The sequence below is a fragment of the Acidovorax sp. GW458-11-26-14-TSB4 genome, assembly GCF_059423865.1.
Genome location: NZ_JBWKYR010000005.1, coordinates 167,176 through 222,617, shown reverse-complemented (window position 1 = coordinate 222,617; position 55,442 = coordinate 167,176). Strand labels below are relative to the sequence as shown.

General features: G+C 66.1%; 52 protein-coding genes and 1 pseudogene (1 of these 53 running past the window's edge). 23 read left to right on the top strand and 30 right to left on the bottom strand.

Annotated elements, in window-relative coordinates; all coding sequences use genetic code 11:
• The 4 genes from AC07X5_RS13605 to AC07X5_RS13590 form a co-directional block, all read left to right on the top strand.
• A protein-coding gene (locus AC07X5_RS13605) for an L-talarate/galactarate dehydratase (protein WP_494770600.1) crosses the window boundary here: on the top strand, positions 1-1,122 show its 3' portion. 30 nt of this gene lie to the left of the window's left edge; 1,122 of the gene's 1,152 nt are visible here — the last part of the coding sequence; its start codon lies beyond the left edge, outside the window; it ends in the stop codon at positions 1,120-1,122.
• Between the two features lie 43 nt (positions 1,123-1,165).
• Positions 1,166-2,773 (top strand): galactarate dehydratase, encoded by a 1,608-nt coding sequence (gene garD / locus AC07X5_RS13600; protein WP_494770599.1) that lies wholly within the window; start codon positions 1,166-1,168, stop codon positions 2,771-2,773.
• A gap of 62 nt (positions 2,774-2,835) precedes the next feature.
• The gene (locus AC07X5_RS13595) at positions 2,836-3,942 is read left to right on the top strand and encodes an SMP-30/gluconolactonase/LRE family protein (protein WP_409963151.1); all 1,107 of its coding nucleotides are present in this window, start codon (positions 2,836-2,838) and stop codon (positions 3,940-3,942) included.
• 45 nt (positions 3,943-3,987) lie between these two features.
• Entirely contained in the window at positions 3,988-4,758 is a 771-nt protein-coding gene (locus tag AC07X5_RS13590) for an SDR family oxidoreductase (RefSeq protein ID WP_494770598.1), read from the top strand.
• A 6-nt stretch (positions 4,759-4,764) separates the two neighbouring features.
• Here the strand turns inward: AC07X5_RS13590 and AC07X5_RS13585 are convergent, their stop codons facing one another.
• From AC07X5_RS13585 to AC07X5_RS13545, 9 genes are all read right to left on the bottom strand, one after another.
• Positions 4,765-5,094: a metalloregulator ArsR/SmtB family transcription factor gene (locus tag AC07X5_RS13585; RefSeq protein WP_494770597.1), complete on the bottom strand. Its 330-nt coding sequence runs from the start codon at positions 5,092-5,094 to the stop codon at positions 4,765-4,767.
• An 83-nt stretch (positions 5,095-5,177) separates the two neighbouring features.
• Positions 5,178-5,501 carry a thioredoxin family protein gene (locus AC07X5_RS13580; RefSeq protein WP_494770596.1) on the bottom strand — a complete coding sequence of 108 codons (324 nt, stop codon included), beginning with the start codon at positions 5,499-5,501 and terminating at the stop codon, positions 5,178-5,180.
• A 310-nt stretch (positions 5,502-5,811) separates the two neighbouring features.
• Positions 5,812-7,110, bottom strand: coding sequence for a molybdopterin molybdotransferase MoeA (moeA, locus tag AC07X5_RS13575; protein WP_494770595.1), 1,299 nt, complete (start codon positions 7,108-7,110; stop codon positions 5,812-5,814).
• Between the two features lie 34 nt (positions 7,111-7,144).
• Positions 7,145-7,774, bottom strand: a complete 630-nt coding sequence (gene mobA / locus AC07X5_RS13570) for a molybdenum cofactor guanylyltransferase MobA (protein WP_494770688.1) — start codon at positions 7,772-7,774, stop codon at positions 7,145-7,147.
• A 59-nt stretch (positions 7,775-7,833) separates the two neighbouring features.
• Complete coding sequence (gene moaA / locus AC07X5_RS13565) at positions 7,834-8,976, bottom strand: GTP 3',8-cyclase MoaA (RefSeq protein ID WP_494770594.1); 1,143 nt, start codon at positions 8,974-8,976, stop codon at positions 7,834-7,836.
• 68 nt (positions 8,977-9,044) lie between these two features.
• Positions 9,045-9,806: an SDR family oxidoreductase gene (locus tag AC07X5_RS13560; RefSeq protein WP_494770593.1), complete on the bottom strand. Its 762-nt coding sequence runs from the start codon at positions 9,804-9,806 to the stop codon at positions 9,045-9,047.
• Positions 9,807-9,867: 61 nt separating this feature from the next.
• On the bottom strand, positions 9,868-10,455 hold the full coding sequence (locus AC07X5_RS13555) for a DUF2889 domain-containing protein (RefSeq protein ID WP_494770592.1): 588 nt from the start codon (positions 10,453-10,455) through the stop codon (positions 9,868-9,870).
• Between the two features lie 53 nt (positions 10,456-10,508).
• The gene (locus AC07X5_RS13550; RefSeq protein ID WP_494770591.1) at positions 10,509-11,942 is read right to left on the bottom strand and encodes an aldehyde dehydrogenase family protein; all 1,434 of its coding nucleotides are present in this window, start codon (positions 11,940-11,942) and stop codon (positions 10,509-10,511) included.
• A 92-nt stretch (positions 11,943-12,034) separates the two neighbouring features.
• Complete coding sequence (locus AC07X5_RS13545; RefSeq protein ID WP_494770590.1) at positions 12,035-12,739, bottom strand: Crp/Fnr family transcriptional regulator; 705 nt, start codon at positions 12,737-12,739, stop codon at positions 12,035-12,037.
• 104 nt (positions 12,740-12,843) lie between these two features.
• Between AC07X5_RS13545 and AC07X5_RS13540 the strand changes: the two genes are divergently transcribed.
• Together AC07X5_RS13540 and AC07X5_RS13535 are read left to right on the top strand one after the other, a co-directional pair.
• Complete coding sequence (locus tag AC07X5_RS13540; RefSeq protein WP_409963129.1) at positions 12,844-13,371, top strand: Mpo1 family 2-hydroxy fatty acid dioxygenase; 528 nt, start codon at positions 12,844-12,846, stop codon at positions 13,369-13,371.
• A gap of 98 nt (positions 13,372-13,469) precedes the next feature.
• Entirely contained in the window at positions 13,470-14,360 is an 891-nt protein-coding gene (locus AC07X5_RS13535; protein ID WP_494770589.1) for a bile acid:sodium symporter family protein, read from the top strand.
• Here the strand turns inward: AC07X5_RS13535 and AC07X5_RS13530 are convergent.
• From AC07X5_RS13530 to AC07X5_RS13505, 6 genes are all read right to left on the bottom strand, one after another.
• Positions 14,355-16,691: a DUF1631 family protein gene (locus AC07X5_RS13530; RefSeq protein ID WP_494770588.1), complete on the bottom strand. Its 2,337-nt coding sequence runs from the start codon at positions 16,689-16,691 to the stop codon at positions 14,355-14,357. The genes AC07X5_RS13535 and AC07X5_RS13530 overlap by 6 nt on opposite strands.
• Positions 16,692-16,754: 63 nt before the next feature.
• On the bottom strand, positions 16,755-17,915 hold the full coding sequence (locus AC07X5_RS13525; protein ID WP_494770587.1) for an ABC transporter permease: 1,161 nt from the start codon (positions 17,913-17,915) through the stop codon (positions 16,755-16,757).
• Complete coding sequence (locus AC07X5_RS13520; RefSeq protein ID WP_494770586.1) at positions 17,915-19,090, bottom strand: ABC transporter permease; 1,176 nt, start codon at positions 19,088-19,090, stop codon at positions 17,915-17,917. The genes AC07X5_RS13525 and AC07X5_RS13520 overlap by 1 nt, the downstream gene beginning before the upstream one ends.
• A gap of 34 nt (positions 19,091-19,124) precedes the next feature.
• Positions 19,125-20,141 (bottom strand): HlyD family secretion protein, encoded by a 1,017-nt coding sequence (locus tag AC07X5_RS13515; RefSeq protein WP_494770585.1) that lies wholly within the window; start codon positions 20,139-20,141, stop codon positions 19,125-19,127.
• Between the two features lie 2 nt (positions 20,142-20,143).
• Positions 20,144-21,580 carry a TolC family protein gene (locus tag AC07X5_RS13510; RefSeq protein ID WP_494770584.1) on the bottom strand — a complete coding sequence of 479 codons (1,437 nt, stop codon included), beginning with the start codon at positions 21,578-21,580 and terminating at the stop codon, positions 20,144-20,146.
• Positions 21,581-21,595: 15 nt separating this feature from the next.
• Entirely contained in the window at positions 21,596-22,417 is an 822-nt protein-coding gene (locus AC07X5_RS13505; RefSeq protein ID WP_409963115.1) for a metal-dependent hydrolase, read from the bottom strand.
• Positions 22,418-22,536: 119 nt separating this feature from the next.
• Here AC07X5_RS13505 and AC07X5_RS13500 point away from each other — a divergent pair, with 119 nt between their 5' ends.
• A complete protein-coding gene (locus tag AC07X5_RS13500) occupies positions 22,537-23,142 on the top strand; it encodes a TetR/AcrR family transcriptional regulator (RefSeq protein WP_409963113.1) in 606 nt (201 codons plus the stop codon).
• Position 23,143: 1 nt separating this feature from the next.
• Here AC07X5_RS13500 and AC07X5_RS13495 read toward each other — a convergent pair whose 3' ends face one another.
• Both AC07X5_RS13495 and AC07X5_RS13490 read right to left on the bottom strand, forming a co-directional pair.
• Positions 23,144-23,530 carry a VOC family protein gene (locus AC07X5_RS13495; RefSeq protein ID WP_494770583.1) on the bottom strand — a complete coding sequence of 129 codons (387 nt, stop codon included), beginning with the start codon at positions 23,528-23,530 and terminating at the stop codon, positions 23,144-23,146.
• Positions 23,531-23,610: 80 nt separating this feature from the next.
• Positions 23,611-25,686, bottom strand: coding sequence for a sodium-translocating pyrophosphatase (locus tag AC07X5_RS13490; protein ID WP_494770582.1), 2,076 nt, complete (start codon positions 25,684-25,686; stop codon positions 23,611-23,613).
• A 243-nt stretch (positions 25,687-25,929) separates the two neighbouring features.
• On the opposite strand from AC07X5_RS13490, the gene ppa reads away from it, so the two are divergent.
• The 3 genes from ppa to AC07X5_RS13475 all read left to right on the top strand — a co-directional run bounded on the left by ppa (position 25,930) and on the right by AC07X5_RS13475 (position 29,018).
• Entirely contained in the window at positions 25,930-26,472 is a 543-nt protein-coding gene (gene ppa, locus AC07X5_RS13485; protein ID WP_409963107.1) for an inorganic diphosphatase, read from the top strand.
• A 199-nt stretch (positions 26,473-26,671) separates the two neighbouring features.
• Entirely contained in the window at positions 26,672-28,474 is a 1,803-nt protein-coding gene (locus AC07X5_RS13480; protein ID WP_494770581.1) for a methyl-accepting chemotaxis protein, read from the top strand.
• Between the two features lie 154 nt (positions 28,475-28,628).
• Positions 28,629-29,018 (top strand): bacteriocin, encoded by a 390-nt coding sequence (locus tag AC07X5_RS13475; RefSeq protein WP_409958081.1) that lies wholly within the window; start codon positions 28,629-28,631, stop codon positions 29,016-29,018.
• A 15-nt stretch (positions 29,019-29,033) separates the two neighbouring features.
• Here the strand turns inward: AC07X5_RS13475 and AC07X5_RS13470 are convergent, their stop codons facing one another.
• Positions 29,034-29,852, bottom strand: coding sequence for an alpha/beta fold hydrolase (locus AC07X5_RS13470; RefSeq protein ID WP_494770580.1), 819 nt, complete (start codon positions 29,850-29,852; stop codon positions 29,034-29,036).
• 101 nt (positions 29,853-29,953) lie between these two features.
• Between AC07X5_RS13470 and AC07X5_RS13465 the strand changes: the two genes are divergently transcribed.
• Together AC07X5_RS13465 and AC07X5_RS13460 are read left to right on the top strand one after the other, a co-directional pair.
• Positions 29,954-31,450 (top strand): methyl-accepting chemotaxis protein, encoded by a 1,497-nt coding sequence (locus AC07X5_RS13465; protein WP_494770579.1) that lies wholly within the window; start codon positions 29,954-29,956, stop codon positions 31,448-31,450.
• A 154-nt stretch (positions 31,451-31,604) separates the two neighbouring features.
• Complete coding sequence (locus AC07X5_RS13460; protein WP_494770578.1) at positions 31,605-33,344, top strand: methyl-accepting chemotaxis protein; 1,740 nt, start codon at positions 31,605-31,607, stop codon at positions 33,342-33,344.
• 143 nt (positions 33,345-33,487) lie between these two features.
• Here AC07X5_RS13460 and AC07X5_RS13455 read toward each other — a convergent pair whose 3' ends face one another.
• The gene (locus tag AC07X5_RS13455) at positions 33,488-34,375 is read right to left on the bottom strand and encodes an aldo/keto reductase family oxidoreductase (protein WP_494770577.1); all 888 of its coding nucleotides are present in this window, start codon (positions 34,373-34,375) and stop codon (positions 33,488-33,490) included.
• Between the two features lie 123 nt (positions 34,376-34,498).
• Here AC07X5_RS13455 and AC07X5_RS13450 point away from each other — a divergent pair, with 123 nt between their 5' ends.
• The gene (locus tag AC07X5_RS13450; protein ID WP_494770576.1) at positions 34,499-35,410 is read left to right on the top strand and encodes a LysR family transcriptional regulator; all 912 of its coding nucleotides are present in this window, start codon (positions 34,499-34,501) and stop codon (positions 35,408-35,410) included.
• Positions 35,411-35,520: 110 nt separating this feature from the next.
• Here AC07X5_RS13450 and AC07X5_RS13445 read toward each other — a convergent pair whose 3' ends face one another.
• Together AC07X5_RS13445 and AC07X5_RS13440 are read right to left on the bottom strand one after the other, a co-directional pair.
• Positions 35,521-36,822: a cyclic di-GMP phosphodiesterase gene (locus AC07X5_RS13445; RefSeq protein WP_494770575.1), complete on the bottom strand. Its 1,302-nt coding sequence runs from the start codon at positions 36,820-36,822 to the stop codon at positions 35,521-35,523.
• Positions 36,823-37,091: 269 nt separating this feature from the next.
• Entirely contained in the window at positions 37,092-38,813 is a 1,722-nt protein-coding gene (locus tag AC07X5_RS13440) for a methyl-accepting chemotaxis protein (RefSeq protein WP_494770574.1), read from the bottom strand.
• 493 nt (positions 38,814-39,306) lie between these two features.
• On the opposite strand from AC07X5_RS13440, the gene AC07X5_RS13435 reads away from it, so the two are divergent.
• Entirely contained in the window at positions 39,307-40,932 is a 1,626-nt protein-coding gene (locus AC07X5_RS13435) for a methyl-accepting chemotaxis protein (RefSeq protein WP_494770573.1), read from the top strand.
• Here AC07X5_RS13435 and AC07X5_RS13430 read toward each other — a convergent pair.
• A complete protein-coding gene (locus AC07X5_RS13430) occupies positions 40,929-41,570 on the bottom strand; it encodes a helix-turn-helix domain-containing protein (protein WP_494770572.1) in 642 nt (213 codons plus the stop codon). The genes AC07X5_RS13435 and AC07X5_RS13430 overlap by 4 nt on opposite strands.
• Before the next feature lie 87 nt (positions 41,571-41,657).
• Between AC07X5_RS13430 and AC07X5_RS13425 the strand changes: the two genes are divergently transcribed.
• From AC07X5_RS13425 to AC07X5_RS13395, 7 genes are read left to right on the top strand one after another with little or no spacing between them, the layout of a single operon-like run.
• A complete protein-coding gene (locus tag AC07X5_RS13425; protein ID WP_494770571.1) occupies positions 41,658-42,029 on the top strand; it encodes a response regulator transcription factor in 372 nt (123 codons plus the stop codon).
• Positions 42,026-42,811, top strand: a complete 786-nt coding sequence (locus tag AC07X5_RS13420; RefSeq protein WP_494770570.1) for an HD-GYP domain-containing protein — start codon at positions 42,026-42,028, stop codon at positions 42,809-42,811. The genes AC07X5_RS13425 and AC07X5_RS13420 overlap by 4 nt, the downstream gene beginning before the upstream one ends.
• Before the next feature lie 24 nt (positions 42,812-42,835).
• Positions 42,836-43,630 (top strand): ABC transporter substrate-binding protein, encoded by a 795-nt coding sequence (locus AC07X5_RS13415; protein ID WP_494770569.1) that lies wholly within the window; start codon positions 42,836-42,838, stop codon positions 43,628-43,630.
• Positions 43,627-44,640: a hypothetical protein gene (locus AC07X5_RS13410; RefSeq protein ID WP_494770568.1), complete on the top strand. Its 1,014-nt coding sequence runs from the start codon at positions 43,627-43,629 to the stop codon at positions 44,638-44,640. The genes AC07X5_RS13415 and AC07X5_RS13410 overlap by 4 nt, the downstream gene beginning before the upstream one ends.
• Positions 44,641-44,642: 2 nt before the next feature.
• Positions 44,643-47,171, top strand: coding sequence for a sensor histidine kinase (locus AC07X5_RS13405; RefSeq protein WP_494770567.1), 2,529 nt, complete (start codon positions 44,643-44,645; stop codon positions 47,169-47,171).
• Positions 47,172-47,199: 28 nt separating this feature from the next.
• Positions 47,200-47,484, top strand: coding sequence for a chemotaxis protein CheW (locus tag AC07X5_RS13400; protein WP_494770566.1), 285 nt, complete (start codon positions 47,200-47,202; stop codon positions 47,482-47,484).
• Between the two features lie 45 nt (positions 47,485-47,529).
• Positions 47,530-47,712 (top strand): hypothetical protein, encoded by a 183-nt coding sequence (locus tag AC07X5_RS13395; protein ID WP_494770693.1) that lies wholly within the window; start codon positions 47,530-47,532, stop codon positions 47,710-47,712.
• Between the two features lie 107 nt (positions 47,713-47,819).
• Here AC07X5_RS13395 and AC07X5_RS13390 read toward each other — a convergent pair.
• Positions 47,820-48,010 (bottom strand): annotated as a pseudogene (locus tag AC07X5_RS13390) (IS5/IS1182 family transposase); the annotation flags it as partial.
• A gap of 78 nt (positions 48,011-48,088) precedes the next feature.
• A complete protein-coding gene (locus AC07X5_RS13385; RefSeq protein ID WP_494770565.1) occupies positions 48,089-49,366 on the bottom strand; it encodes a GNAT family N-acetyltransferase in 1,278 nt (425 codons plus the stop codon).
• A 65-nt stretch (positions 49,367-49,431) separates the two neighbouring features.
• On the opposite strand from AC07X5_RS13385, the gene AC07X5_RS13380 reads away from it, so the two are divergent.
• Positions 49,432-51,096 (top strand): NAD+ synthase, encoded by a 1,665-nt coding sequence (locus AC07X5_RS13380; RefSeq protein ID WP_494770564.1) that lies wholly within the window; start codon positions 49,432-49,434, stop codon positions 51,094-51,096.
• 70 nt (positions 51,097-51,166) lie between these two features.
• Positions 51,167-51,505, top strand: a complete 339-nt coding sequence (locus AC07X5_RS13375) for a P-II family nitrogen regulator (RefSeq protein ID WP_124514797.1) — start codon at positions 51,167-51,169, stop codon at positions 51,503-51,505.
• A gap of 144 nt (positions 51,506-51,649) precedes the next feature.
• Here AC07X5_RS13375 and AC07X5_RS13370 read toward each other — a convergent pair whose 3' ends face one another.
• From AC07X5_RS13370 to AC07X5_RS13345, 6 genes are all read right to left on the bottom strand, one after another.
• On the bottom strand, positions 51,650-52,243 hold the full coding sequence (locus tag AC07X5_RS13370; RefSeq protein ID WP_409959827.1) for an LOG family protein: 594 nt from the start codon (positions 52,241-52,243) through the stop codon (positions 51,650-51,652).
• On the bottom strand, positions 52,236-52,640 hold the full coding sequence (locus AC07X5_RS13365) for a diacylglycerol kinase (RefSeq protein WP_494770563.1): 405 nt from the start codon (positions 52,638-52,640) through the stop codon (positions 52,236-52,238). Before AC07X5_RS13365 ends, AC07X5_RS13370 begins: the two co-directional genes overlap by 8 nt.
• A 74-nt stretch (positions 52,641-52,714) precedes the next feature.
• Positions 52,715-53,260 (bottom strand): RDD family protein, encoded by a 546-nt coding sequence (locus tag AC07X5_RS13360; protein ID WP_494770562.1) that lies wholly within the window; start codon positions 53,258-53,260, stop codon positions 52,715-52,717.
• Between the two features lie 36 nt (positions 53,261-53,296).
• Positions 53,297-54,199, bottom strand: a complete 903-nt coding sequence (locus AC07X5_RS13355) for a DUF3106 domain-containing protein (protein ID WP_494770561.1) — start codon at positions 54,197-54,199, stop codon at positions 53,297-53,299.
• Between the two features lie 20 nt (positions 54,200-54,219).
• Positions 54,220-54,675: a DUF3619 family protein gene (locus AC07X5_RS13350; protein ID WP_409959820.1), complete on the bottom strand. Its 456-nt coding sequence runs from the start codon at positions 54,673-54,675 to the stop codon at positions 54,220-54,222.
• Positions 54,672-55,241 (bottom strand): RNA polymerase sigma factor, encoded by a 570-nt coding sequence (locus AC07X5_RS13345; RefSeq protein WP_409959818.1) that lies wholly within the window; start codon positions 55,239-55,241, stop codon positions 54,672-54,674. Before AC07X5_RS13345 ends, AC07X5_RS13350 begins: the two co-directional genes overlap by 4 nt.
• Positions 55,242-55,442: the final 201 nt, after the last annotated feature.

The window sequence follows — 55,442 nt, the reverse complement described above, 5'->3', positions numbered from 1 at the left end:
GATTCCATCGCCTGGGTCCGCATCTCCTCGTGCTACCTGCCGCTGGCCAACCCGATCAGCGATGCCAAGGTGCTCACCGGCCGCCAGAAGCCGATGACCGAGATCGCGATGCTGTTCGCCGAGATCGAGACCAAGGACGGCCACAAGGGCCTAGGGCTGAGCTATTCCAAGCGCGCGGGCGGACCCGGGCAGTTCGCCCACGCCAAGGAGATCGCACCCGCACTGATCGGCGAAGACCCGAGCGACATCTCGCGCCTGTGGACCAAGCTGTGCTGGGCCGGCGCCTCGGTGGGGCGCAGCGGCATGTCCACCCAGGCCATTGGGGCTTTCGACGTGGCGCTGTACGACCTGAAGGCGCGCCGCGCGGGGCTGTCGCTCTCCAAGCTGCTGGGCTCGCAGCGCGACTCGGTGCAGTGCTACAACACCTCGGGCGGCTTCTTGCACACGCCCATCGAGCAACTGGTGGTGAACGCCGGCGCCTCTATCGAGCGCGGCATCGGCGGCATCAAGCTCAAGGTGGGCCAGCCCGACCGGGCGCTGGACATCCAGCGCGTGGAGACCCTGCGCAAGCACCTGGGCGAGCAGGTGCCGCTGATGGTGGACGCCAACCAGCAGTGGGACCGCCCCACGGCCCAGCGCATGTGCCGCATCTTTGAAGAATTCAACCTGGCGTGGATCGAGGAGCCGCTCGACGCCTACGACTTCGAGGGCCACGCCGCACTGGCTGCGACCTTTGACACGCCCATCGCCACCGGCGAGATGCTGACCAGCGCCGCCGAGCACGGCGAGCTGATCCGCCACCGCGCGGCCGACTACCTGATGCCCGACGCGCCGCGCGTGGGCGGCATCACGCCCTTCCTCAAGATCGCCGGGCAGGCCGAGCATGCCGGCCTGAGCCTGGGCCCCCACTTCGCGATGGAACTGCACGTGCACCTGGCCGCGGTGTATGCCACCGAGCCCTGGGTGGAGCATTTCGACTGGCTGGAGCCGCTGTTCAACGAGCGGCTGGAGATCCAGAACGGCCGCATGCTCGTTCCCACGCGCCCCGGCCTGGGCCTGAGCCTGAGCGAGCAGGCGCGCGCCTGGACGCGCGAGGTGGCCGAGGTCGGACAGCGCCCCTGAGGCGCCTGAGGTAGATTGAGAAAAACAGCACAAAGAACTCCCCATGACCGATAGCACCGCATCCACCGCGACCCCAGCGCGGCCGCCCCTGCACATCAAGATGGACGAGCGCGACAACGTCGCCATCGTCGCCAACGACGGGGGCCTGCCCGCTGGCACGGTGTTCCCCTCGGGCCTGACCCTGGTGGACAAGGTGCCGCAGGCGCACAAGGTGGCGCTTGTGGACATTCCCGAAGGCGGCGAGGTGCGCCGCTACAACGTGCCCATTGGCTATGCACTCAAAGCCATCCCCGCGGGCAGCTGGGTGCACGAGCGCCTGCTGCGCATGCCCGAGGCGCGCGAACTCGAAGGCCTGCCCATCGCCACCGTCAAGCCCGAGCCGCAGCCGCCTCTGGAGGGCTACACCTTCGAGGGCTACCGCAACCCCGATGGCTCGGTGGGCACGCGCAACATCCTGGCCATCACGCAGACCGTGCAGTGTGTGGCGGGTGTGACCGATTTCGCCGTGCAGCGCATCAAGGCCGAGCTGCTGCCGCGCTTTCCCCACGTGGACGACGTGGTGGCGCTGGAGCACACCTACGGCTGCGGCGTGGCCATCGACGCGCCCGATGCGGTGATCCCCATCCGCACCTTGCGCAACATCTCGCTCAACCCCAACTTCGGCGGCGAGGTGATGGTGGTCAGCCTGGGCTGCGAGAAGCTGCAGCCCGAGCGCCTTCTGCCGCCCGGCAGCATTCCGCTGGTGGACGAGCGCAACGTGGCCGATGCGGGCACGAGCGCCGAGACGCCGCTCGACGTGGTGTGCCTGCAGGACGATGCGCATGTGGGCTTCATGTCCATGGTCGACTCCATCCTGCGCCAGGCCGAGCTGCACCTGGAGCGCTTGAACGCGCGCCGGCGCGAAACCGTGCCCGCCAGCGAACTCGTGGTGGGCGTGCAGTGCGGCGGCAGCGACGCCTTCTCGGGCGTCACCGCCAACCCGGCCGTGGGCTACTGCACCGACCTGCTGGTGCGCGCCGGCGCCACCGTGATGTTCTCGGAAGTGACCGAGGTGCGCGACGGCATCGACCAGCTCACCTCGCGCGCCTCCACCCCCGAGGTGGCCGAGGCCATGATCCGAGAGATGGCCTGGTACGACGCCTACCTGCAGCGCGGCCGGGTGGACCGCAGCGCCAACACCACGCCCGGCAACAAGAAGGGTGGCCTGTCCAACATTGTGGAAAAGGCCATGGGCTCCATCGTCAAGTCGGGCAGCTCGCCGATTTCAGGCGTCATCGCGCCGGGTGAAAAGCTCAAGCAAAAGGGCCTGATCTACGCCGCCACGCCCGCCAGCGACTTCATCTGCGGCACGCTGCAGCTGGCCGCGGGCATGAACCTGCACGTCTTCACCACCGGCCGCGGCACGCCCTACGGCCTGGCCGAGGTACCCGTCATCAAGGTGGCCACGCGCGACGACCTGGCACGCCGCTGGCACGACCTGATGGACATCAATGCCGGAACCATCGCCACCGGCGAGAAGACGATTGCCGATGTGGGCTGGGAGATGTTCCAGCTGATGCTCGACGTGGCCAGCGGCCGCAAGAAGACCTGGGCCGAGCAGTGGAAGCTGCACAACGCGCTGGTCCTCTTCAATCCAGCACCCGTCACCTGACGCTGCGGCCGAAGCCGCATTCCAATTCCCTTCATTCAAAACCACAACAGGAGACAAGAGAGATGACGACAACCCAGAACCAGGCCCGCCGCCAGTTCCTGAAGACGGCGGCCGGCACCGGCGTGGCGGCGCTCAGCGGCCTGGCAGGCGCGCAGGCCTTCGACTTCAAGCCCAACCAGCGCTACCCCGACCCGTCGGTGTTCATCCTGGACCCGAGCTTCACCAAGTACCGCATCTACAGCAGCACGGTGGAACAGCTGGGCACGGGCATGCGCTGGGCCGAGGGGCCGGCCTACTTCCCAGAGGGCGGCTACCTGCTGCTCAGCGACATCCCGAACAACCGGTTGATGAAGTACGACGAGAAGACCGGTCAGTTCTCGGTGCACAAGACCAATGTCAACTACGCCAACGGCAATGTCTGCGACCGCCAGGGCCGGCTCATCACCTGCGAGCATTCGGTCACGCGCCGCGTCACCCGCACCGAAAAGGACGGGCGCATCACCGTGCTGGCCGACCGCTTCGAGGGCAAGCGCCTGAACGCGCCCAACGACATCGTCGTCAAGTCGGACGACAGCGTCTGGTTCACCGACCCCACCTTCGGCATCAACGGCGAATGGGAGGGCTCGCGCGCCATGCCCGAGCAGGCCACGACCAACGTCTACCGCATCGCGCCCGACGGCAAGCTCAGCGCCGTGATCACCGACCTGGTCAACCCCAACGGCATCGCCTTCTCGCCCGACGAGAAGAAGCTCTACGTGGTGGAGTGGAAGGGCACGCCCAACCGCAGCATCTGGGCCTACGATGTGTCGGCCGACGGTGCCACGGTGTCCAACAAGACCAAGCTCATCGACGCCGCCGGCCCCGGTGCGTTCGACGGCTTCAAGGTGGACCGCGACGGCAACCTGTGGTGCGGCTGGGGCTACACGGGCGCCGTGGCGGCCGAGCCCACCGACATCGGCGGCGGCATGAAAGCGCACCTGCCCACGGGCAAGTCCGAGGAGATGGACGGCGTGAAGGTCTTCAACCGGGAGGGCAAGCCCATCGGCTTCATCCGCCTGCCCGAGCGCTGCGCCAACCTTGCCTTCGGCGGGCCCAAGCGCAACCGGCTGTACATGACCAGCAGCCACTCGCTGTATGCGCTGTACGTGGAGTCGCACGGAGCAGTGTAATGTTCCGCGTTCGCCAGCTTTTACCTATCCAACAGGAGTCATTGCGTGTCCTCTCTTCCCCCACAGAAAGTCGCTCTCGTCACCGGTGCCGGCAGCGGCATCGGCCGTGCCGTAGCCCTGCAGCTCGCCAAGGACGGTTTCCACGTCGTGGCCACCGGCCGCCGCACCGAACTGCTCGACGCCCTGGTGGCCGAGACCCAGGCGGCGGGCGGCAAGGCCCTGGCCGTGGTGTCCGACGTGCGCGACCCGGCCAGCGTCGATGCGCTGTTCCAGACCGTCGAGAAGGAATGCGGCCGCCTGGACGTGCTGTTCAACAACGCCGGCATCGGCGCCCCTGCGGTGCCCATGGACGAACTGCCCGTGGAGAAGTGGCTGGACGTGGTGAACACCAACATCACCGGCGTGTTCCTGTGCGCGCGTGCGGCCTTCGGCCTCATGCGCCGCCAATCGCCGCAGGGCGGGCGCATCATCAACAACGGCTCCATTTCCGCACACACGCCGCGGCCCTTCAGCAGCCCCTACACGGCCAGCAAGCATGCCGTGCTGGGCCTGACCAAGTGCCTGGCGCTGGACGGCCGCGCCTACAACATCGTCGGCTGCCAGATCGACATCGGCAATGCACTGACCGACCTGGCGGCCCGCATGGGCAAGGGCGAGGGCGTGCGCCAGGCCAACGGCACCATGTCCACCGAGCCGCTGATGGACGTGAAGCATGTGGCGGAGGCGGTGAGCTACATGGCCGGCCTGCCATTGAGTGCGAATGTGCTCAACATGACCGTGATGGCATCCAACATGCCCTTCGCCGGACGCGGATAAAAAGCGCTATTCAGTAGCCGGTTTGGCCTTGGCCTTGCTCTGGGCCAGAGCGCGGCTTTCCTTCTTGAGCCCTGTGGACACGGGGCACACGCTCTGCATGAAGCCGGTAAGGGTGTGCGCCAGGTTGTCGCGCTGCAGGCTGTAGTAGACGAACTGGCCGCGCTTTTCCGAAGTGACGAGGCCTGCGTTCTCCAGCACCTTGAGGTGCTGCGAGAGCGAGGGCTTGCTCATCTCGAAGCGCGCGGCGATCTCGCCCGCCGACAGCTCGGTCTCGGACAGGTAGGCCAGGATCTTGCGCCGGGGGGTGGACGCAAGCGCTTCGAAGATTTTTTCCATTCGGCCATTCTAGCGGTTGGCCAGAAAATTTACTTAATTGCGTATTTAAGTACAACACTAATTAATAATGCGCCGTCCGGCAGTCATGCGACCGCCTGCAGTGCCTGCTGCACATCGGCCGCCAGCTGGGGCCGCACCAGGCGGTCCACTTCCTTGCCATCCTTGAGGAAGACCAGGGTGGGCCAGAGCTTCACGCCGAATGTACGCCCCAGGCGCTGGCCCGGCCCATCCTCGACCTTGACGTGGGCCACATCGGCGCGGTCTTTCAAGGCCCCCTCGATCAGCGGCTGGGCGCGCTGGCAGTGGCCGCACCAGGGCGTGCCGAACTCGACCACGGTGGCCCCGGCCAATTGGTTCACTTCATCGCGCGACGGGGGTTGTACAAGGTGTTTGGCAGCGTAGGGCATGGCGTGTTCTCTTCCTGTCTTTTCCAGATGGGGATGGATTCAGCGTAGGCAATGGCCCAAGGGTAGGGCAGAGGTGATCACCGCATGGGCGTGTCAGCTATTGATGACACCGCGACTTTCCCCGATGTCTGCATTACGGGCACGCGGCAAGCCAGCGCCACCGTGGAACTGGCTTCGCCAGGCCACGGGTGGCGTCTCCCCCTCAGGGCCTGAGTGCCGCGGCTCCAAGCCTGCCTGCGCAGGCTTGGATGGCTACGAAGAGCAGCCGCCTCCGGCGGCAGCGCGGAGGCTCAAGGCGACTCAGGGGGAGTCACATGCTTCCTTCGAACACCATGACATCGACCACTTCGCCCGCGGCCACGGGGCCGCGATCACGTTCCAGCACGATGAGCCCATTGGCCCGCACCATGGAACTGAGCACGCCCGAGCCCTGGTTGCCGGTGCTGCTGACCTGCAGGCTGCCGTCGGGCGCGGTGGCGACGATGCCGCGCTGGTACTCGGTCCGGCCAGGCCGCTTGCGCAGCGCTTCGGTGGTGGTGGCGCGCAGCAGCGGGGGCTGGGCGCGGGTGTGGCCCATCATGCGCAGCAGGGCCGGGCGCACGAAGGCCAGGAAGGCCACCATCACCGCCACCGGATTGCCGGGCAGGCCGAACAGCAGGGCACCCGGGCCTGCATCGATTCCCGGCGGCCGGATGCGGCCTACTGCCAGCGGCCGCCCGGGCTGGACGGCCACGCGCCAGAAGGCCACGTCGCCCAGCTTGTGCAGCATGCTGCGCGTGTGGTCGGCATCGCCCGCGCTCACACCACCGCTGGTGATGATGGCATCGGCCTGCTGCGCCGCGCTGCGCAGCGTGGCGGCAATGCGGGCCGGGTCGTCCGGTACGGCGCCCAGGTCGATCACCTGCACGCCCAGGCGCGTGAGCAGGCCGAAGAGGGTGTAGCGGTTGCTGTCGTACACCGCGCCGGGGCGCGGTGCTTCGCCCAGGCTCATGATCTCGTCGCCGGTGGAAAACACCGCCACGCGCAGGCGCCGGTATACGGTGGCGCGTGCCAGTCCCAGGCTGGCCAGCAAGCCCAAGGCCGCGGGGGTGAGGGGCTCGCCCCGTGCCAGCGCCGTGCCGCCCAAGGGCAGGTCCTCGCCCGCGCGGCGGCGGTTGCTGCCCGGGCGCACGGCATCGGCGGCCACCGTGATGTGGCCTGGTTCGGCGGCAGGTGTGGTGAGCTCGTGCGGTACCACCGTGTCCAGCCCCGGCGGCATGGGGGCGCCGGTCATGATGCGCACGCACTCGTCTGCCGCCACCGTGCCTGCAAAGGTGTGGCCGGCCATCACCGTGCCTGCCACGCGCAGGGTCAGTGGTTGGCCGGGCGCCAGTTGCGCGCCCGCGAAGGCATAGCCGTCCATGGCCGAGTTGTCGTGCGCGGGCACGTCGATGGGCGAGACCACGTCCTCGGCCAGCACGCGGCCCAGTGCGTCGAAGATGCCGACCTCTTCCGTCTCCGCCACCGGATGCTCCACCAGTTGCGCCAGCACGGCGGCCACCTGCTCCACGCCCATGGCGTCGGGGTCGTAGCCGGGCAGTTCGGCAGCAATCTGGGCAATGGGTTTCATGGGCAGGCGGGGCGCAACGTGAGGGGGCGCAATGTCAGTCGGTGGGCGACTGCAGGGCCTGCAGCTCGGCCAGGGTATTGGCGTTGGCAAAGGCATCGGGCGCATCGCCAAGCCGGTCGAACGGTACCACGCTGCAGCGCTGCTGCTGGGCCCAGGCGCGCACCTTGCTGCCGCCGGCTGCCACATGCTCTGCCAGGCCCTGGCGCAGCGTGGCGCGCAGCAGGCAGAACACGGGCTGGGAGCGCAGCACGGGCTGGCCCTGGGCATCGGGCTCCGGCCCGGCCGCCATGGCGATGTCGCTGCCCTCGCGCTCTGCCACCTCGGCCAGGCGCGCCGCCAGGTCGCTCGGGAAGAGGGGGGTGTCACACGGCGCCGTGAGCAGCCACGGCGTGGTGCAGTGCGTAAGCCCCGCCAAAAACCCCGCCAGCGGCCCGGGGTAGTCCGCTTGGGCATCGGGCCACACCGGCACTCCGAAGGCCGCATAGGCCGTGAGGTTGCGGTTGGCATTGAGCAGCAGGTTGCCCACCTGCGGTTGCAGGCGCCGCAGCGCATGCTGGGCCAGTGGCAGGCCGCGAAACAGCTGCAGGCCCTTGTCCAGCCCGCCCATGCGGGCGCCGCGCCCCCCCGCGAGGACCAGGCCGGTGATGTGCTGGGTGTCGATCATCATCATGCGCGTGCGCTGCGTGGCGTGCTGCACCGGCCCGCGGCTTGCGCCGCGCGGGCTCAGCCGCCGATGTAGCTCATCTCCACCCGGCGCGCGGCGCTTGGCATGGCGGTGTCGGCGGGCAGGCTGCCGCGCAGTTCCGAATACCGGTCGCTGCGTCCTTGCCAGATGCCACCGATGGCTGCCGCAAGGGCTTCGTCGTCCGCTCCGCCGCGCAGCAGGCTGCGCAGGTCATGTCCCTGACTGGCGAACAGGCACAGGTAGAGCCGGCCTTCGGTGGACAGGCGGGCGCGGTTGCAGTCGTGGCAGAAGGCCTGGGTCACGCTGCTGATCACGCCCACCTCACCCAGCGCCGGGTCGTGCCGGCCGCTGGCATCGGCGTAGCCCCAACGCTCGGCCGTCTCGCCCGGGCTGGTGGGGGACAGCGGCACCAGCGGCAGGTGGGCGCGCAGGCGTTCGATCAGCTCGGCCGAGGGCAGCACCTCGTCCATGCGCCAGCCGTTGGTGGCGCCCACGTCCATGTACTCGATGAAGCGCAGCGTGGTGTCCGTGCCGCGGAAGTGCCGCGCCATGGGCAGGATCTCGTGGTCGTTGGTGCCGCGCTTGACCACCATGTTGACCTTGATCTGCGACAGGCCCGCCGCATGCGCGGCCTCGATGCCCGCGAGCACATCGGCCACGGGGAAGTCCACGTCGTTCATGCGCCGGAACACCGCGTCGTCCAGGCCATCGAGGCTCACCGTCACGCGGTTCAGGCCGGCATCCTTGAGCGCGCGGGCCTTGCGCACCAGCAGCGAGCCATTGGTGGTGAGCGTGAGATCGGGCGGCAGGCCGTCCACGGTGCGCAACTGCGCCAGTTGCGCGATCAGCACTTCGAGGTTCTTGCGCAGCAGCGGCTCGCCGCCCGTGAGGCGGATCTTGCGCACGCCATGCGCCAGGAACAGCCGCGCCAGGCGCGTGATCTCCTCGAAGCTGAGCAGCGCGCTATGGGGCAGGTAGGGGTAGTCCTTGTCGAAGACTTCCTTGGGCATGCAGTAGCTGCAGCGGAAGTTGCAGCGGTCCGTCACGCTGATGCGCAGGTCACGCAAGGCCCGCCCGCGCGTGTCCACCAGGTGGCCCGTGGGCGCCTGGCCATGCAGCGGCACCACCGCCTTCAGGGCGGCGATGCGCTGGTCCACCAGGGGGATCACTCGTTCGGCCATGGGGCCGATTTTGCCGCAGTTGCCGTTTTTGGCATGCTGCACTGCAGCTTGCCCTTAAGACCTACAGGTTAGACACAACGGCCGCCATCGACCTCGATGCACACACCGTTGATGAACGAGGCCTCGTCGCTGGCCAGGTAGAGCGCGGCGTTGGCCACGTCCAGCGCGGTGGAGAAGCGCCCCAGCGGAATCGTGGCCAGGAACTTGGCGCGGCGCGCTTCGTCCACCGGGCCGCCTGCGAACTCGGCGGCCAGGCCGGTGTCGGGGTTGAACACCGGGTTGATGCAGTTCACGCGGATGTTGTCCGGGCCCAGCTCGGCCGCCATGGACTTGCTGGTGATGATGACGGCGCCCTTGGAGCCGTTGTACCAGGTCAGTCCCGGGCGCGGGCGCAGGCCGGCGGTGGAGGCGATGTTGATGATGCTGCCGCCGCCCACCTTGCGCAGCGCCGGCACGGCGTGGATGGCCGACAGGTAGATGCTCTTCATGTTGATGGCATAGACCTTGTCGAACTCTTCCTCGCTCACTTCGAGCATGGGGCGGTTGCGGTGCGTCCAGCCGGCGTTGTTGACCATCACGTCGAGCTGGCCGTACAGGCGCACGGCTTCATCGACCAAGGCCTTGACCTGTGCGGAGTTGGTCACGTCGGCCTTGAAGAAGGCGGCCGTGCCGCCGGCTGCGGTGATCTCGGCCACCACGCGCTGGCCACCGGCTTCATTGATGTCGTTGACGATGACCTTGGCGCCCTCGGCCGCCAGGCGCTTGGCGATGCCCTCGCCAATGCCGTTGCCGGCGCCGGTGACGATGACGGACTTGTTCTGTGCACGCATGGAGTGTCTCCCTGTCTTTGGAAAATGGGGGCGGTAAAAAGTAAGGGTGGGGCTGCCGTGGTCAGCGCTCGGCGGGCGGTGCCGCCGTCTCGGGCTTGCCGAGCGCGATGGGCACGCGGCCGTAGAACTGCGGGAAGTGCTCCTTCACGCCGTTGCCGTCGAAGGCCCAGCCCGTGCACTGGCCCAGGTGGCGTGGCGGATCGCCGTTGGCCGGCGGCGCGAACACGGCGGTGACGGACTGGAAGGCGGCCGTGGCCAGGTTGAACAGCAGCTCGCGCAGATGCGTGCAGCTGGCCACGCCACCCAGGTGCTTCTGGATGGCCTGGCGCCAGCCGCGCGTCATGCTGCAGCCCACCATCTGCTGCAGCGCGGCCTGGGCCAGCGGGCAGTCCTTGAGCGGGTGGGCATCCATGGCGACGTCGATGGCCTGTACCACGAGCTGGCGGTCCACCGTCACGCGCAGCAGCATGTGGTGGATGGGCTCGCCTGCGCGGCGCATGCCCTCGCCGCGGTGCACGGGGGCATCGTAGGCCTTGCTGTCGTGCAGCTCGCCCTCGATGTCCCACAGGCCGTCGTCGCGCTCGAAGCCCTGGTAGGTCACGCGCCGGACATGCCGGGCGGTGCGGGGGGCGGGGGGGCTCAGGGGCATGGAGAGAATCTTCGCAAATCGCTGCGTCCCGCCACAGGGGCGGGACACCGGGCTCAGCCGTGCTTGATGGCCACCGTTTTGAGCGTGGTGAAGCCGTACAGCGCCTCGAAGCCCTTCTCGCGTCCGTAGCCGCTGGACTTCACGCCGCCGAAGGGCAGCTCCACGCCGCCGCCGGCACCGTAGTTGTTGATGAACACCTGGCCGCTGTGCACGCGCTTGGCCATGCGGAACTGGCGCGCCCCATCGCGCGTCCAGATGCCGGCCACCAGGCCGAACTGGGTGGCATTGGCCAGCTCCACCGCATGGTCCTCGTCCTGGAAGGCCATGGCCGAGAGCACGGGGCCGAAGACTTCTTCCTGCGCCAGGCGGTGCTGCACAGGCACGTCGCGCAGCAGCGTGGGGGCCTGGTAGAAGCCGCCTTCGGGGGATTCGTCCACCACCGTGCCCTGGGCCACCATGGGGATGCCGGCCACCTGCGCGTCGGACAGGAAGTCCCACACGCGCTGCTGCTGGGTCTGGCGGATCAGCGGGCCCACGTCCAGGTCCATGGCCGCGGGGCCCACGCGAAGGGCCTCGAAGGCCTTGCCCAGGCGTGCGAGCAGGGATTCGTAGATGAGCGAGTCGATCAGCACGCGCGAGCCGGCGCTGCAGGTCTGGCCCGCGTTCTGCACGATGGCGTTGATGACCACGGGCACGGCAGCATCCAGGTCGGCATCGGCAAAGATGATCTGCGGGCTCTTGCCACCGAGCTCCAGCGTCACGGGGCAGTGGCGCTCGGCGGCCACCTGTTGGATCAGCGTGCCGATCTTGGGGCTGCCGGTGAAGCTGATGTGGTCGATGCGCGGGTGGCGCGCGAGCGCGTCGCCGACCTCGTGGCCGTAACCGGTGACGATGTTGATCGCGCCCGAAGGGAAGCCCACTTCGGCCGCGAGTTGTGCCACGCGGATCAGCGACAGGCAGGCGTCCTCGGCCGGCTTGACCACGCAGACGTTGCCGGCGGCCAGGGCGCCGCCAACGCTGCGGCCGAAGATCTGCATCGGGTAGTTCCAGGGGATCACATGGCCCGTCACGCCATGCGGCTCGCGCCAGGTGAGCACGCTGTAGCCGTCCAGGTAGGGCAGGGTCTCGCCGTGCAGCTTGTCGCAGGCACCGGCATAGAACTCGAAATAGCGCGCCAGCGCCAGCGTGTCGGCCCGCGCCTGCTTGGTGGGCTTGCCGCAGTCGCGCTGCTCCAGCGCGGTCAACTCGTCGGCATGCTCGAGCACCTTGGCCGACAGGCGCTGCAGCAGGCGGCCGCGGTCGGCGGGCGCCAGGCGCTGCCACACGGCGTTGTAGCACTGGCGCGCCGCATGCACCGCCGCGTCGATGTCGTCCGCGTTGCTGCGCTGGATCTCGTCGAAGGGTTGGCCGTCGGACGGGTCGATCACGGGCAGCGTACGGCCCGAGGAGGACGGTACGGAGGCGTTGGCGATGTAGTTCAGTTGCATGGTGCCATTTTGCCCGGAAATAGAACGTGTTCTTAGTATTTGTGGCTCAATTGCCGCTGGGTGATAACCCGCATGCGTCGATAGCTATCGTTTCAATAGCAAGTCGCGCGCAAGGCCGCCAGGTCCAGGATCTCCACCTCGCCGCGGTGCACGCGCACCAGGGCGCGGGCTTCCAGGTCCTTGAGGATCTGGTTGGTGGTCTGGCGCGAAATCGCCAGCATCAGCGACAGCTGCTCCTGCGAGATGCCGATCACCCGGCGCGACTGGCCCTCGGCCGTCCACTGGCCGTAGCCCTCGGCCATCATCACCAGGCGGCGCGCCAGGCGCTGGCCGGCGGGCAGCAGGGCCAACTCCTCGATGGCCACGAAGGCGGTGCGCAGCTTGTCGGTGAGCAGCAGGGCCAGCGCATGCCAGTGCTGCGGATGGGCCGTGAGCCAGGCCTGCAGCGGATCGTGCAGTATCTGCAGCAGGGTGCTGGCCTCGGCCGCATGCGCATCGTGGGTGCGGGCCGAGTTGTCGAAGACCGAGATCTCGCCGAACCAGTGCGGTGGCTCCAGCCGCGTGAGCATGGCGGCGCGCGCCTCGTCCGCCCGCCCGCCCGTGCCCGAGATGTTGATCGCGCCGCGCACCACGGCATACAGGCCGCAGGGCGCATCGCCGCGCAGGAACAGCACCTCGCCGGGCGCCAATTGGCGCAGGTGGGCCATGGCGAGCAGCGGCTGGGCGAAATCGGGGGGCAGGTGGGCGAACCAGCGGCCGGTCTGGAGCACGGGAAGGTAGGCGGCAGGGTCGGTCATGCAAGGGATCGGGTCGGGCGGGGCGTTGTGTCGGCTTTCCGACAGACGTTGGCCGGGGGGAGCGCGACTATGGATGCTGCTCAAAACAATACCAGGAGACACCCATGAAAACCCTGATCGACCACCTGTCCCAGTACGCCGAGTACCACCGCGACCCGCGCAACATCCATACGCACTTCGTGGGTGTGCCCATGATCATGTTCGCCGTGGTGATCCTGCTCTCGCGCCCGGTCTGGCTGCTGGGTGGCGTGCCCGTGGGGCCGGCCCTGGTGGCGGCCATCGCGGCCAGCGTCTTCTACTTCCGGCTCGATACCCGCTATGGTCTGGTGATGGCCACGCTGCTGGCGGCCATGCTGGCCGGCGGCCAGTGGCTGGCGGTGCAGGGCACCACGCTCTGGCTGGCCGCGGGCGTGGGCCTGTTCGCCGTGGGCTGGGTGATCCAGTTCGTGGGCCACTACTACGAGGGGCGCAAGCCGGCCTTCGTGGACGATCTGGTGGGCCTGATCGTTGGCCCGCTGTTCGTGGTGGCCGAATTGGGCTTTCTGATGGGCCTGCGCAAGGATGTACAGCACGCCATCGAGCAGCGCAGCGGCCCGGTTCGCTTGCGCACCGGTCCCGCCGCGACGGCCTGAGCCTCCCCCCTTCATCGAACGTTTGCCCACGGCACCGGTAACGGTGCCGTGGGTTTTGTCACAGGAGCGCGGCCAGCCCCTGGCCGCGATTGCGCCCCATGAGCTTTGTTTCCATCCTGCCCACGCTGCTGTTCATTGCGCTGGGCCTCGTCATGTTCGGCCTGGGCCTGTCGCTCACCGTGGCCGACTTCCGGCGCCTGCTGCAGTACCCGCGTGCCGTGGTGCTGGCCCTGGTGCTGCAGGTGCTGGTGCTGCCTGCGGCTTGCTACGGCCTCATCGTGGCCCTGGGCGTGCCGCCGCTCTACGCCGTGGGGCTGATGCTGCTGGCGGCCTCGCCGGGCGGCGTGTCGGCCAACCTCTTCAGCCACCTGTTCGGCGGCAACGTGGCGATGAACATCTCGCTCACGGCCATCAACACGCTGCTGTCCATCGTCAGCCTGCCGCTCATCACCAACTGGGCCATCGCCACCTTCGCCAAGACGGGGCAGGTGGTGCCGCTGCAGTTCGGCAAGGTGCTGGAGGTGATCGTGATCGTGCTCATCCCCGTGGTCGTGGGCATGGCGGTGCACCGGCGCGCCCCGGCCTTCAGCGCGCGCATGGAAAAGCCCATGAAGCTCTTCAGCGCCCTGGTGCTGGCCGCCTTCGCGCTGATCGCCATCGTGAAGGAGTGGGCGGCGCTGTCGGCTTCGTTCGCCGACATCGGGCCGGCCGTGCTGTTGTTCAATGCGCTGAGCCTGGGCGCGGGCTATTTCCTGCCGCGCGCGGTGGGCATGGACAAGTCCCTGTCCACGGCCATCGGCTTCGAGATCGGCATCCACAACTCCACGCTGGCGATCTTCATTGCGCTGTCGGTGCTGAACAACTTCCAGCTCGCGCTGCCGGCCGCCATCTACTCGGTCAGCATGTACATCATGGCGCCGCTGTTCGGCATGCTGGTGCTGCGGCGGTCAGGCGGGCACCCCGCGCCAGCGCCTGCTTCCCGTTCATGATTTGCTTTCCAGGCTGTTGCGCATGGCCGTCTGCGCAACGGCGTCCAGGGCCACATCCACCACGGGCTGCTGGCTGAGCACCTGCAGGCTGCCCTGCTGGATGCACCGGTCGAGCAGCCGCAGGGTCATCGACTGGGTGCGACCGGATGCGTTGGTGAAGAGGAAGAAGGTGCCGTGCGAGCCGACCCAGGACAGCTGGGTGCGCTCCCACTGGCCCGCCACCAGCAGGTTCACCCAACTGCCGACGGCCAGCGCGGGCCGGACGGGTGCATCCACCGGGGTGGGCTCCGGCAGGGGCGTGAGCTCCCCTGGCACCGAGGGCTGCAGGTCGTCCATGAAGCCGGAATCCTGGGCTTCCGACGGTGCGACCCAGGGCTCGTCATCCAGCAGCAGGTCCGGTGCTTCCACCGCCTGCGCATCGGCCGGCAAGGCGGGGGCTTGGGGTGGTGCCACGGGCTTGGGCGCGCCCTGGAAGGCCTGCTGGTGCAACTGCATCAACTGCCCGAAGACCGCTTCGGTCCGGTCCGCGGGGTAGTCGATCAGCGCCAGGCCATTGCGCAGCCGGGTCAGCAGTTGGGGAATCAGGCGCGCGAGTTCGCCGGTGTGCATTCGGGTCAGCTCGGGCTGTGCGCTCCAGACCAGAATGCCCACCAGTTCCTGATAGCTGCCCGGGTCGGCGCTGCCGCTTGGGTCGGCCAGGCGCGCCTGGGCCATGACCTGGGCCCAGGGGCCGAGCAGGAAATGGGCAATCTCGCCGGGAATGTGGTCGATCTGCGGCAGCAGCCGGATCTCTGCGGATATCTGGGCCGCCAGCAGATGGCGCTGCTCCGCGTGCTGCAGCGCCTCGATGGCGCGCTGGCGCTCGTGTTCGCGCGCCTGCTCGCTGTCGGCCCATTGTGCGTGCAGCTGCTGGCGGACCTGCTCGAAGTCGTCCGCCCCTTCGATGGTGGCGGTGGCCAGCGGCCCGGCAATGTCCATGAGGGAGCGCATGAAGCGCTTGAAGCCCGGCGCCTCGGGTCCGTTGAAGGCCATGCTGCGGTCCGCAATGTCCTGCAGCAGACGGCGCGCGGGGTGCTCCTTGTTGCTGAAGAAACGGGGGTCGCCCAGCGCCAGCTGTATCAGGGCGGGCTCCAGGGCGCGCACGAACTGCTGCACGGGCCAGGGCAGCCGGTTGTCGTGCGCGATGTTGTCCACCATGAGCGCGACGACTTCCATGCCGAGGGCATCCCCCAGCCCTGAGGCGCGCCGCTGTTCTACGGGCCCATTGCCCGGCTGGGTGCGCTGGCTGCTGCCCAGGCGCTCCATCATCTTGCCGACCTGGTTCATCTCCTGCAGTGCCTCGAAGGCCGCGGGCACGGTCACGGCGAAATCCGTGGCGGGCGGATCGATCTGGGGAAGGCCGCCAGGGCTTTCGAACTCGCGTGCAAAACGTTCGGCAAAGGGCTCATCGTTCGGCGCACCTGCCGGGGCGGGCGCGGGCTTCCCGCTGAACTCGCCGAGCAGCAGGCGGCGCAGCCGGTCGAGTGTCAGCAGCGGGTCGGCCGCGCCGGCCGGTGCGGGCAGCCCCAAGTCCATGCCCATGCCCGTTTCAGCCCCGAAGCCCGGAGAGGCGCCGTCGCTGGCCGGCGCGACATACACCACCTGGCCGTCGGCCTGGCGCATGGCATAGCCTGCGGGCTGCACGCCGCCTTGCTTGAGCAGGTCGATCTGCGCCAGGTAAAGCCGGCGCAGCTCCGTGCCCAGTGCCTTCGCCATGTGCGCCATCCAGTCGTTGCGCATCTGTGCGCTGACCTGCATCTGCGACACCACGGCCTGCAGCGCCTGCAGGAAGACTTCGGGGCGCAGGGGGTTGTGCTCGGGCTGAACCCTTTGCAGCCCCCGGGCTGCACACACCAGGGCGTCAAGGTCGGCCAGCGGCCCCTCCACCGCCGATGCCAGGACCTGGGTGGCACGGGCGCGCTCCACGCTTTCGGTGATCTGCGACTCGTCCATCAGTTCGAGCTGGTCGAAATGGATGGTGAACAGGGAGCGCGAGGGCTTTTCCTCCCCCGGCGCTGCGGTCTGCTGTTCCAGGGCCTTGCGCAGCGCGCCGGGGTAGCGCTCGCCCATCACGGAGGTGAGCCGCATGAGCTGCTGCTGCGCTTCGTGCATGGCCTGGTGCTCGCCGGAGGTGCGGGCCTCCTCCTGGCGCAGTTGCAGGGACATGCGCGCCGCCTCGGCGACCCGCTCCATCAGCTGCCTGGAATCGGCCAGCACGCTTTGGACGATGCGCTGGTACTGCGGGGCGTCGCCGTCGCGCGGGGCAGTCGGTGCGGAGTGTGTCAAGGGCATCTTCTCTGGGAATACCGGAATGCCCGAGATGTTACGCGGGCTTGCTGACCAGGTTCCAGGTTCTCAAGCAGATCGGCCGAAACCCGGTCTTGTCCAGGCCAGCAGCGCCACCGTGCACGCGGTGCCCAGCGCCACCAGGGCGCACAGCTGCGGCAAGGCGGCGTCCAGCGGCGCACCCAGCTGGTTCAGGCGCAGCGAGGCCTGCACGCCCGAGGTGCTGGGCAGCAGCCAGCGCGCCCATTGCAGCGGCTCGGGCAGCGCCTCCACGGGCCAGGAGAAGCCGGCCACGAAGGCGATCGGCAGCGTGGTGAACAGCAGCACCTGCAGTGCACGCTCGCGGTTGCCCACCCACAGGCCGACCAATGCGCCCAGGGCTGCGATGGCCGGCACGTAGCAGGCCAGCAGCGCCAGCGCGCCCAGCGGGTTGCGGCCGCGCGGATAGTCGTGCAGCAAAAAAATCCAGCCGAAGTAGAACAGGCCGCTGGCCCAGCCCAGCGTGCACAGCGCCAGCAGCCGGCCCAGCCAGGTGCGGGCCCGCGCCCGGTGCCGGCCGGCCTCCACCCAGGTGCCGGCGAGCATGGCCGCACCCATGAGCAGGGTCTGCTGCAGGATCAGCAGCGCCACGGCGGGCACGACGAAGCTGCCATAGCCCTCGGTCGGGTTGAACAGCGCCACCATCTGCAGCTGCACCGGGTTGCGGCTGGCCGCCGCCTGCTGCGCGCTTTGGCCCGCGGCCTGCAGCTTGCGCATCTCGACGCCCGCGGATACCGTGCCCACGGCCTCGGCAAAGCCGTACTGCACGGCCTTGTTGAGCAGGGCATAGGCGCCATTGCCCTCCACGCGGACCAGGGCTTCCTCGCCGCGAACCACGCTGCGCTTGAGGTTGGCGGGGATCAGCGCATAGCCCTCCACCTCGCCGCGCCACAGCGCCTCCTGTGCCTCGCGCTCGCTGGCGGTCACCAGGCGCACCTCGATGCGCGGATCGGCCTCGGCAAAGCGCGTGATCTGGCGCGACAGGCTGCTGCCGTCCATGTCCACCACGGCCACGGGTACGCGCGTGAGCACCTCGTCGGCATAGAACCAGGGGTAGAAGAAGCCGTAGAGCACGGGCGCGGCCACGAGCAGCAGCAGCACGCCCTTGTCGCGGGCAATGGTGGCCAGCGCCTGCAGCCAGGCGCTCCACAGGCTTGCCGGCTCTGCGGGTTGATCGTGTCGTGCGTCCATCACCGTCCTCCCCAGCTCTCGGGCCGGCTGCGTGCCAGGTGCAGGGCCAGCGTGCAGATCGCAAGCAGCACGGCCGTGGCCAGCACCAGCGCCACCACGGTGGAGACACTGGTGCGCAGCGGTGCGCCCATCTGCAACTGCTCGATCTGCAGGCGGATGTAGTGCGTATAGGGCATGGCCTCGGCCCAGGCACGTGCACTGGCCGGCATGCCCGCCAGCGGAAAGCCCACGCCGCTGAACGCAAACGCCGGTGCTGCGAAGAAGCCTGCGCCCGACAGCGCGGTGCGCAGCGAGCGTGTGAGGCCCGCCAGCGCCGCGCCGGCGGCCACCGACACGGCCATCAGCAGCGCCAGGCCCGCCGCCACCCAGGCCAGGTTGCCCGGCGGGTGCCAGCCTCGGCCCCAGGTGATGCCTGCCAGCGCGAGCAGCGCCACCAGCGTGAGCGAGGCCCAGGGCAGGGCCAGCTTGCCCAGCAGGGCGGCGCCTGTGCGCAATACGCCACCATCGGTACCCAACCATTCGCCCAGCGTGCGGTCGCGCAGCTCGCGTCCCACGGTCCAGGCGCCGGCCGTCATGGCCAGGATGTGCAGCAGCGCGGGGATCAGCGCCGCGCCCAGGAATTGCTCGTAGTTGGTGGACACGTTGAACAGCGCCAGCAGTTGCGTGTGGATGGGCTCCATGCTCACGCGCACGGCCTGGGCCGGCTCGCCGCGCTTGTTGCGCGCCGCCATCTCGATGCCGGCCGACAGCGTGCCCACCACGGCGCGCACGTCGCGCTGCAGCACGCCCGAATGCGTGCCCAGCTGCGCGTTGTGCAGCAGCGTGACCTGGGCCGTGCGGCCCTGCTTCACGGTGCGCGAAAAGTCGCGCGGAATGGTGACCATGGCGTAGACCTCCACGCTGCGCAGCGCGCGCTCGGCCTCGGCCGTGTTGGCGTGGTGCTGCACCACCTGCAGGCCGGGCGTGGCGTCGAGCATGCGCACCAGCTGCCGCGACAGGGCCGAGTGGTCGTCGTCCAGCACGCCCACGGGCAGGTGGCGCGGCAGGCCGGCCGAGAAGATCCAGCCCATGAGCAGCACCGCCAGCAGCGGCACCCAGGAGACCATGGCCAGGTCCCAGGGGCTGGCGAGCAGGCGCCGCGCTTCACGGCGAAAGCTGGTGGCCAGGGCGCTCATGGCGTGATCGGGCAGGAGGGCGTTGCGTGCGGCGTCATTGCACCAGCACCGTCATGCCGGGGCGGGCACCTTCGATGGGAGAGTCCGGGCGGGCGCGCACTTCGAAGGTGCGCACGTCGAAGCCCTGGCCGGCACGCGTGGCGCGCCAGGTGGCGAAGTCGGGCAGCGCGGCCGTGTGGTAGACCTTGAAGCGCACGGGCTTGCCAGCCGTACCCAGGGCCGGCAGCGTGGCCTCGAACTCGCTGCCGATGGCAAAGCGCTGCAGGCGGTCCTCGCGCACGTTCAGCACTACCCACTGGTCCGCCAGGTCGACCACCGTGACCACGGCCACGCCCTGGGGCGAGAGCTCGCCACTGCGTGCCAGCACCTTGGCCACCTCGCCGGCCACGGGGCTCTTGAGCTCCGTCTCGGCCTGTGCCGCCTGCACCTCGGCCACCACGCCCGCCACCTGGCGCGCCTGGGCGCTGGCGGCGCTGCGGTCTTCGGGCCGGGCACCGGCGCGGGCCAGCTCGTACTGGGCCTTGGCGGCCAGGGCTTGGTCGCGCGCGGCCTTGTGGTTGGCCTCGGCCTCGTCGCGCTTTTGCGCGGCCACCAGGCCTTCGCGGGCCAGGCCGTCCACGCGGCGGTAAGACGTTTCGGCCAGGTCGGCCGCGGTCACGGCGCGCTGCCAGGCCAGGCGCGCCATCTCCACCTCCTGCGGGCGGGCGCCATGCTGGGCCTTGTCGGCCACGGCCTGGGCAGCCTCCTGCGCAGCGGTGGCCTGTGCCAGCTTGGCCTGCACCTCGGGGCTGTCCATGCGGATCAGCGGGGCGCCCACGGCGATCTGGTCGCCTTCCTTCACCAGAATCTGGGCGATGCGCGCCGTGACCTTGGGCGCGATGTCCGCCTCGCGCGCCTCCATCTGGCCCTGGAAGACCTCGGGCGCTGGCTGGGAGGCCTTCCACAGCCCGAAGCCGACGAAGCCGCCCACGGCCACCAGGGCCACGGCACCCAGCAGCGCAGCTTTCTTGCTGCCCTTGCCGTTGTTGTTCTTGTTGCTGGTATCGCTCATGTTCATTCCACCTTCACATCGGCACGTGCCATGTATTTGCCAAATTCATCGGACAGGCCGCAGCTTTCGAGCAGCTCGGCCAGGGCCTTCACGTAGTCGTGGGCGGCCTGGGCGCGCTCGGTCTGCGCCTTGGCCTGGTTGACCTGGGCGTCGATCAGGTCCAGCGTGGTGCTGGTGCCGGCGCGCAGGCCCGAGCTGCGCAGGCGCAGCACCTCATCGGCCACCTCCAGCCCGGGCTGCAGCGCGAAGTAGGCGCGCCGCGCCTGCTCCAGCGCCTGCCAGCGCTTTTCCACCAGCAAGGCGATGTCGTTCTGCGCCTGGGCGTCGGTGCGCTCGGCTTGCTCGATCTGGCGCGAGGACGATGCGGCCAGCGCATCGCGGTCGATGGAGTCCCACAGCGTGAAGCGCACGCCGATGCCGGCCACCCAGTCGGCATCCCTGCCGGTCTTGAGCTGGCGCTGGCCGAAGGCGAAGACCTGGGGCTTGCGCAGGGCTTCCTGTGCGGCGTGCAACTGCTCGGCCTGGCCCTTCTTGGCGGCCACCTTGGCCAGGCCCGGGTGGCGCTGCAGGGCGGCGTCGACGAAGTGGGGCAGGGGCTCCACTGGCTGGCCCAGCACGAACAGCGGGCTGGTGGGCGTCACGCGTTCGGCGGCCTTCACCGTGCGGGTGAGGGCGGTGGCGGCCAGGTCGGCGTCGTCGCGGGCCTTGCGTGCGTTGCGGCGCGCTTCCTCCAGTGCGGCGCGTGCCTGCAGGCGCTCCACGCGGGCGATCACGCCGGCATCCAGCATCTTCTGCGCGGCCGCGTCGTGCTGCTCGATGGTGGCCAGGGCCGATTCGCGCAGCCGGGCCGCCTGCTCGGCCAGCTGGGCGCCGAAGTAGCGCTGCACCAGCAGCGTGGTGACCTCGTGGCCGGTCTTGTCGGCATCGGCCTGCACCTCGGCGGCCTGCGCCTGCACCAGGCCGCGCGCGGCATCGCCGGCGCCGCCCATGTAGATCGGCCAGATGCCCGAGACCGAGGTGCTGGTGTCGGTCTTGTGGCGGTTCAGGGTGTAGCTGGCCGGCAGGTGCGGCAACTGGGCCAGCGAGCCGGCCAACTGGGGCGGCAGCTGCTGCAGCACGCCGGGCAGGGCCTGGTTCACGGGGTTCAGGTCGAGGTCCAGGTTGGCGTTGTAGGCGTACGCGGCACCGCTGAGCGAGACCACAGGGCCGCCCAGGCGCTCCAGGGCCTGGCGGCGCAACTGGGCGCTTTCCAGTGCGCTGCGCGATGCGGCGAGCTGGTCGGAGCGGGCCGTGAGCTGCTCCAGCGCCGTATGGAAAGCCATGGGCTCGGCATGGGCGGGTACCTGCAGGGCAAGCGCGGCCAGCAGCGCGGAAATGCGCAGGCAAAAGCGGGGCTGGCCGGCCGCTGCGTGCGGTCGGTTCGGGGTGCTGGGAATCATGGTGTCGTCGGGGTTTCAGCGTGCGCCCACGGGCGTGTAGGCGTCACGGTGGTCGGCCAGCCAGCGTTCGGAGCGGTCGCTGCCCTGCTGGCTGGGATGGAAGTCGCGCCGCAGGTACGCGCGCCAGGGGCGCCAGCTCTCGCGCACCAGCCCGCCGCGGCCGAACAGGGTGCGTGCCGCGCTGGCCCAGGTGCGCCAGCGCCACAGCGTGCCGTCGCGGCGCAGGTTGCCCACGGTCTGGCGCAGCACATCGCCCAGGAACACCAGCGTGATGCGGCGGAACCAGGTGATGCGCCAGGCATGGTCGCCGCCCAGGGCCTGGTAGATGTCGAAGGCGGTGCTCTTGTGCTCGGCCTCTTCGGCGCAGTGCCATTGCCACATCGTGGCCAGGCGGGGCTCGGCACCTTCCAGCACCTGTGGGTGGGCCAGCAGCCACTCGGCCAGCAGGGCCGTGAAATGCTCGTTGGCGGCGGTCACCGCCAGCGGGTGGCGCACGTCGGCGCCGTCGAAGAGCTTCATGCGCTCGGCCGCGCGCGGCCCCCAGGTGTTGACCAGTCCCTGCGTGTCCAGGTGGCCGTTGAACAGCGCATGGATGCGCCGGTGCGTGGCCTCCTGCCCGACGAAGCCGCGCACCTCCTCGGCGTACTGCGCCTGCTTCTCGGCGGGCAGGGCCTTGTGGCCATTGCGCACCGCGTCGATGAAGAACTGCTCGCCCACGGGAAAGCTCATCGACAGCGCATTGAAGAGCGCCGTGCGAAAGGCGTCGCCACCGCACCAGTGGCGCTCGAAGGGCGCCGTGAGGTCGATGAGCAGGCGGCGGACGACGAGTTCGGTCATGGCGGGCTCCCAGGAAGAAAAAGGCTTTGGTACTGTATGGTACCAGTTGCATATGATGCGCCTGGAGTGTGGTACTGTCAAGTACCTCCTAGGATATTCCTGGAATCCATCCCGCCGCCATGACCGACGCCCCGACCGCTGCCAGCCCGTCCACCGTGCACCGCTCCCGCCTGCTGGAGGGCATGGCGCGCGCCGTGGCCGCGCGCGGCTATGCCGACACCACCATTGCCGACATCGTGCGCGAGGCCAGCGTCTCGCGCCGCACCTTCTACGAGAACTTCGGCGACAAGGCCGAGTGCCTGATCGCGCTGTACGAGGTTGCCAGCGGTAATGCCATCACCGTGCTGCGCAATGCCATCGACCCGGCGAGCGACTGGCAGCTGCAGGTCGAGCAGGCGCTCAAGGCCTATTTCGGCGTGCTCGAGCGCAACCCGGTGCTGCTGCGCACCCTGTTCGTGGAGATGCTGGGCCTGGGCGCGCCCGGCCTGGCCGCGCGCCGCCGTGCCAACCAGCAGCTGGCCGACCTGATGCTCGACGTGGTGAACAACCGCCCGGGCGAACGCCTGCGCAAGGCCCCGCTGCAGCCCATGATGGCCATGGCGGTGGTGGGCGGCATCAACGAGATGGTGCTGCAGTCCATCGAGCAGGGGAGCGCCAGCGACCTGCAGGAGCTGGTGGAGCCGGCCGCGATGCTGCTGCGTGCAGCGATCTCGGCGGAGTTCTGACTCAGACCTCGTTCGCTACTTCGATCAGGTTCTCATCGGGGTCGTAAATGTAGACCGAGCGCAGGCGGTGCTGCGCCCCCGTGGCACCCACCGGCCCCTGCACCACGGCCACGCCTTCGGCGGCCAGGTGCAGCAGCACCTCGTCGAGCGGTGTGCGCGTGAGAAAGCACAGGTCGCCCGAGCCCGCAGTGGCGTGGCGCACGTTCGGGTCCACCACCGTGCCGACCTCGTGCAGGTTGATCTTCTGCGTGCCGAAATGCAGGGCGTAGCGCCCGGGCTTGAACTCCCGCGCCTGCATGCCCAGCACGCGCTCGTAGAAGGCAATGGTGGCCGGGATGCTGGCGACGGTGAGGACCACATGGTCCAGCGATTGCACGGTGATGGGCATGGCAGTGCGTTGCAGTGGTGTGGAAAATGAAAAAGGCCCGCCGAAGCGGGCCGTGGCTGCATGGCGGTTGCCGCAGCGTATCAGCCCGAGTGGAACTTCACCACCAGCGGCACGATCAGCAGCGCCACGATGTTGATGATCTTGATCAGCGGGTTGATGGCCGGGCCGGCGGTGTCCTTGTAGGGATCGCCCACGGTGTCACCGGTCACGGCGGCTTTGTGCGCCTCGCTGCCCTTGCCGCCGTGGTGGCCGTCCTCGATGTACTTCTTGGCATTGTCCCACGCGCCGCCGCCTGTGCACATGGAGATGGCGACGAAGAGGCCGGTGACGATGGTGCCCATGAGCAGGCCGCCCAGCGCCTTGGGCCCGAGGGCCAGGCCGACCACGATGGGCACGACCACGGGCAGCAGGCTGGGGATCACCATCTCCTTGATGGCGGCGGTGGTCAGCATGTCCACGGCCTTGCCGTACTCGGGCTTGCCGGTTCCGTCCATGATGCCCTTGATGGTGCTGAACTGGCGGCGCACTTCCACCACCACCGCGCCGGCCGCGCGGCCCACGGCTTCCATGGCCATGGCGCCGAACAGGTAGGGAATCAGCCCGCCGATGAACAGGCCCACGATGACCAGCGGGTCCGACAGATCGAACGAGATGGCCTTGCCATAGGTCTCCAGCTTGTGCGTGTAGTCGGCAAACAGCACCAGCGCCGCCAGGCCCGCCGAGCCGATGGCGTAGCCCTTGGTCACTGCCTTGGTGGTGTTGCCCACGGCGTCCAGCGGGTCGGTGATGTCGCGCACGCTGCTGGGCAGCTCGGCCATCTCGGCAATGCCGCCGGCGTTGTCGGTGATGGGGCCGTAGGCGTCCAGCGCCACCACGATGCCCGCCATGCTCAGCATGGACGTGGCCGCTACCGCGATGCCGTACAGGCCCGCGAGCTGGTAGGACGCGAGGATGGCCAGGCAGACGAAGACCACCGGCCAGGCCGTGGACCGCATGGACACACCCAGCCCGGCGATGATGTTGGTGCCGTGGCCGGTGGTGGACGCCTGTGCGATGTGCTGCACGGGCGAGTACTGCGTGCCGGTGTAGAACTCGGTGATCCAGACCAGCGCGGCCGTGAGCACCAGCCCCGTGGCGCAGGCGCCGAACAGGCGCATCTGGCTGCCGCTGGCGGCGATGGCGTTGTCCGGCATGATCCATACCGTGACGAAGTAGAACGCGATCAGCGACAGCACGCCCGCGATCGCCAGGCCCTTGTAGAGCGCCGGCATCACGTTCTTCATGCCAGGCGAGGCCTTCACGAAGAAGCAGCCGATGATGGACGCCACGATGGACACGGCGCCCAGCGCCAGCGGGTACACCACGGCATTGACCGGCGCGGCCACCACCATCAGCGCGCCCAGCACCATGGTGGCGATCAGCGTCACCGCATAGGTCTCGAACAGGTCGGCGGCCATGCCGGCGCAGTCGCCCACGTTGTCGCCCACGTTGTCGGCGATCACGGCCGGGTTGCGCGGGTCGTCTTCAGGAATGCCGGCCTCCACCTTGCCCACCAGGTCGGCGCCCACGTCGGCACCCTTGGTGAAGATGCCGCCGCCCAGGCGCGCGAAGATCGAGATCAGCGAGGAGCCGAAGGCAAAACCGATCAGCGGGTTGAGCGCCTCGGCCAGCGCAGGCCCTGCGGTGATGCCGCGCGACAGCACCCAGTAAAAGCCCGTGACGCCCAGCAGGCCCAGGCCCACCACCAGCATGCCGGTGATGGCGCCGCCACGGAAGGCGACGTCGAGCGCGGGGCCGATGCCCTGCGTGGCGGCCTGCGCGGTGCGCACATTGGCGCGCACCGAGACATTCATGCCGATGAAGCCGCAGGCGCCCGAGAGAAAGGCGCCCAGCACGAAGCCGAACGCGGAGGTCAGGTCCAGAAAGACACCGATGAGAATGGCCAGTACCACGCCCACGAGGGCAATGGTCTTGTACTGGCGGGCCAGGTAGGCCGCTGCACCGGCCTGGATGGCGCCGGCAATCTCCTGCATGCGCGCGTTGCCCGCATCCTTGGCAAGAATCCACCCACGGGCCCAGATGCCGTAGGCCACCGCAATCAATCCGCAAACCACTGCCAGTATCAGAGGGGACGTCAGCGCTGAGTTGTCAGCCATTCATTTCTCCTTGGTTGTATCAGTTGCACGGAAGGAAACACAACGCAGGTCGGTGGTGCTTCCGCTGCGTTGCTTCCTCGTGCTCCAGCCAGGGAGCCGATTGGCCAACGGACCCAATTTACAGGCAAACGGGGATTTGCAAGCGGGCAGAAAGGGGCATGCGCCTAAAATCAGGGTTAATCCCGACGCTCTGGGCCTTGGACCGGGCTCGCGGGTTATCGTTACAAACCACTCTCCAAAGACATGTCCCTGAACCACGTACCCCCAGGCAAGAACGCCCCCGACGCCTTCAACGTCGTCATCGAGATCCCGATGAACGCCGACCCGATCAAGTACGAAGTGGACAAGGAATCGGGCGCGATCTTCGTGGACCGCTTCATGACCACCGCCATGCACTACCCCACCAACTACGGCTATGTACCGCAGACCCTGTCGGGCGACGGCGACCCGGTGGACGTGCTGGTCATCACCCCCTACCCGCTGTTCCCCGGCGTGGTCGTGCCCTGCCGCCCCATCGGCATCCTGATGATGGAAGACGAAGCCGGCGTGGACGGCAAGGTGCTGGCCGTGCCCACCGACAAGGTGCTGCCCATCTACACCCACTGGCAGAAGGTGGAAGACGTGAACCCGATGCGCCTGAAGGCCATCAGCCACTTCTTCGAGCACTACAAGGACCTGGAACCAGGCAAGTGGGTCAAGGTGCTGGGCTGGGAAGGCCTGGACGCCGCCAAGAAGGAAATCATGGACGGCATCGCCAACTTCAAGGCCGCGAAGAGCCAGGCCTGACTGAGCGCCGTACCCTGAGCGCCGCCTTGCGGCGCCGGCCCTCCCGAAAAGCATGCACGCCCCGGTGGCGTGCATGCTTTTTTTCATGGAAACCCCGCACTGCGCAGTGCCCCCACGGTTGCTAGACTGCGCACAGCCCAGGTGTCGGTGCGGAGTCCTGCGCCCGCCCCGGCAGGTATGGCCATGGCCAAGGGATGATATGAAGATTTCCGACGTGCGTATCGGGCTCAAGCTGGGGATCGGCTTCCTCGCTCTCGTACTGCTCACAGCCCTCTTGGGAGCGGTCTCGCTGATCCAGCTGTCCCGCATCCACCACAACGCGCAGGAGATCGCCAACAACCTGCTGCCCAGCGTGGGCTACACGGGTGAATTGCGCGTGCTCATGAACCGCATGCGGCGCTCCGAGGCCGGCATGATCACCGCGCGCAGCACGGCCGAAGTCCAGGCCTTCGCCGAGCAGATGGGTGCGCGCGCCAAGGACCTGGAGCGTGTGGAGAGCCAGTACGAACCGCTGGTCAGTGCCGGCGAGGAGCGCGAGGCCTTCCAGGCCTTCCGCACGCGCAAGGCCGCGTACTACAAGCTCCAGGCCAACCTGGTGGAAGTCGCCAAGGCGGTGGACTTCAGCACCAACGACACCCTGGCGCTGAGTGCCGACGCCTTGTCCGCCCTGTTCGCGGGCGACTCGGAAACCGCCTTCGTGGCCGCGGCCGAAACCCTGGGCCAGTTGCAGAAGATCAACTCCGCCATGGCTGACAAAGAGCAGGAAGAGGTGAAGTCGGTCTTCCAGGCGGCCCGCTTCTGGGTGCTGGGCACGCTGGCCGCCTGCGTGGGGCTGGCGGTGGTGCTGGGCGTGTCGATCACACGCTCGGTCACGCGCCCGGCGGGCCAGGCCGTGGCCGCTGCGCGCGCCATTGCCGAAGGCGACCTCACGGCCGCCATGCCGGCCCACGGCAGGGATGAAATGGGCCAGTTGCTCTCGGCACTGGAGGACATGCGTTCCAACCTGGCCCGCGTGGTCACCGGCGTGCGCGGCAACGCCGAAAGCGTGGCCTCGGCCAGCGCGCAGATCGCCTCGGGCAACAACGACCTGTCGGCGCGCACCGAGCAGCAGGCCTCGGCACTGGAAGAGACCGCCGCCTCCATGGAAGAACTGGGCTCCACCGTGCGCCAGAACGCCGACAACGCACGCCAGGCCAACCAACTGGCCCTGAACGCCTCCACCGTGGCCGTGCAGGGCGGCGACGTGGTGGCCGAAGTGGTCGAGACCATGAAAGGCATCAACGCCAGCAGCAGCAAGATCGCCGACATCATCTCGGTCATCGACGGCATCGCCTTCCAGACCAACATCCTGGCCTTGAACGCAGCGGTGGAAGCCGCCCGAGCCGGAGAGCAAGGCCGCGGCTTTGCCGTGGTGGCAGGAGAAGTGCGCAGCCTGGCCGGGCGCAGCGCCGAAGCGGCCAAGGAAATCAAGGGCCTGATCACCGCCAGCGTGGAGCGCGTGGAGCAAGGCACGCAACTGGTGGACAAGGCAGGTGCCACCATGACCGAAGTGGTGGCGGCCATCCGGCGGGTGACCGACATCATGGGCGAGATCAGCGCGGCCAGCAGCGAGCAAAGCGCAGGCGTGGGCCAGGTGGGAGAAGCGGTCACGCAGATGGACCAGGCCACGCAGCAGAACGCGGCGCTGGTGGAAGAGATGGCGGCGGCGGCCAGCAGCCTGAACAGCCAGGCGGGCGAGCTGGTCAACGCGGTGGCGGTGTTCCGGCTGGCGCAGGATGGGGCAGGCACCAGCCACCGGGCCAGCGCGGCCCCCACTCCCGCGCCGGCGCCTGTAGTGCGCAAGCCGGTGGCCATGCCGGCGCGGGCGGCTGTGAAGGCAGCGGCCACCAAGGCACCCGTGGCCGCCAGCCGGCTGGCAGCGCCCAAGGCGCCGGCGCCAGGCCCTGCGCCAGCGGCCCAGAAGGCGGCAGGGGGTGGGGACGACGAGTGGGAGAGCTTCTGAGGGGTTCTTGATGGGGGGTCAAGCGCCTTGTCTGACAGCGCCGCGGCCTGACAGACGGCGCCATTCGCAAGGCACGGGGCTTACAACAAAAGGACGGCGGGCATCACCCCTAGCGGTGTCGCCTGGCCATCCCTTCACTTCCCAGGAGAAGCCCATGACCAACCCCTCCACCATCGAAGCCGCCGCCCGGGACCAGGACCTCGCCCAGCAGGCGCGTCCCGGCCATGGCATTCCCTCGCAAGATCCTGATCCGGCAGCGCAGTTGCCGTTGTCGCAAGAGGAAAAAGAGCGTGAGTCCCAGTCGACCCTCGTGGGCGGCGGCGTAGTGGCTGGCGCAGCCACCGGCGCCGCCGTGGGGGCTGCTGTTGGCGGCCCGGTCGGCGTGGTCGTCGGGGGCACATTGGGCGTGGTGGCGGGCGCTCTGGGCGGTGCTGCCGCCGGCTCCCTTGCCCGACCGAAGGACCCCAGCGGCACCATCCCCGGGCCGGCGGAGCACGAAGTCACCCGCACCGGCGAACCGCTGCAGGAAGACCTGAACCGTTGAACCTGAACCGTTGATTTAACCCGGCCGATGCGGGTTGGGGAACACCAGTTGCAGCCCCGGCAGCGTCGGGCGCTTGAAGGCCTGCCATTCGGCTCCCGGCCCGATGGGCTGGGCCAGGCGGTCGGCCACCACCCACCAGGCGCTCGGGTTCAGGCCGATGCCGAAATGGCTGGCCAGCACTTCGACGTTCTCGGTGTGTGGGTTGTGTGCGGCGGGGGCCTGTAGGCTGCCACGCCAGGCCACAACGCCATCGCTGCGCGAGTAGATGCTGGTGGTGGGCACGGGCGGGGCTTCGGGCAGGTTGTAGCTGGCCACCTCGCGCTCGATGCTGCGGCCGCTGGCGAACTGGTAGATGCGCCAGGCATTGGTGGAGGTGTGCGGGCCGGCAAAGGGCGTGCCCAGCGTCACCACGCAGCGCACCAGCTCGGGCAGTTCCTTGGCCAGTTCGCGGGCGTAGACGCCGCCCAGGCTCCAGCCCACCAGGCTCACCTTGCCGCCGCTGCGCTGTGCAGCCTGCTGCAATTGCCGCTTGGCGTTGTCCAGCACGCCCTCGCGCGGGCCCAGGTTCAGGCCCTGGCCCCAGCCTTGGGTCTCGTAGCTGCGCGATTCCAGGTAGCGGCGCAGCGGCGCCGTCGTGGCATCTCCGGCCGTGAGCCCGGGAAAGACGATGACCGTATGCCCGTCGCCCTGCGGGGCGCGCTGGAGCACAGGCCAGGCGGGCAGCACGGCACCGAACTCCCAGGGGGCGCGCAGTTCCAACGCCAGCAGGGGCAGGCCCGGCGGCGGCATGTGCAGGGAATCGGTGGTCTTTTCTTTCTTGGTGAACAGCGGCATCAGGTCAATCCATGGGGCGCCAGGCAAGGGCCCAGTGCTGCAGGGTGACAGTAGCATTTTTTTGCACGGAAACCCTGCCCGGAAGTGGAGGCTTCTCTCCAATGAAGCAGGCGCCTGTGTTCTTCCTGTGCAGATTTTTCAGCAGCGACACGGAACGCAAGCTGTACGAAACCTACACATCTGCCCGCACGCGCTACGGCGAAGCGGCCGTCAAGCTGCTGGACCTGTCACGAAAGAACGAGACCGAGCAGGCCTACGCATTCCTGCAGGGTGAATCCGCCAAGTGGTTCTTCGAATCGTCCGGCACCCTCAAGAAGCTGGCAGCGCTGAACAGCACCGGTGCCAAGGCGGCCGGTGCAAGCGCCGCCTCGGTGTACCTGAACGCGCGGTTCGTGATGGGGGTTGCGGCGGTTCTGGCCATTGCCATGGCGATCATTGCAGCAGTATGGCTCATCCGCTCCATCACGCGCCCGCTGTCGCAAGCCGTTGCAGCAGCGGATCGGGTGGCGGCGGGCGATCTGAGCGGCCATATCGTGGTCCACTCCCAGGACGAGACCGGCCACCTGCTCAGCGCCCTGCAGCGCATGCAGCAAAGCCTGGTGACCACCGTGAGCACCGTGCGCGGCAACGCCGAGAGCGTGGCCTCGGCCAGCGCGCAGATCGCCTCGGGCAACAACGACCTGAGTGCCCGCACAGAGCAACAGGCCTCGGCACTGGAAGAGACCGCCGCCTCCATGGAAGAACTGGGCTCCACCGTGCGCCAGAACGCCGACAACGCACGCCAGGCCAACCAGCTGGCCCTGAACGCCTCCACCGTGGCCGTGCAGGGCGGCGACGTGGTGGCCGAAGTGGTCGAAACCATGAAAGGCATCAACGCCAGCAGCAGCAAGATCGCCGACATCATCAGCGTCATCGACGGCATCGCCTTCCAGACCAACATCCTGGCCCTGAACGCGGCGGTGGAAGCCGCCCGAGCCGGAGAGCAAGGCCGCGGCTTTGCCGTGGTGGCAGGAGAAGTGCGCAGCCTGGCCGGGCGCAGCGCCGAAGCGGCCAAGGAAATCAAGGGCCTGATCACCGCCAGCGTGGAGCGCGTGGAGCAAGGCACGCAACTGGTGGACAAGGCAGGTGCCACCATGACCGAAGTGGTGGCGGCCATCCGGCGGGTGACCGACATCATGGGCGAGATCAGCGCGGCCAGCAGCGAGCAAAGCGCAGGCGTGGGCCAGGTGGGAGAAGCGGTCACGCAGATGGACCAGGCCACGCAGCAGAACGCGGCGCTGGTGGAAGAGATGGCGGCGGCGGCCAGCAGCCTGAACAGCCAGGCGGGCGAGCTGGTCAACGCGGTGGCGGTGTTCCGGCTGGCGCAGGATGGGGCTGGTGCCCCGCACCGCGCCAGCGTGACCCCCATCGCCGCACCTGCGCCACGCCCTGCCGTGAAGGCGCCGGTGAGCAAGGCCCCGGCGATCAGCCGCCTGGCGGCGCCCAAGGCCGCAAGGGCGCCAGCCGCGCCGGCCGCGCCAGCCGCGTCGGCCAAGGCGGCTCAGTCACCCGCACCCAAGGCAGCTGGTGGGGGTGAGGATGAATGGGAGAGCTTCTGATAGGCATTCGCAAGCGCTGGCGGGGTGCATGAGCCCTCGCTGACAGCCGGGTGAATGTTGCATGTAACACCTGTTTATCGGGCGCATTTTTGCGGGCGGTTGGCCTGGAATTTGCGGTGTCTCGTTTACAGATCGTTACTCGCAGGAGGCTCGCATGAACCGGTTCAAGATATCCACCCGCCTGGCCGGGTTGCTCATGGTGCTGTGCTGTCTGGTGGTTCTGGTGGGCGCTGCCGGCCTGCTGGGCATGGGGCAGTCCAACGCCGGGCTCAAATCGGTCTACGACGACCGGGTGGTACCGCTCAAGCAGATCAAGGTCGTGGCCGACATGTATGCGGTCAATGTGGTCGATGCAGCCCACAAGGTGCGCGATGGCGGCATGACGGCCGCCCAGGGCCTGCAGTCCGTGGCCGACGCGCGCAAGGCCATCGATTCCAACTGGAGCGCCTACCTTGCCACGAAGCTGGCCCCCCAGGAGAAGACCCTGGTGGACCGCTTCAAACCCTTGCAGGCCAAGGCCGATGCCGCGACCGAAACGCTGGTGGGCCTGTTCAAGGCGGGTGACGTACCGGCCATCACCGCCTTTGCCGCCAAGGAGCTGTACCCGGCCATGGATCCGCTGCAGGAGGTGCTGGGCCAGCTTATGCAGGTGCAGCTCGACGAGGCCAAGGCTGAATACGACCGTGCGGCCGAAAGCTACGGCACCATCCGGGCGCTGACGGTCGGCGCCGTTGTGCTGGGCGTGCTGCTGGCCGTGCTGGTGGGCGGCACCATGATCCGCCAGATCTCGCGCTCCCTGGGCAATGCGGTGGACATCACCGATGCCGTGGCGCGGGGCGACCTGACTGTGGCCATCCACACCAGCGGGCGCGACGAGATCGCGCACCTGCTCGGCGGGTTGATGGCCATGCGCGACAACCTGGCGCAGGTGGTCTCGGGCGTGCGCGGCAATGCCCAGGGCGTGGCCTCGGCCAGCGCCGAGATCGCCTCGGGCAACCACGACCTGTCCATCCGCACCGAAGAGCAGGCCAGCGCCCTGCAGCAGACAGCCGCCTCCATGGAGGAACTGAGTTCCACCGTGCGCCAGAACGCCGACAACGCGCGCCAGGCCAACCAGCTGGCGATGAGCGCCTCCACCGTGGCGGTGCAGGGCGGCGATGTGGTGTCCGAAGTGGTCGAGACCATGAAGGGCATCAACGACAGCAGCAAGAAGATCTCCGACATCATCGGCGTCATCGACGGCATTGCCTTCCAGACCAACATCCTGGCGCTCAATGCCGCCGTGGAAGCGGCGCGTGCCGGCGAACAGGGTCGGGGCTTTGCCGTGGTGGCCAGCGAGGTGCGCAGCCTGGCCGGGCGCAGCGCCGAGGCCGCCAAGGAGATCAAGAGCCTGATCCACGCCAGCGTGGAACGCGTGGAGCAGGGCACGACCCTGGTCGACAAGGCAGGAGCCACCATGACCGAGGTGGTGGCCTCGATCCGGCGCGTGACCGACATCATGGGCGAGATCAGCGCCGCCAGCACCGAGCAGAGCCAGGGCGTCTCCCAGGTCGGCGATGCGGTCACGCAGATGGACCAGGTCACGCAGCAGAATGCCGCCCTGGTCGAAGAGATGGCCGCCGCTGCCGGCAGCCTGAGCCACCAGGCCCAGGCGCTGGTGGGCGCCGTGGAGGTGTTCAAGCTGTCAGCCGACGCGCCGACCGTCCAGGCCGCCGCCGCTCCTCGCCCGCGCCCTTCGACTCCGATGCCGCCGCCGCTTGCACGCAAGCCGGTCGCCAGTGCTGCCCCCAAGCTGGCGGCACCTGCCCCCGCGAAGACTGCCGTCAAACCGCCTGCTGCCGCAGCGCGGGCCGCCACCACAGCCGCTTCAGACGACGAGTGGGAGAGCTTTTGAGTCGGAGCGGTGGTTGCACCAAAATGGACCACCTTGCGAGCGGGCCGCCGCAGATGGCACCGTATTGGTGCATTTAATGCCGGATAGGATCTTTTTGGTGCATTGGAGCGTTTCGGCTTGGCACCATGGCGACCCTTCGCCGTTCAATGGGCAGTGGCTGCCGGCGTCCCGTGCAGGGTATCCAGCCGCTCCACGGCACTGGGAGGCAACTGCAGCTGTGCGGCCGCGAGGTTCTGCTGCAGGTGGGCCACCGACGAGGTGCCCGGAATCAGCAGGATATTGGGTGCGCGCTGCAGCAGCCAGGCCAGCGCCACCTGCATGGGCGTGGCACCCAGCTCGCTGGCCACCTCCGACAGCACGCCCGACTGCAGCGGCGTGAAGCCGCCCAGCGGAAAGAAGGGCACATAGGCCGTGCCTTCGCCGGCCAGTTGCGCAAGCAGGGCCTCGTCCTCGCGGTGCGCCAGGTTGTACATGTTCTGCACGCAGGCGATGGGGGTGATCTTGCGCCCGTCCTGCACCTGGCGCGCGGTCACATTGCTCAGGCCGATGTGGCGGACGAGGCCCTGGCGCTGCAGCTCGGCCAACGCCGTCAGCGGCTCCTCCAGCGAGCCTTCGGCGGGGCCGTGCACACTGAACATGGCGCGCAGGTTCACCACGTCCAGCACATCCAGGCCCAGGTGGCGCAGGTTGTCGTGCACTGCCTGCGTGAGTTCGGCCTTCGAGAACGCCGGCAGCCACGAGGCATCGCCGCCGCGCCGCGCGCCCACCTTGGTCACCAGGGTCAGGCCGTCGCGGTAGGGGTGCAGCGCTTCCTTGATGATCTGGTTGGTCACGTGCGGGCCGTAGAAATCGCTGGTGTCGATGTGGTCCACACCGCTTTCCACTGCGGCGCGCAGCACGGCCACGGCGGCAGCGCGGTCCTTGGGCGGGCCGAACACCCCCGGGCCGGCCAGTTGCATGGCGCCGTAACCCAGGCGTTTCACGGTGTGGCTGCCGAGGACGTAGGTGCCGGCTTGGTCAATGGCTGTCATGGAAATCTCCTTGCAATGAATGGGTCGATGGGTCCACTGTAGGCACGCAGCGTGTGTACGATAAGCCGGTTGAATGTGCACGGGTTGTGCTGAATTTCGAACAATCGAGCGGAGGGGTTGTTCATGGCCGAGCAATTGGGCGACCTGGCCGCCTTTCTCGCCGTTGCGCGCAGCGGCGGCTTCCGCGAGGCGGCGCGCGGCAGCGGTGGCGCCAGCAGCGCATCGGGCCTGAGCGAGGCCGTACGCCGGCTGGAAGCGCGCCTGGGCGTGCGCCTGCTCCACCGCACCACGCGCAGCGTGGCGCCCACCGAGGCGGGTGCCCGCCTGCTGGAGCGCCTGGGCCCGGCGCTGGGCGAGGTCGAGGCCGCGCTCGATGTGGTCAACGGCTTTCGCGACCGGCCAGCCGGCACTCTGCGCCTGAACGTGCCCGCCAGCGCCGCGCGCCTGGTGCTGCCGTCCATCGTGCCGCCCTTCCTTGCGGCCTACCCCGAGATCCGGCTCGACGTGGTGGTGGAGGAGAGCTTTGTCGACATCCTGGCCGAGGGCTGCGATGCCGGCATCCGCTACGACGAGCGGCTCGAGCAGGACATGATCGCCATCCCCATCGGCCCACGCTGGCAGCGCATGGCCACGGCCGCATCGCCCGCCTACCTGGCCGCACGCGGCCGGCCTGCGCATCCACGCGAGCTCATGCAGCACGCCTGCCTGCGCGGCCGCTTCGCCAGCGGCAGCATGGCCAGTTGGGAGTTCGAGAAGGACGGGGAGGTGGTGGTCGTGGACCCCAGCGGCCCCCTCATCGTGCGCATCGCCGCCGGGGTGGACCTGGCGGTGGAGGCGGCCTGCGCGGGCTGCGGCATCATCCACATGTTCGAAGGCTGGCTGCAGCCCCAGATCGACAGCGGTGCGCTGGTGCCGGTGCTGGAGGACTGGGCGCGGCCTTTCACCGGGCCGTTTCTCTACTACCCCGGCCGGCGTTATCTGCCAGCGCCGCTGCGGGCGTTTGTGGATTTTGTGCGGGAGCAGAGTGAAGAATGAACGCGGTGCCTCCAAACCTGGAGTGCAACCGCTTGCTTGATATGCCTCGGCACTTGTTCCAGTGACTCTGGGGCTGCTCAATCAATTGCGCAGTGTGCGCATGTTTCCAGTTACGTTGCAGCATTGGGAGAACCCATCCACAAGTCATTGAGGTCCGGAAACTTCCACTTCTCCGGGTCCTCGCGCGCCACGATCTTCTCCGTGCTGCCGGGGATCGCCAGGTCCACCACCTCGGGCGGAATGCGCAGGTCCGACTTGGTCGAGAAGAAGACCTTGACCTTGGGCGAGGTCAGCGACTGCGCGCCCTGCTCGGTCACCACGCCGATGCGCCCGGAACTCAGGCGCACCAGCGAGCCCACCGGGTAGATGCCAATGCTCTTGACGAAGGCCTGGAACAGCCGGGGGTCGAAATGGCCCTTGGTCCACTCGGCCATGCGGCGCAGCGATTCGGCCGGATCCCAGCCAGACTTGTAGGGCCGGTCGGAGGTGATGGCGTCGTAGACATCGCAGATGGCGGTCATGCGCGCGATCAGGCTGATCTGGTCGCCCTTGAGCTTGTCGGGATAGCCCGAGCCATCCATCTTCTCATGGTGGTGGCGGCAGGCGTCGAGCACGGCATCCTCCACGGCTCCACCTTCCTTGAGCATCTCATAGCCTTCGGCCGGATGGCTCTGGACCACGGCGAACTCGGCATCGGTCAGCTTGCCCGGCTTGTTGAGCACGGCCAGCGGAATGGCCGCCTTGCCCAGGTCATGCAGCAGCCCCGCCATGCCGGCGCTGCGGGTGTGCTCTTCATTGAGGTTGATCTGCTTGGCCAGGGCCACCATGAGGGCGCACACGGCCACCGAGTGCATGTAGGTGTAGTCGTCGGCCGTCTTCAGGCGTGCCAGGCTGATCAGCGCGCCCGGGTTGCGCGTGACGGAGTCCGAGATTTCCTCCACCAGGCCGCGCGCGTTCTCCGGGTTCACGGCCTTGCCCATGCGCGCCTCCTTGAACATGGATACCATGGCCTGCTTGGCTTCGCCGCAGATCAAGGCTGCAGCTTGCAGCTCACTTTGCATGGTGGATGGAGCAGTGCCGAAAGCCCGACGAGTTGCCGAGGCCGGTGGTGGCGAGGACGTTGCCGAGGGAGTCACCACCATTGCTGGCAGTTTGTCGAGCATGCCAAAGTCCGTTTCCACTTGGAAGTCTGCTTCCTCTTTCGACACCGAATGCACGCCGACCGCGACGTCAAGCCCTTTGGACGTGTCGATCCATACTTCCTCTATCGATGCCGCCTTGATGCGCGCGAGATCCTTCGTTTCTTTGAGCACGAACTTGGCACGCCAGAACGGGTGGTCCATCCAGGAGCCGCAGAAGTCGTGGACATACATCCCCAAGGTGAGGTGCTGCGTGCTGATACGCTTTAGCATGGATTTTTCCCGTGACCCGTGTGGTGAAAAAAGGGAATGGCAAGCGTTGGCTTCAAGCTCCATTGTTGGCCCACCCAAAACTTGGACCTGCTGCGCAAGCCTTCGAACTGCGTGGACCAATTGGGCAATCCCAGTCTATGGCCAGTGCACCTGCTTGGGCAATCCAAGTTTTGCAAGCCTGCGCTGCGCTACAGCAACTGCCGCCGGCAGCAACTGTGCCCGACCGGTCGCGCAATCGGCGGCAAATACGCGCCGTTGCGCAATCTGTCTCAGAAGGCCTCCCAGTCCACATCGGCGCCTGCTGCTGCCAGCTTTGGACTATGGAGCGACGGACGTATGGCAGGTTTCTGTGCGCTCGTACTTGGTCGGTTCAGGCCAGAACTTGCAGGCTTGTTCAGTCGCGTTGTTGCAAACGATGCTGCTGCAGGCGATTGGAAGACGGTTGAATGCTCGTCAGCCAGCTTGAAGAAATCGACAGCGCGCACCAGTTCCAACGCCTGATTGTTCAAGCTGCTCGCCGCAGCAGCCATCTCCTCGACCAAGGCCGCGTTTTGCTGTGTCACCTGGTCCATCTGGGTGACTGCTTCACCCACCTGGGCCACACCCTGGCTCTGCTCCGTACTCGCCGCGCTGATCTCCCCCATCAGGTCGGTCACACGTTTGATCGCACTGACGACATCGCTCATCGTCGCGCCGGCCTGATCCGCAAGCGTCGTACCCTGGCTGACACGTTCAACACTGTCTCCGATCAATGCCTTGATTTGCTTGGCCGCATCCGCCGAGCGGCCTGCAAGGCTGCGCACTTCCGTTGCGACGACTGCGAAGCCTCGTCCCTGTTCCCCTGCGCGCGCGGCTTCCACAGCGGCATTCAACGCGAGGATGTTGGTCTGGAAGGCGATTCCATCAATGACTCCAATGATGTCGGAAATCTTGCGGCTGCTTTCATTGATCTCGCGCATCGTGCTCACTACCTGACCCACGACCTCGCCACCATGCACTGCAACGGTCGATGCGCTCATCGCCAACTGGTTTGCCTGTCGCGCGTTGTCCGCGTTCTGGCGAACCGTGGAGTTCAGCTCTTCCATCGATGCGGCGGTTTCCTCCAGCGCGCTTGCCTGTTGCTCAGTCCGGCTGCTCAGGTCGCTATTGCCCTGGGAAATCTCCGAGGATGCGGTCGATACGCTCTGCGAGTTTTGGCGCACCAAGCCTACCGTACGCACCAGGCTTTGCTGCATGGTTTGCAAAGCGTCCAACAGCTTGCCCATCTCATCCTTGGAAGTGGCCGCGATGTTGGTGGTCAAATCTCCTGCGGCGACACGCTCGGCCACGCCGACGGCGGCAGCCAACGGGCGGGTGATGGATCGCACGAGCCACAGGGCGGCCACGATAGCCAGCGCTACTGCAACGATGGCAATGGTCGCAAGGGAGTTCAGTGCAGAAGCGTAGGCTTGGTGAGAGCTGGTGCGTGAGGCATCTGCTCCGTCACTGTTGAGCTTGACGATCTCATCGAGCTCGGCCTGGATCTGGTTGTAAAGCTTGAGAGACTCTCCATCGATCACCTCGCGAGCCTTGTCGTTTTCATTTTTGCGAGAAAACGCCAGAGCGTGGTCATTGATGTCCCTGTACTGGCGCCAAGTGTCGGAGAAGCGCTCGTAGAGCTTTTGCTCCTGAGGGCTGCTGATCAACTTCTCGTATTCGCCTCGAAGCCTGCTGACATTGGCGCGGTCGTCCTCGATTCGCTTGTCGATGATCGCCATGGCGGCTGGGTCCGTGTTCAGGACATGGTTCAGCAGGTCCATACGAAGGTCCGTGACCTTCGCATCCAAGGCGTTGACCACCCGCACGCTCGGTAGCCAGTTGTCGGCAATGTCCATGGTGGCCGCATTCATGGCTCGAATCTGGACCAGAGCCATTGCAGCCAGTCCGATGAGCAGCAGCACCAGCAAGCCAAAGGTGCCATATAGACGCGTCGAGATCTTCAGATTTTTCATAGTGATGCCCTCGTGGGATTGGTGGCCTTTCTGGGCCTTCGCGTGTGCGAGCGGAGATCAACGCCTCCGCTCTCATTTCTTGCCTCTCGTGGAGATGTGCTGCAAATAAACAGCAGTCTCAATCCGAGTGCTTAAGCATTTCATTATTATCATATTCATCATTTCTTAAGGCAAGCTTACAGGCTCGGGCTTGAGTCTTGGAAAGCTCTGAGCAACCTAGGCCATGGCATGCCAGTACCAACATCGGTGCTAAGAATGCATATCAAAACCTAAAAATCACCATATCGGTGCATTTTTCTCCGATGAAAATCATTCTCAACGCGGGCTCAGTCAAAAACTCACACGCATTGAGCACCTCGCACCACTCTGAGGCATTGATCTACATCAAGACAAATCAAATCAAATTTGACATTGTTACATATCAAAATTATCATTTATGCAATTTTAAGGCGATTGCAATCGCTGTGTCCGACGAACGATGAAGGAGTGCACGATGAGAAACAACCACCCCGTGAGCCAACGGGAGTTCACCTTCCCCCCGAATGAAACATTGGTGTCTGTGACCGATCTGAAAGGACGCATCACCTACTGCAACCGCGCCTTTGTTCAGGTGAGTGGGTTTCAGCTGGAGGAACTGCTGGGCCAGTCCCACAACCTGGTGCGTCACCCCGACATGCCATCGGAAGCCTTTCGTGACATGTGGGAGACGATCCAGTCAGGAGTGCCGTGGACCGGTCTGGTGAAGAATCGCCGCAAGGATGGAGACCACTACTGGGTTCAGGCAAACGCGACGCCAATGATGGATGGCGATCAGATCACGGGCTTTCTTTCCGTTCGCACCTCACCTACCAGGGAACAGGTGAAGTCCGCTGAGGCATTTTACGAAGTGCTCAACCGCCAAAGCTCGTCAGGTTGGGCAAGCTACGGGTTGCACCGTGGAGCCATTTTGCAAAAGGGCTTTCTCGGACGCATCAAGCGCTTGGCGCACCCATCGGTGGGCAGCAAGGTGATGTTTGTGCAAGCTGCCGCGGCCTTGACCACGATGGTCCCTGCATTGATGGGCGCACCTTGGTATGTCACCGCAGGCGTCGCGGCTACAGCGGCCATTGGTAGCTTCGCGCTGATCCGAGCCTTTGCCGTGAGCCCACTTCACCGTCTGGTCAAGGATGCCAACTGTCTGGCCTCAGGCGATTTGTCCCACGCCGTGCAGACGGGTGCAAGCGACATCGTCGGCCAGCTTCAGCAGGCCCTCAACCAGGTGAGCGTGAATCTGCGCACGGTAGTCAGCGATGTTCGTGAAGAGGTTGGTCATCTGGACATCGCGGTCCAGGAAATTGCTTCTGGCAACAACGATCTGTCTGCTCGGACTGAAGCCCAGGCGGGCAACTTGCAGCAGACCGCAGCGTCCATGGAGCAAATCAACGGCACCATCCAGAACAGCGCGAGCTCGGCCAATCACGGGGCGCACATGGCGTACACCACCGCTGAAGTCGCCAGGCGCAGTGACGAAGCAGTGCAGAGCCTGGCAACAACCATGCAGGAGATCGCCACGTCTTCCAAGCATATCGAGGACATCATCCAACTCATCGAAGGCGTTGCATTCCAGACAAACATTCTGGCGTTGAATGCCGCCGTGGAAGCAGCGCGAGCCGGGGATCAGGGCCGTGGCTTTGCCGTGGTCGCATCCGAAGTTCGCGCACTGGCGCAGCGTACCGCCACAGCTGCTAAAGACATCAAAGAGTTGATCACAGAGTCCGGTACCCTGGTCACTGCCGGTGTCGCGAGTGCAAACCAGGCGCGTGAGCGCATGCATGCCGTCCTTGAATCCATCGGAAAGGTGAATTCAGTGCTCGACGAGATCAGCACCGCAGCAGGTGAGCAGAAGGTTGGAGTCTCCCAAATCAACGAGGCTGTGTCCCACATGGATTCGATCACCCAACAGAATGCATCGATGGTGCAGGAACTCGCAGCAGCAGCGCAATCGGTGTACGGTCAGGTCCAGGGGGTCAGCAACTCCATGCGCCTGTTCCGGCTCAAATCGGGCGAACTGTCCTTGAGCCAGATCGACGCTGTCGAGTTGCGCAAGGCAAAGAGCTCGTCGCGGCGGCATCTGATCTAAGGCGATCGCACGGCACCACGGTTGTCCGCTACTTGGGTGAGTACTCCCTGCAGTTCAGCAACGAGTCGCGGTTTATGGATGACATCGACTCCCTGCAGTGCAAATGCGAAGGGTGCACGTTGAGCCTCGTCCAGGGAAGTGACAACCACCAGGCCGCTCTTCGCGAACCTCGGGTGGGAACGCAGCGTCGTGATGAGCGCGGCGCCGTCGATGCCTGGCAACAGGATGTCGACGATGAGGATGTCGGGCTGGACTTCGCCATACATCACCAACCCAGTGACACCGTCATTGGCAACGTGCAACTCCCATTCAGGGAAATGCTGCGCAAACAACAAAGACACCAAATTTTGAAAATGGATGGAGTCCTCGATGAATAGCACCTTCACTACAGCGCTTGAAGCTGGGCCAGCCTGCGTGCCGTCGACAGGGTCGGCATCTGCAGAGCGCTCACGCAGCCATCTCTCGACAGAGGCCCGCGAGATACGCCGATGCCCACCAGAAGTTTTCCACGCGTGGAGCTCTCTGCGGTCCGCCATCAATTGAACCGAACGCACAGCAAGTCCCAGCAATCGGGCTGCTTCGAAAGTCGTGAGCTGGTCTTCCGGTGAGATTGCAGTGATGGCGGGCTCTGACTTCATGTAGCGGGCATTTTACTTACACGAGTCTTTCACACCCGGTAGGACAGGGGCTGTGAAGTGACGTAACGCAGACACACAGAGGTAGATATGAAAAAAGTATTGATTGTTGAAGACCATGTCGACATCCGCAAGCTGCTCAGGATGACTATGGAGTTCGAGGAGTTTGAGATCCATGAAGCAGCCAATGGAGATGTGGGTCTGCAGATGGCGCGCGATGTGCTGCCCGACATTGTGCTTCTGGACATCATGATGCCCGGTGCGCTGTCGGGCCTTGAAGTGTGCCGGTGCATCAAGGCCAACCCTGCCATGAAACACACCAAGGTGATCATGCTGACTGCCCGTGGTCAAGCTGAAGATCGACGCGATGGCGCCAAGGCTGGGGCCGATGAATACCTGGTCAAGCCTTTCAGTACCCTGCAGGTGCTGGATGCCCTTTATCGCCTGGAGACGGTGGCATGACCCTCCCTGAGCAATTCGCACTGCCGGCTCAAGCCGCGCAAAACGCCATGGAGTCCCGATGCTTTGCGGAAGACGCATCTGCTCAGATGGAGCGCTTCATCGAAGACTTCGGGCACATGTACCGTGAACGCAATGAGGCCCTGCGTGAGGTGACCCGAGCGCATCACGAGGCACTTCTCCATCTGTCGATGGCGGCCGAGTTCCGAGATGACGATACCTCGGTACACATCATCCGGATCGGCTATCTGGCAGAGGCGTTGGCTCTTCATCTGGGCTCAACGCCCACGTTCGCACGCATGCTGCGTCGCGCTGCGCCCATGCACGATATCGGGAAAATCGGCACGCCGGACAACGTGCTCAAGAAGGCAGGTCCTCTCACCGAAGGGGAGCGGGACGTGATGAAGCAACACCCGGAGATGGGAGCCAAGATCCTGAGCAGTTCGCGTGTGCCGGTGTTCAGGCTCGCGGCCGAAGTTGCGCTGACTCACCATGAGCGATTTGACGGGATGGGATACCCACGCGGATTGGTTGGGGAGGCGATCCCCCTTTCTGGGCGCATCACTGCGGTCGTAGATTTCTTTGATGCCTTGACCATGGACAGGGTGTACCGACCTGCGTTCAGCGTCGAGAAGGCCTTGGAAATGCTGTTGGAGTTACGAGGGACTGCATTCGACCCGACCGTCGTCGATGCCTTCGTTGCCAACATCGCCGAGCTTGATGCCCTTCGCCTGAGGATCATGCAGGAGCGGCCCACATTCTCGGATCTCATTGACGCAGCCTAAGACTCCCTGTTGAGGACATCCACCATGCTTGTTTCCCTACGTTTGATCGCTTCTGTCTCATTTGTCTGTCTGGCTGCTTGCGTTCCGGCCATGGCCGGCCAGGTCTTTGACAAGGTCAACTCTCAGCACATTGTTCGCGTGTGCATTTGGCCCGACTACTACGGGATCACCTACCGCAATCCGCGGACCCAGCAGCTCGGTGGCATTGACATTGAGCTGTCTGCCGAGCTAGGCAAGGATTTGAGGGCAAAGGTTGAGTATGTCGAGTCGTCGTTCGCTACCCTGATCGATGACCTGCGCGGCGACCGTTGTGATGTGGCGATGTTTGCCATTGGCATGCTCCCGCAACGCATGGCGGCCCTCAAGTTCACGCGTCCGTACCTGAGCAGTGACATCTACGGTATCACCACGAAGAGCAATGCCGCGATCAAGCAATGGTCCGACATTGATCAGCCAGGCGTTGCCGTAGCAGTCCAGACTGGAACCTTCATGGAGCCCGTCATGATGGAGCGGCTCAAGCATGCGAAGGTGGTTAAGGTTGCGCCTCCAGCAACCCGTGAGCGGGAGTTGGAGAGCGGGAGAGTGGACGTTTTCATGACGGACTACCCTTACAGCCGTCGGCTTCTCGACAACGCCGATTGGGCGCGTCTGGTATCTCCGCCGCAACCGGTCTTCGTTTTGCCCTACGCCTATGCGGTGAAACCTGGCGACGACGCATGGCTCAAAACTGTGGACGAATTCGTCACTCACATAAAGCGTGACGGTCGCCTGGCGGCTGCCGCTGGACGAAACGGACTGAGCAGCATTGTGATTCCATGATGAATGAAATCAGGTTGTCAGCAAGCGAAGGTCAGCGCATGGCTGCGAAGCAGCATAGCCAGTTGCTGGTGCGCCTGTTTCTGGCCGCTGGCGTACTTGCTGCGGGAGCGGTGTTCGCTGCAGCCGTCACCATGGCGACGGCCGAGCAAGGTTCCTCTCCCCACCTGAGCGAGGCGCAGGCCCAAGTCTTGGTTGATCTCGCGCAAGCAGAGGTCAACCGCCGGCTGCGTCGCGACATTGGGACGCTGGACAGATTGGCGGAACGGCTTGCATCGCCGCTGCCTAGCTTGGATGTGACCTCAGACGTGATGACGAACGTCTTGGCCAGCTCTCCATCGTTTTGTGCGTTTTTGCTGATCGATGGAGAGGGGCATGTTCTTGCCAGCACGCGTGCCGGCGAGCGGGGCCAGGCGGTGAACATCCACAGCCTGGGCGCAATGCCTGCTGCAGGCCAGAGTCTGGTGGGAGATCTCGCTGTTGGCAGAAGCCAGCAGGACCTGAGGCCGGATGCGCACTATGCCAGCTTGCGGTCGACAGCTGGGGCGGTTGTTTTGCTGCGCACGATTGGTGATCGGAGAGGCATGCCAATGCACGTGATTGCATTGCTCAAACCAGAGGCCTTGTTGGCCGATTCCGCTGGGCACAAAGTGCAGCCTGGGTTTACTTACTCGCTGGCAACGAGGTACGGCCAGATCGCAGCCAGCACCGGAAAGTCTCCGCCAGTCCATGAGCATGCCAACGCGATGCCGGTCTTCCGAGCTGAACGTGTCGAGAACGTAGCGGGAAGCTATGTCGGGCGCGGCGTGCAGGGCAGCCAGCAAGTGGTTGCATTTAGATATCTGAAGAATTCGCCCTTGGTGCTCATTGGCGAGACGCCAGTGGAGCTCGCGACTGCATCGAAGCACAGCAGTCTTACCAGTCTGCTCTGGGCTGGCGTTGCGGCCAGCTGTGCATTCTTCGTGCTCGCCTTCCTGCTGCGCAGACCTGGTCGTCTGACCATTGAAGGATAAACATGTTCCTCAGTCAGCGGTCATTGCATCCCCGCGAGCCAGTGTTTTCGATACGCCAATTGAGTTCAATTGCGCTGCTCCTTGGCATCTTGCTCACATTGGGGGTAGGCTGCGCAACCGCCTGGGTTGCGGCGACGGACCGCACCCAGTTGATTCAATCCGAGCGTGACAAGGCAGAGCTGCTTGCGCGCATGCTTGAAGACCAGACCACGCGAACTGTAGACAGTGGATTGTTTGTGCTGTCCACCTTGGTGGAGTCGCGGGTCTTCCAGGAGATTGTCGAAAACCGCACTAACGGCGAAGACTCCCTCAAACAGTCCCTTGCCGGAGTGCCATTCATGCGAGGTCTGTTGGTGGTGGATGCACAAGGGAACGTGTTGGCGAGCAACAACCCTGAACACCTAGGAATTCAGATCAATGTTAGTCACCTGGGGGCTTTGCCGCCTGAAGGAAAAAGTGGAATCGGTCACCTCATTGCGGGCCGTGGCATAGAGAGTTTGGCATTGAACCCCGCAAGTGTTGCGGCGCCTAAAGGAGTCGGCTTTGTGCCGCTGATGCGCACCTTCACAGTTCACGAACGCCAATCTGTGTACGCGGTCGGGCTGCTGAACGCTGACGCGTTGGCGAACCTCCAGCAACTTGCTGTTGGACAGGCCGGATATACATCGACCGTGACGAGTTATGCGGGAGACTTCATTGCGGGGGCAGGGACACATGCGCTGCCTACCGCAGAGATCAAAGCACTGCCTGTTTTTAAAGACCACTTGCCTACCAGGGAGCATCTCAGCTTCGTTGGCAAAGGATTTGGTGGCGACCAACAGATCGTGGCCTACAGAGTCTCCCGGACCCATCCCATCGTGGTCGTGGTGGAAGAGCCGCGAGAGCTGGCGCTCAGCCGCTGGCTCGAAGACTCCGTTGGCTATCTATGGCTGGGTTGCGGCGCCTGCGCTGTGATGTTGGTACTGACGCTGGTGGCGTGGCGAGGCTTGCGCTTGAGAGAGTCGGCCCAGTTGTTTGCAGAAGATGCGCAGGACCGTATTGCTCAAAGCGAGCGTGAACTCGCCGTGTTGATGCGAAGCGTTCAGGAAGTGATCTTTCGCACGGACGAACACGGCAAAATTACCTTCGTCAATGCCCAGTGGATCGCTCTGAGCAGCGATGGTCAGCCATCACCTGTAGGCCGCCCATTGCATGAACTGGTAGAAGCTCAATCACGTGTTTCCGTGGCCCTGCTTTTCAAGGACGGCGTGAATGGCCGAGTGCGCAAGGCTCAGGCCCTGGTGCGCATTGATGATGGTCAGATGAAGCGGTTTGACCTCGCCGTAGTCCCACTTCTGCAAGAAAGGCAAGTGATTGGCTTCGCTGGCAGCGCTGTCGATGTGACCGAGCGTTGGATCGCTCAGCAGAAGCTTCAGAGCGAGCTTGAGTTCCGTGGACTGATGCTGGAGATGAATCCCCTGCCGATTTCCATGACCGACATGGAAGGAAGGATCGTGCTGGTAAATCGTGCCTGGGAGGAATACAAAGGTCGCGTGCGGGCCGATGTGATCGGCTTGCGGCTGCAAGACTTTCTTCCTTCTGAAGAGGCGGTGGTTCACCAGGCTGCTGACGCTCAGCTGAAAAATGAGCGAGAAACGGTGCGCTTCGAAACCAGGGTCCTCAACGGAAACCATTCTTGGCGGGACACGCGAGTGGTCAAGGCCATCGTTTCAGATTCCGAAGGCACGGCAACCGGGATACTTTGTACCCTCATGGATGTCAGCGAGTTCCGGGAGGCGGAGAAGGTGACCCGCGAAGCCCGGGATTCAGCGGAGGAAGCCTCCCGCTCAAAGTCGGAATTTGTTGCGAACATGAGCCATGAGCTGCGAACCCCTTTGCAGTCCATCATCGGCTTCTCTGAGCTGGGGATGTTCCGTGCCAAGGCCCACCCTGCATTCTGTGGAATGTTCGAAGACGTTCACCGCGCTGGGCAAAAAATGCTCTCCCTGGTAAACGACCTGCTCGATGTGGCCAAACTGGAAAGCACGGTAGGCACTTTTCATCTCGAAAAAATCGATTTGCGTGGGGTGATACGGCCCGTGCTTCGTGAGCTGGAGCCATTGCTGGCCCAGCGTAGGTTGGCGCTGGAGGTGAACCTTGGAGATGTGCCGCTGACTGCAAAGGTCGATCCGGTGCGGTTCGAACAAGTGATTCGCAATGTGGTGGCCAATGCGATCAAGTTCTCGCCAGAGGAGTCAAAGATTCAAATTCTCGGCAGGGTAGATAGCCGTGGGCAGATAAGGCTCGCCGTGCGCGACCACGGGCCCGGCATCCCACCTTGTGAATTGAGGTCGATCTTTGAGGCATTCAAGCAGTCAAGCGCCACCAAGGATGGGTCTGGGGGCACTGGCTTGGGCCTGGCAATCTGCAAAAAAATCGTCGAAGCCCTAGGTGGGGAGATCTACGCGGAGAACCTCCAGACCCAAGGGGCTGCATTTCACATCAGCCTCCCCGCACGCATGTGTGACACCGTACCCGCCGAACTCACCTGAAACATATGCAACAAGGAAATCTCTCAAAATGAATACATCCATGCGCCCCCTCGACTCCGAAGTACATGTCCCTTCTGGAGAGCATCTGGCATTCCGATTGGGCACCCAAGAATACGGCCTTGCCATCTCTGGAATTCAGGAAATCCGGTTCTTCGAACCACCGACACACATCGCAGGATCGCCCGCACACATTTTGGGCGTGCTGGACCTGCGTGGGGAAACCGTTCCGCTCATTGATCTGCGAGTATGTCTTGGCATCGATGCGAATTTCACGGCGAGCACAGTGACGGTCGTGGTAAACCTTGACCACTAAACCATTGGTGTGGTCGTCGACTCTGTTTCCGATGTGGTAGACCTGATGATCGATCAGATCAGGGACGTACCTACCCTCTTCGGGAAGGAGGAGTCGCATGGTGTGGTTGCCATTGCGCAAGTCGAACACGAGTGTGCTCCCCGTACCCTGTTGCTGCTGGACTCGGAGCAATTGATTGCCAGAGTCCGCCAGGGCTCGGGCCTGGAGCTTGCCGCTTGCACCGATTGATTGAGTGGCAGGCTGCCCAGATGCGCTGTCGCGGCCTCAGGCGGTCTTGTCTCTATCTGCTCGTTGATGAATTCTTCGACCTCTTCACAGTCGAGGTAACCTATGTCGCAAGGCTCCACAACCAAGCGCCGAGCCTTCGCGCCGGGTCGCGTTTCTTGGCCCGGGCTTCGGTGCTCCGGCCTACGACATGGGCAATGTAGCCGTGGCTCTCAATCGTGCGCCGATATTCGGCTCCACGGTAGCCCGCACCGGCGCACGGGTGCTTGCTGCGCAGGTTTGGCGGATTCTTGCGCTTGACGGCCGTGCGGGTGAGCATGCCAATGGTGCCCATCAAGCGGATGCTACCGGCGATACCGGTTGAGTCTCGGCGGATGGCTCACCCCTGCCTGAACGGACTGCGTCCCTGCAATTCCTCCAGATAACCCTCCACCCCCTGGCCTTCACGCTCCAGAAAGCGATCCACCGCCTCGGCGAATGCCGGGTGCGCGATCCAGTGGGCGCTGGTGGCCTGCACGGGCAGCAGGGCGCGGGCCATCTTGTGTTCGCCCTGGGCGCCGCCTTCGAAGCGCGCCGCGCCGTGGGCAATGCACCACTGCAGCGGCTGGTAGTAGCAGGCTTCGAAGTGCAGGCAGTCCACGCGCTCCAGCGCGCCCCAGTAGCGGCCATAGGCGACCAGGCCATCGGCACCGTAGTCGCCCAGCGCGATCAGGCTGCTGGCGATGGGGTGGCCCTCCTTTTCGGCGATGAACAGCAGCCAGGCCTCGGGCAGGGTGGCGGCCATGCGCGTGAAGAAGTCGCGCGTGAGGTAGGGCGGGTTGCCGTGCTCGAGGTAGGTACGCTCGTAGCAGCGGTAGAAGAAATCCCAGTCGGCGGTGGTGATGTCCGCTCCACGCGACCAGCGGAACGTGACACCTGCCTCGGCCACGCGGCGGCGCTCCTGGCGGATCTTCTTGCGCTTGTCCTGCGCCAGGCTGGCGAGGAAGTCGTCGAAGCTGGTGTAACGGGCCGGAACGTCCTCGGCAGTCGCCGGGGGCGGTGCCGAGCCGGCGCCGGGCCGCCCCAAGGCGGCGAGAGCCCCCTCGGGGGGCAGCGAGGACACGCCAGTGCCGAGCGTGGGGGCCACGTTCTTCCAGTGAAATTGGACCGTATGGCGCAGCATCAGGCCTTCAGTGGCGCTGGTCTTGATGTCCGCGCCACTGGCAAACAGCACATGCACCGACGAGACACCCTGGCTCTCGCACCATTGGCAGACAGCTTGCACCAGCAGGGTGCGGCTCTCCTCGTCGCGTGCCATGAGCCGGGTGCCGGGGACGGGCGTGAAGGGCACTGCGATGGTGGCCTTGGGGTAGTAGGGCACGCCGTGCTGCTCGTAGGCGTTGGCCCAGGCCCAGTCGAAGACGTATTCGCCGTACGAGTGGGCCTTGAGATACAGCGGGCAGGCGGCGATCAGCGCATCGCCCTCCCACAGCGTCATGAAGCGGGGTGTCCAGCCCCGTTTCGGTACAGCGCTGCCGCTCTCGTGCAGGGCCGCAAGGTATTCGTGGCGTACAAAGGGCGTGGGGTGGCTCTGCAAAGCCAGCAAGCCGTTCCAGGCATTGGCGTCCACCTCCTGCGGGGAGGCCAGTACGCGGGCGATAATGTCCGATTCAGCCATGTATGCCCTGCGGGCCTGCATCGGCGGCTGTCTTCAACCTGGCCTTGGCGGCCTCTTCCAGTTCCATGACGCTCTCCATTTGCACAGCGCAGCTCAATTTCGTGGTGGGCGACATGCCCGGCAATGCGCAGAAGATCATTGCCGCGGCGCGTGAGGCCCATGCCCGGGGCGCGCAATTGCTGCTCACGCCCGAGCTGGCGGTCTGCGGCTACGCGGCGGAGGACCTGTTCCTGCGCCCGGCCTTCATCGCCGCCTGCGATGATGCCGTGAAAACCGTGGCCCGTGAGACCGCAGGGTTGAAAGGCCTGGCCATCGTGATCGGGCATCCGCAGGCCGTGCGCGCCGGTGCGCCGGCCTTCAGCGCCTGCTTCAATGCCGCGAGCGTGCTGCGCGACGGCGTGGTGGAGCAGACGTATGCCAAGCGCGAACTGCCCAACTACCAGGTGTTCGACGAGCGCCGTTACTTCGTGGCCGGGCAGGCGCCCTGCGTGTTCGAGGTGGCCGGCGTGCGCGTGGGCGTGCTGGTCTGCGAGGACGCCTGGTTCGCCGGCCCCGCGCGCGATGCCGCCGCGGCCGGCGCGCAACTGCTGGCGGTGATCAATGCCTCGCCCTTCCACCTGGGCAAGAGTGCCGAGCGCGAGGACACCATGCGCGCGCGCGTGCAGGAAACCGGCCTGCCCTTGGTCTATGCCCACCTGGTGGGCGGGCAGGACGAGGTGGTGTTCGAAGGCCGCTCCTTTGCCCTGGGCGCCGACGGCGCGGTGGCTGCGCGCGCCCCGGGCTTCGAGGAAGCGCTGTTCACCGTGCAGGTGGAGTCCGGCAACGGCACCGCCCCGCTGGTGCTCAAGGGCGACATCGCCCCGTTGCGCAGCGCCGAGGCCGACCTCTGGGACACCCTGGTGCTGGGGGTGCGCGACTATGTGGGCAAGAACCGCTTTCCTGGCGTGCTGCTGGGCCTATCGGGCGGCATCGACTCGGCCCTGGTGCTGGCGATCGCTGTCGATGCGCTGGGCGCCGACAAGGTGCGCGCGGTGATGATGCCCTCGCCCTACACGGCCGACATCAGCTGGATCGACGCGCGCGACATGGCGGCCCGCCTGGGCGTGCGCTACGACGAGATTTCTATCCAACCCCAGTTCGAAGCCTTCAAGGCCGCGCTGGCCAGCGATTTCGCCGGCCTGGCCGAAGACACGACCGAGGAGAACCTGCAGGCGCGCATCCGCGGCACCTTGCTGATGGCCCTGTCCAACAAGTTCGGCTCCATCGTGCTGACCACCGGCAACAAGAGCGAAATGTCCACCGGCTACTGCACGCTCTACGGCGACATGGCCGGCGGCTTTGCCGTGATCAAGGACGTGGCCAAGACCACCGTGTTCGCGCTGTGCCGCTGGCGCAATGCCCACGACCCGTACGGCAAAGGCGCCAACCCCATCCCCGAGCGCATCATCACGCGCCCGCCCAGCGCCGAGCTGCGCCCCGACCAGAAGGACCAGGACAGCCTGCCGCCCTACGATGTGCTGGACGCCATCGTCGCGCGCTACATGGAGAACGACGAGCCCATCGAATCCATCATCGCCGCCGGCTTTGCACGCGCCGACGTGGAGCGCGTGACCCGGCTCATCCAAATCAACGAGTACAAGCGCCAGCAGGCGCCCGTGGGGATTCGCGTCACCCGCCGCAGCTTCGGCAAGGATTGGCGTTACCCTATCACCAATAGCTTTCGCGCTTGATGCAGTTCTGACGGCCTGAGCCCAGGCCACGAGCAGCCGTTCCCTTTTTTTCATCTCCAGGAGACCCGCCATGAAAATGATCACCGCCGTCATCAAGCCCTTCAAGCTCGAAGAAGTCCGCGAAGCCCTGGCCGAATGCGGCGTGACCGGCCTGACCGTGACCGAGGTCAAGGGTTTTGGCCGCCAGAAGGGCCACACCGAGCTGTACCGCGGCGCCGAGTACGTGGTGGACTTCCTGCCCAAGGTGAAGGTCGAGGTCGTCGTCAAGTCCGAGGATGTGGACCGCTGTGTGGATGCCATCGTCAACGTGGCGCGCACCGGCAAGATCGGTGACGGCAAGATCTTCGTGACCGCCGTGGAGCGCGTGGTGCGCATTCGCACCGGCGATCTGGACGACGCTGCTGTATAAGGTACATCCCCCTGAGTCGCTTCGCGCCTTCCCCCTTCTCTCGAATTGCGTTGCAATTCGGGAAGGGGGACACCGCCAGCGCGGCGGGGCGGCCCTTGCGCGGCGGTCCTGGCCTTGGGCGCGCCAGTTTTGTAGAGCGTGGGCTCAGATCACCGAGCGCAGCGGGATCTGGCTTGCGTTGTTGCTGGCCTGTTCGACCAGGGTTTGCAACAGCGCGGGTGCGTCGACATGGGCGTGCAGCAGCCCCATCTGCCATTCGCCCATGAAGCCGCTGGCCACGCTGTGGTTCAAAAAGGCCAGCAGGCCGTCGTAGTAGCCGGCCACGTTGAGCAGGCCCAGGGGCTTGTCGTGGTAGCCGAGCTGGCGCCAGGTCCAGACCTCGAACAGTTCCTCGAAAGTGCCTATACCGCCGGGCAGGGCGATGAAGGCATCGCTGCGCTCGGCCATCATGGCCTTGCGTTCGTGCATGGTCTGCACGATGTGCAGCTCGTCGCAGGCCCGGTTGGCCAGCTCCTTGTCCACCAGGGCCTGGGGGATGATGCCGACCACACGGCCGCCCGCCCGGCGCGTGGCCTCGGCCACGGTACCCATGAGGCCGCTGCGCCCGCCGCCGTAGACCAGTTGCCCGCCGTGTGCGCCGATCCACTCACCCACCGCCGTGGCTGCCTGAGCATAGGCCTCGTTCTCGCCGGGGCGCGAGCCGCAATAGACGCAGATGGAAAAAGCCGGTTCAGCCATGGGTGATCCTCTGGAAGATGGCCCCTGCCCAGATGCCTACGCACAGCAGCAGGGCCAGCAGCACGGCGGCGCTGCCCATGTCCTTGGCGCGCTTGGACAGGTCGTGCCATTCGGGGCCGATGCGGTCGATGGCGGTCTCGATGCCGGTGTTGAGCAGCTCGACGATCATCACGATCAGTACCGAGCCGGCCAGCAGTGCCACCTCCACCCAGCTCTTGCCCAGCCACAGCGAGCTGGGCAGCAGCACGATGGCGGCAATGGCTTCCTGCCGGAAAGCCTTCTCGTCCCAGCCGGCACGCAGGCCTTCCAGCGAATAGCCGGCCGCATGCCAGATGCGGTTGAGCCCGGTGCGGGCTTTCTGGGGATTGGCGGGGGCGGTGGGCTGGGGTGTGGACATAGGGAGCGAAAAACCGCGATTCTCGCGCACTGTTGTGACGGCGGGCTTAACGTCGGAAAACGGCCGCCCGGGGCTCATTTCTTGCGGTGCTCGAAATGCACCAGCCGCGTGCCGGCCAGCGCATCGTGCCAGAACTGCCGCTGTGGGTGGAAGCGCGCCAGAATGGCCCACACGGCCACCCAGCCGATGACCAGAACCAGCGTTTCCCCGCCCGAGAGTGCAAAAGGCGACACGGCCGCCAGCGGCGGCAGGAACCACAGCCAGCTGAGCAGATAGCGCAGCAGGGCGCGCGGCTGGCTGATGGGGCGGCCGGCGCGGTCCACCACGCGGATGTTCCAGGTCTTCATGGCCAGTGTCTGGCCCTTGGCCCAGAACCAGGTGAAATAGATGCCGAACACCACGAACAGGAAGGCCTGCAGTGCGTGGCGGTGGTCCAGCGCATGGCGCTGCTGGCTCAGCGCGCTGAACAGGTAGCCTGCAATGAACACCACGCCGAACATCAGCATGCCCTCGTAGAGCCAGCAGGCCATGCGGCGCATGAGGCTGGGGGTGGCGGCCGGTGCCGCGGCCGGGAGCGCCGCGTCCGCCTGCGGCGTGCTGGTGGTGGGAGTGGCGGGCATTTCCGGCGGTGGCATCGGTCGGCGCGGCGGGCGCCGTCAGTTGTTGGGGTACAGGCCTGAATTGTCGGCGCTGGGCGGTGCTGCGGGGGCTGCCGGGTCGGCGCCTTCCGCAGCCAGCGGAGGCAGGGCCGAGGGAACGGCGCTGGGCACGTTCACGGGCGCCGTTTCGACCACCACCGGGCCCGCAGGGCCGGGTGCCGGGGCGGTGGAGGCGGGTGCCGCAGGGACGGGAACCGGCATCGCCAGGCGCGGGCCGTGGTCGGTCACCGGGGGGATCTTGGGCGCGTTGGGGCGCAGTGGGTTGGCCTGCGTGGCCGCGGGCACCTGCACCAGCTTGCGCGGCGACACCGGGCGCAGCGCGGTGGCCGCGCCCTGGGGTTTGGGCGGGGCGGTGGCGGCCAGCAGGTCGCGCTCCTCGGCCGTCAGGGCCTGGTAGGCCTCCCACTGCGCGAGCTTGTTGTCGCCGGCCAGGCGGTTGGTGCTGGCGTAGTTCAGGCGCGCCTGGCTGCGCTGCTGGGCGCTCAGGCTGGCCCACTCGGTCATGCGGCTGTGCAGCTTGGCCTGCTCTTCCTCGGGCAGCTCGGGAAAGTTCACGGCCAGCGCCAGCCAACGGCGCTTTTGCACCTCGCTGATCTGCGCCCAGCGCTCGGCCAGGGGGTAGAGCGCGAGCTTTTGCCGGGTGTTCAATGTCTCCCAGCCCGGGCCGGAGGCCACTTCGGCCAGGCCTTCCGAGGGCAGGGCGGTGGCGCCACTGGAGGGGCGCAGGGCCGTGGTGGCTGCGGGCGTGGGGCGGGTGGCGGCAGACGGCAGCAGCGTGGCGGGCGCCATGCCCACCTGCCTGACGACCGTCACGGCCACGGCGCAGAGCGCGCCCAGAAGCGCCAAAGCCAGCACGATGGCTGGCAGTGGTGGGGGAGCGTCGTGAAGTCCTTTATGCATGCATCGGGCAGTGGGCCAAATCAGTGATTCTGCGCTGCCGTCTTGAGGAACTGGACAAATCCCGGGTCTGAATAGGCTTCTGGCGGCAATTCGTCGGTCAGCAGGGCGGCATCGACCTCGGCGATCTCGTTGGCGCCGGACTCGTCCTGCACCGTGCTGATGAAGAACATGCCCACCACCAGGGCGATCAGCGGAATGGCCGACACCAGGGCATTCCACCAGCTGTTGCCTTCGCCGCCGCCAGCGCCCAGGCTGGCGGTGGATCCACCGGCCAGCACCACCGGCGCGCTGGCCCGGGCGGGCGCGCGCACGGGCGCCAGTACCTTGCGCTTGGCCAGGGCCTGCATGCGCGAGGCGCGCAGGCGTTCCGAAATGTCGTAGGGCAGGTCCTGCGAACCGTCCGTCAGCCGCGCCGATACGCGGCGGGCAAAACGTTCTGCTGCAGCTTCCTGGGAGAGGTTGGGGGTGGTGTTCACAGTTCTATTCCTTTGGCTTTCAGGGCTTTGCTCAGGGTTTGTATGGCACGAAAACAGTGCGTTTTCACACTGCCTTCCGAACAACCCATCGCGGCTGCCGTTTCTGATACATCCATTTCTTCCCAGTAACGCATGAGGAAGGCTTCCCGTTGACGTGCTGGCAATTCTTGTATTTCGGCCTCGATGCTGCGAAAGATCTGGGCCCGGCGGGTCAGGTCTTCGGCACTTTCGGCCTTGTCCCCGTCGTCCGGACCGGAATACGCCTCCAGCAGATCAAAATCCATGCCATCTTCGCCGGGCCCTTCGAAGTCGCTCATGCTCGAAAACAGTGCATTGCGCGTCTTCTGGCGCCGAAACCAGTCCAGAGTGCTGTTGGACAGGATGCGCTGGAACAGCATGGGCAGCTCGGCTGCCGGCTTGTCCCCATAGTGTTCGGCCAGCTTGAGCATGCTGTCCTGCACGATGTCCAGGGCCGCTTCCTCATTGCGGACATGGTAGAGCGAGCGCTTGTAGGCGCGCTTTTCTACACTTTTGAGGAAATCGGAGAGTTCTTGTTCGGTTGCCAAGACGGGTCAGCCCGGGAATGGGACGTTGTCGGTGGCGTCCCAATGCGGCGCCCCAACAACAGGTGCAGAACCCCTCCACAGAGGAGTCCAGCCGCCGATTATCGCATCCCCCGGTGTTTTTTTAGGCACGGTGCGCAATTGCGCGTGTTGCAGTGCGATAATCGCGGCTGCAATTCAAAAGGCAAACGGGTCACGGTCCGG

Coding starts and splice junctions, on each gene's coding strand:
- garD (WP_494770599.1), top strand. CDS start 1,166: ATGACCGATAGCACCGCATCCACCGCGACCCCAGCGCGGCCGCCCCTG.
- AC07X5_RS13595 (WP_409963151.1), top strand. CDS start 2,836: ATGACGACAACCCAGAACCAGGCCCGCCGCCAGTTCCTGAAGACGGCG.
- AC07X5_RS13585 (WP_494770597.1), bottom strand. CDS start 5,094: ATGGAAAAAATCTTCGAAGCGCTTGCGTCCACCCCCCGGCGCAAGATC.
- AC07X5_RS13580 (WP_494770596.1), bottom strand. CDS start 5,501: ATGCCCTACGCTGCCAAACACCTTGTACAACCCCCGTCGCGCGATGAA.
- moeA (WP_494770595.1), bottom strand. CDS start 7,110: ATGAAACCCATTGCCCAGATTGCTGCCGAACTGCCCGGCTACGACCCC.
- mobA (WP_494770688.1), bottom strand. CDS start 7,774: ATGATCGACACCCAGCACATCACCGGCCTGGTCCTCGCGGGGGGGCGC.
- moaA (WP_494770594.1), bottom strand. CDS start 8,976: ATGGCCGAACGAGTGATCCCCCTGGTGGACCAGCGCATCGCCGCCCTG.
- AC07X5_RS13560 (WP_494770593.1), bottom strand. CDS start 9,806: ATGCGTGCACAGAACAAGTCCGTCATCGTCACCGGCGCCGGCAACGGC.
- AC07X5_RS13555 (WP_494770592.1), bottom strand. CDS start 10,455: ATGCCCCTGAGCCCCCCCGCCCCCCGCACCGCCCGGCATGTCCGGCGC.
- AC07X5_RS13550 (WP_494770591.1), bottom strand. CDS start 11,942: ATGCAACTGAACTACATCGCCAACGCCTCCGTACCGTCCTCCTCGGGC.
- AC07X5_RS13545 (WP_494770590.1), bottom strand. CDS start 12,739: ATGACCGACCCTGCCGCCTACCTTCCCGTGCTCCAGACCGGCCGCTGG.
- AC07X5_RS13540 (WP_409963129.1), top strand. CDS start 12,844: ATGAAAACCCTGATCGACCACCTGTCCCAGTACGCCGAGTACCACCGC.
- AC07X5_RS13535 (WP_494770589.1), top strand. CDS start 13,470: ATGAGCTTTGTTTCCATCCTGCCCACGCTGCTGTTCATTGCGCTGGGC.
- AC07X5_RS13530 (WP_494770588.1), bottom strand. CDS start 16,691: ATGCCCTTGACACACTCCGCACCGACTGCCCCGCGCGACGGCGACGCC.
- AC07X5_RS13525 (WP_494770587.1), bottom strand. CDS start 17,915: ATGGACGCACGACACGATCAACCCGCAGAGCCGGCAAGCCTGTGGAGC.
- AC07X5_RS13520 (WP_494770586.1), bottom strand. CDS start 19,090: ATGAGCGCCCTGGCCACCAGCTTTCGCCGTGAAGCGCGGCGCCTGCTC.
- AC07X5_RS13515 (WP_494770585.1), bottom strand. CDS start 20,141: ATGAGCGATACCAGCAACAAGAACAACAACGGCAAGGGCAGCAAGAAA.
- AC07X5_RS13510 (WP_494770584.1), bottom strand. CDS start 21,580: ATGATTCCCAGCACCCCGAACCGACCGCACGCAGCGGCCGGCCAGCCC.
- AC07X5_RS13505 (WP_409963115.1), bottom strand. CDS start 22,417: ATGACCGAACTCGTCGTCCGCCGCCTGCTCATCGACCTCACGGCGCCC.
- AC07X5_RS13500 (WP_409963113.1), top strand. CDS start 22,537: ATGACCGACGCCCCGACCGCTGCCAGCCCGTCCACCGTGCACCGCTCC.
- AC07X5_RS13495 (WP_494770583.1), bottom strand. CDS start 23,530: ATGCCCATCACCGTGCAATCGCTGGACCATGTGGTCCTCACCGTCGCC.
- AC07X5_RS13490 (WP_494770582.1), bottom strand. CDS start 25,686: ATGGCTGACAACTCAGCGCTGACGTCCCCTCTGATACTGGCAGTGGTT.
- ppa (WP_409963107.1), top strand. CDS start 25,930: ATGTCCCTGAACCACGTACCCCCAGGCAAGAACGCCCCCGACGCCTTC.
- AC07X5_RS13480 (WP_494770581.1), top strand. CDS start 26,672: ATGAAGATTTCCGACGTGCGTATCGGGCTCAAGCTGGGGATCGGCTTC.
- AC07X5_RS13475 (WP_409958081.1), top strand. CDS start 28,629: ATGACCAACCCCTCCACCATCGAAGCCGCCGCCCGGGACCAGGACCTC.
- AC07X5_RS13470 (WP_494770580.1), bottom strand. CDS start 29,852: ATGCCGCTGTTCACCAAGAAAGAAAAGACCACCGATTCCCTGCACATG.
- AC07X5_RS13465 (WP_494770579.1), top strand. CDS start 29,954: ATGAAGCAGGCGCCTGTGTTCTTCCTGTGCAGATTTTTCAGCAGCGAC.
- AC07X5_RS13460 (WP_494770578.1), top strand. CDS start 31,605: ATGAACCGGTTCAAGATATCCACCCGCCTGGCCGGGTTGCTCATGGTG.
- AC07X5_RS13455 (WP_494770577.1), bottom strand. CDS start 34,375: ATGACAGCCATTGACCAAGCCGGCACCTACGTCCTCGGCAGCCACACC.
- AC07X5_RS13450 (WP_494770576.1), top strand. CDS start 34,499: ATGGCCGAGCAATTGGGCGACCTGGCCGCCTTTCTCGCCGTTGCGCGC.
- AC07X5_RS13445 (WP_494770575.1), bottom strand. CDS start 36,822: ATGCTAAAGCGTATCAGCACGCAGCACCTCACCTTGGGGATGTATGTC.
- AC07X5_RS13440 (WP_494770574.1), bottom strand. CDS start 38,813: ATGAAAAATCTGAAGATCTCGACGCGTCTATATGGCACCTTTGGCTTG.
- AC07X5_RS13435 (WP_494770573.1), top strand. CDS start 39,307: ATGAGAAACAACCACCCCGTGAGCCAACGGGAGTTCACCTTCCCCCCG.
- AC07X5_RS13430 (WP_494770572.1), bottom strand. CDS start 41,570: ATGAAGTCAGAGCCCGCCATCACTGCAATCTCACCGGAAGACCAGCTC.
- AC07X5_RS13425 (WP_494770571.1), top strand. CDS start 41,658: ATGAAAAAAGTATTGATTGTTGAAGACCATGTCGACATCCGCAAGCTG.
- AC07X5_RS13420 (WP_494770570.1), top strand. CDS start 42,026: ATGACCCTCCCTGAGCAATTCGCACTGCCGGCTCAAGCCGCGCAAAAC.
- AC07X5_RS13415 (WP_494770569.1), top strand. CDS start 42,836: ATGCTTGTTTCCCTACGTTTGATCGCTTCTGTCTCATTTGTCTGTCTG.
- AC07X5_RS13410 (WP_494770568.1), top strand. CDS start 43,627: ATGATGAATGAAATCAGGTTGTCAGCAAGCGAAGGTCAGCGCATGGCT.
- AC07X5_RS13405 (WP_494770567.1), top strand. CDS start 44,643: ATGTTCCTCAGTCAGCGGTCATTGCATCCCCGCGAGCCAGTGTTTTCG.
- AC07X5_RS13400 (WP_494770566.1), top strand. CDS start 47,200: ATGAATACATCCATGCGCCCCCTCGACTCCGAAGTACATGTCCCTTCT.
- AC07X5_RS13395 (WP_494770693.1), top strand. CDS start 47,530: ATGATCGATCAGATCAGGGACGTACCTACCCTCTTCGGGAAGGAGGAG.
- AC07X5_RS13385 (WP_494770565.1), bottom strand. CDS start 49,366: ATGGCTGAATCGGACATTATCGCCCGCGTACTGGCCTCCCCGCAGGAG.
- AC07X5_RS13380 (WP_494770564.1), top strand. CDS start 49,432: ATGACGCTCTCCATTTGCACAGCGCAGCTCAATTTCGTGGTGGGCGAC.
- AC07X5_RS13375 (WP_124514797.1), top strand. CDS start 51,167: ATGAAAATGATCACCGCCGTCATCAAGCCCTTCAAGCTCGAAGAAGTC.
- AC07X5_RS13370 (WP_409959827.1), bottom strand. CDS start 52,243: ATGGCTGAACCGGCTTTTTCCATCTGCGTCTATTGCGGCTCGCGCCCC.
- AC07X5_RS13365 (WP_494770563.1), bottom strand. CDS start 52,640: ATGTCCACACCCCAGCCCACCGCCCCCGCCAATCCCCAGAAAGCCCGC.
- AC07X5_RS13360 (WP_494770562.1), bottom strand. CDS start 53,260: ATGCCCGCCACTCCCACCACCAGCACGCCGCAGGCGGACGCGGCGCTC.
- AC07X5_RS13355 (WP_494770561.1), bottom strand. CDS start 54,199: ATGCATAAAGGACTTCACGACGCTCCCCCACCACTGCCAGCCATCGTG.